59 protein-coding genes and 1 tRNA gene (2 of these 60 cut by a window edge) are annotated in these 57,671 nt (G+C 50.2%); 4 read left to right on the top strand and 56 right to left on the bottom strand.

Features of this window, described 5'->3' with window-relative positions; genetic code table 11:
- The 5 genes from BM159_RS05010 to BM159_RS04990 form a co-directional block, all read right to left on the bottom strand.
- Positions 1–489, bottom strand: the 5' portion of a protein-coding gene (locus BM159_RS05010; RefSeq protein WP_093913155.1) for an SH3 domain-containing protein. Its footprint begins 171 nt before the window's first position; 489 of the gene's 660 nt are visible here — the first part of the coding sequence; the start codon lies at positions 487–489; its stop codon lies off the left edge, out of view.
- Between the two features lie 166 nt (positions 490–655).
- Positions 656–742 (bottom strand) — tRNA-Leu (locus tag BM159_RS05005).
- 64 nt (positions 743–806) lie between these two features.
- The gene (locus tag BM159_RS05000; protein WP_093913154.1) at positions 807–1,322 is read right to left on the bottom strand and encodes a hypothetical protein; all 516 of its coding nucleotides are present in this window, start codon (positions 1,320–1,322) and stop codon (positions 807–809) included.
- On the bottom strand, positions 1,319–2,182 hold the full coding sequence (locus tag BM159_RS04995; RefSeq protein WP_177205917.1) for an aminotransferase class IV: 864 nt from the start codon (positions 2,180–2,182) through the stop codon (positions 1,319–1,321). The genes BM159_RS05000 and BM159_RS04995 overlap by 4 nt, the downstream gene beginning before the upstream one ends.
- Positions 2,183–2,196: 14 nt before the next feature.
- Complete coding sequence (locus BM159_RS04990; RefSeq protein WP_245763643.1) at positions 2,197–2,577, bottom strand: PaaI family thioesterase; 381 nt, start codon at positions 2,575–2,577, stop codon at positions 2,197–2,199.
- Between the two features lie 289 nt (positions 2,578–2,866).
- On the opposite strand from BM159_RS04990, the gene BM159_RS04985 reads away from it, so the two are divergent.
- Positions 2,867–3,112, top strand: coding sequence for a hypothetical protein (locus BM159_RS04985; protein ID WP_245763642.1), 246 nt, complete (start codon positions 2,867–2,869; stop codon positions 3,110–3,112).
- Between the two features lie 96 nt (positions 3,113–3,208).
- Here BM159_RS04985 and ileS read toward each other — a convergent pair whose 3' ends face one another.
- The 25 genes from ileS to lepA form a co-directional block, all read right to left on the bottom strand.
- Positions 3,209–5,998: an isoleucine--tRNA ligase gene (gene ileS, locus BM159_RS04980; RefSeq protein ID WP_093913151.1), complete on the bottom strand. Its 2,790-nt coding sequence runs from the start codon at positions 5,996–5,998 to the stop codon at positions 3,209–3,211.
- A 357-nt stretch (positions 5,999–6,355) separates the two neighbouring features.
- On the bottom strand, positions 6,356–7,042 hold the full coding sequence (locus BM159_RS04975) for a histidine phosphatase family protein (RefSeq protein WP_093913150.1): 687 nt from the start codon (positions 7,040–7,042) through the stop codon (positions 6,356–6,358).
- A gap of 1 nt (position 7,043) precedes the next feature.
- A complete protein-coding gene (locus BM159_RS04970) occupies positions 7,044–8,762 on the bottom strand; it encodes a DivIVA domain-containing protein (RefSeq protein ID WP_177205916.1) in 1,719 nt (572 codons plus the stop codon).
- 112 nt (positions 8,763–8,874) lie between these two features.
- Complete coding sequence (locus BM159_RS04965; RefSeq protein WP_093913148.1) at positions 8,875–9,660, bottom strand: YlmH family RNA-binding protein; 786 nt, start codon at positions 9,658–9,660, stop codon at positions 8,875–8,877.
- A 2-nt stretch (positions 9,661–9,662) separates the two neighbouring features.
- Positions 9,663–10,490 carry a pyrroline-5-carboxylate reductase gene (gene proC / locus BM159_RS04960; protein ID WP_093913147.1) on the bottom strand — a complete coding sequence of 276 codons (828 nt, stop codon included), beginning with the start codon at positions 10,488–10,490 and terminating at the stop codon, positions 9,663–9,665.
- Positions 10,475–11,059: a cell division protein SepF gene (locus BM159_RS04955; protein WP_093913146.1), complete on the bottom strand. Its 585-nt coding sequence runs from the start codon at positions 11,057–11,059 to the stop codon at positions 10,475–10,477. The genes proC and BM159_RS04955 overlap by 16 nt, the downstream gene beginning before the upstream one ends.
- A gap of 72 nt (positions 11,060–11,131) precedes the next feature.
- Entirely contained in the window at positions 11,132–11,833 is a 702-nt protein-coding gene (locus tag BM159_RS04950; protein ID WP_093913145.1) for a YggS family pyridoxal phosphate-dependent enzyme, read from the bottom strand.
- 172 nt (positions 11,834–12,005) lie between these two features.
- Positions 12,006–12,815 carry a peptidoglycan editing factor PgeF gene (gene pgeF / locus BM159_RS04945; RefSeq protein WP_093913144.1) on the bottom strand — a complete coding sequence of 270 codons (810 nt, stop codon included), beginning with the start codon at positions 12,813–12,815 and terminating at the stop codon, positions 12,006–12,008.
- Positions 12,816–12,849: 34 nt separating this feature from the next.
- Positions 12,850–14,571 carry a radical SAM protein gene (locus BM159_RS04940; RefSeq protein WP_093913143.1) on the bottom strand — a complete coding sequence of 574 codons (1,722 nt, stop codon included), beginning with the start codon at positions 14,569–14,571 and terminating at the stop codon, positions 12,850–12,852.
- A 46-nt stretch (positions 14,572–14,617) separates the two neighbouring features.
- A complete protein-coding gene (locus tag BM159_RS04935) occupies positions 14,618–16,102 on the bottom strand; it encodes a phosphate--AMP phosphotransferase (RefSeq protein WP_093913142.1) in 1,485 nt (494 codons plus the stop codon).
- Positions 16,102–16,551, bottom strand: coding sequence for a hypothetical protein (locus tag BM159_RS04930; protein ID WP_093913141.1), 450 nt, complete (start codon positions 16,549–16,551; stop codon positions 16,102–16,104). The genes BM159_RS04935 and BM159_RS04930 overlap by 1 nt, the downstream gene beginning before the upstream one ends.
- An 89-nt stretch (positions 16,552–16,640) precedes the next feature.
- Positions 16,641–17,621 (bottom strand): flotillin-like protein FloA, encoded by a 981-nt coding sequence (gene floA, locus BM159_RS04925; RefSeq protein WP_093913140.1) that lies wholly within the window; start codon positions 17,619–17,621, stop codon positions 16,641–16,643.
- A gap of 228 nt (positions 17,622–17,849) precedes the next feature.
- Positions 17,850–18,305 carry a GatB/YqeY domain-containing protein gene (locus BM159_RS04920; RefSeq protein ID WP_093913139.1) on the bottom strand — a complete coding sequence of 152 codons (456 nt, stop codon included), beginning with the start codon at positions 18,303–18,305 and terminating at the stop codon, positions 17,850–17,852.
- A 15-nt stretch (positions 18,306–18,320) separates the two neighbouring features.
- Complete coding sequence (gene rpsU / locus BM159_RS04915) at positions 18,321–18,497, bottom strand: 30S ribosomal protein S21 (protein WP_093730635.1); 177 nt, start codon at positions 18,495–18,497, stop codon at positions 18,321–18,323.
- A gap of 256 nt (positions 18,498–18,753) precedes the next feature.
- The gene (locus tag BM159_RS04910; RefSeq protein ID WP_093913138.1) at positions 18,754–19,098 is read right to left on the bottom strand and encodes a histidine triad nucleotide-binding protein; all 345 of its coding nucleotides are present in this window, start codon (positions 19,096–19,098) and stop codon (positions 18,754–18,756) included.
- A gap of 31 nt (positions 19,099–19,129) precedes the next feature.
- Positions 19,130–20,470, bottom strand: coding sequence for a tRNA (N(6)-L-threonylcarbamoyladenosine(37)-C(2))-methylthiotransferase MtaB (gene mtaB, locus BM159_RS04905; protein WP_093913137.1), 1,341 nt, complete (start codon positions 20,468–20,470; stop codon positions 19,130–19,132).
- Positions 20,467–21,426 (bottom strand): 50S ribosomal protein L11 methyltransferase, encoded by a 960-nt coding sequence (prmA, locus tag BM159_RS04900; RefSeq protein WP_245763641.1) that lies wholly within the window; start codon positions 21,424–21,426, stop codon positions 20,467–20,469. The genes mtaB and prmA overlap by 4 nt, the downstream gene beginning before the upstream one ends.
- A complete protein-coding gene (locus BM159_RS04895) occupies positions 21,423–22,157 on the bottom strand; it encodes a 16S rRNA (uracil(1498)-N(3))-methyltransferase (protein WP_093913135.1) in 735 nt (244 codons plus the stop codon). Before BM159_RS04895 ends, prmA begins: the two co-directional genes overlap by 4 nt.
- A gap of 30 nt (positions 22,158–22,187) precedes the next feature.
- A complete protein-coding gene (locus tag BM159_RS04890; RefSeq protein ID WP_093913134.1) occupies positions 22,188–23,309 on the bottom strand; it encodes a phosphatase domain-containing putative toxin in 1,122 nt (373 codons plus the stop codon).
- Between the two features lie 244 nt (positions 23,310–23,553).
- Complete coding sequence (gene dnaJ / locus BM159_RS04885) at positions 23,554–24,720, bottom strand: molecular chaperone DnaJ (protein ID WP_093913133.1); 1,167 nt, start codon at positions 24,718–24,720, stop codon at positions 23,554–23,556.
- 23 nt (positions 24,721–24,743) lie between these two features.
- Positions 24,744–26,594 (bottom strand): molecular chaperone DnaK, encoded by a 1,851-nt coding sequence (dnaK, locus tag BM159_RS04880; protein ID WP_093913132.1) that lies wholly within the window; start codon positions 26,592–26,594, stop codon positions 24,744–24,746.
- Positions 26,595–26,745: 151 nt separating this feature from the next.
- A complete protein-coding gene (grpE, locus tag BM159_RS04875; protein WP_245763640.1) occupies positions 26,746–27,429 on the bottom strand; it encodes a nucleotide exchange factor GrpE in 684 nt (227 codons plus the stop codon).
- A gap of 42 nt (positions 27,430–27,471) precedes the next feature.
- Positions 27,472–28,512, bottom strand: a complete 1,041-nt coding sequence (gene hrcA / locus BM159_RS04870; RefSeq protein ID WP_093913131.1) for a heat-inducible transcriptional repressor HrcA — start codon at positions 28,510–28,512, stop codon at positions 27,472–27,474.
- Positions 28,513–28,842: 330 nt separating this feature from the next.
- Positions 28,843–30,018 (bottom strand): radical SAM family heme chaperone HemW, encoded by a 1,176-nt coding sequence (hemW, locus tag BM159_RS04865; protein ID WP_093913130.1) that lies wholly within the window; start codon positions 30,016–30,018, stop codon positions 28,843–28,845.
- A 4-nt stretch (positions 30,019–30,022) separates the two neighbouring features.
- Complete coding sequence (gene lepA / locus BM159_RS04860; RefSeq protein ID WP_093913129.1) at positions 30,023–31,828, bottom strand: translation elongation factor 4; 1,806 nt, start codon at positions 31,826–31,828, stop codon at positions 30,023–30,025.
- 260 nt (positions 31,829–32,088) lie between these two features.
- Between lepA and rpsT the strand changes: the two genes are divergently transcribed.
- Entirely contained in the window at positions 32,089–32,352 is a 264-nt protein-coding gene (rpsT, locus tag BM159_RS04855) for a 30S ribosomal protein S20 (protein ID WP_093913128.1), read from the top strand.
- A 166-nt stretch (positions 32,353–32,518) separates the two neighbouring features.
- Here the strand turns inward: rpsT and BM159_RS04850 are convergent, their stop codons facing one another.
- The 16 genes from BM159_RS04850 to mraZ all read right to left on the bottom strand — a co-directional run bounded on the left by BM159_RS04850 (position 32,519) and on the right by mraZ (position 47,734).
- Positions 32,519–32,827 (bottom strand): HU family DNA-binding protein, encoded by a 309-nt coding sequence (locus BM159_RS04850; protein ID WP_093913127.1) that lies wholly within the window; start codon positions 32,825–32,827, stop codon positions 32,519–32,521.
- Between the two features lie 116 nt (positions 32,828–32,943).
- Positions 32,944–33,414: a transcriptional regulator NrdR gene (nrdR, locus tag BM159_RS04845; RefSeq protein ID WP_093913126.1), complete on the bottom strand. Its 471-nt coding sequence runs from the start codon at positions 33,412–33,414 to the stop codon at positions 32,944–32,946.
- Positions 33,415–33,516: 102 nt separating this feature from the next.
- Positions 33,517–34,674, bottom strand: coding sequence for a cell division protein FtsZ (gene ftsZ, locus BM159_RS04840; protein ID WP_245763639.1), 1,158 nt, complete (start codon positions 34,672–34,674; stop codon positions 33,517–33,519).
- A gap of 159 nt (positions 34,675–34,833) precedes the next feature.
- Entirely contained in the window at positions 34,834–35,163 is a 330-nt protein-coding gene (locus tag BM159_RS04835) for a small basic family protein (protein ID WP_093913125.1), read from the bottom strand.
- A complete protein-coding gene (locus BM159_RS04830; protein WP_245763638.1) occupies positions 35,160–35,972 on the bottom strand; it encodes a DUF881 domain-containing protein in 813 nt (270 codons plus the stop codon). Before BM159_RS04830 ends, BM159_RS04835 begins: the two co-directional genes overlap by 4 nt.
- 117 nt (positions 35,973–36,089) lie before the next feature.
- A complete protein-coding gene (locus tag BM159_RS04825) occupies positions 36,090–36,860 on the bottom strand; it encodes a cell division protein FtsQ/DivIB (protein ID WP_093913124.1) in 771 nt (256 codons plus the stop codon).
- Between the two features lie 32 nt (positions 36,861–36,892).
- Positions 36,893–37,834 (bottom strand): D-alanine--D-alanine ligase, encoded by a 942-nt coding sequence (locus BM159_RS04820; RefSeq protein WP_093913123.1) that lies wholly within the window; start codon positions 37,832–37,834, stop codon positions 36,893–36,895.
- 14 nt (positions 37,835–37,848) lie between these two features.
- The gene (gene murC, locus BM159_RS04815; protein WP_093913185.1) at positions 37,849–39,234 is read right to left on the bottom strand and encodes a UDP-N-acetylmuramate--L-alanine ligase; all 1,386 of its coding nucleotides are present in this window, start codon (positions 39,232–39,234) and stop codon (positions 37,849–37,851) included.
- A gap of 83 nt (positions 39,235–39,317) precedes the next feature.
- A complete protein-coding gene (gene murG / locus BM159_RS04810) occupies positions 39,318–40,430 on the bottom strand; it encodes an undecaprenyldiphospho-muramoylpentapeptide beta-N-acetylglucosaminyltransferase (protein WP_093913122.1) in 1,113 nt (370 codons plus the stop codon).
- Between the two features lie 26 nt (positions 40,431–40,456).
- Positions 40,457–41,809 carry a UDP-N-acetylmuramoyl-L-alanine--D-glutamate ligase gene (gene murD / locus BM159_RS04805; protein WP_093913121.1) on the bottom strand — a complete coding sequence of 451 codons (1,353 nt, stop codon included), beginning with the start codon at positions 41,807–41,809 and terminating at the stop codon, positions 40,457–40,459.
- 1 nt (position 41,810) lies between these two features.
- A complete protein-coding gene (gene mraY / locus BM159_RS04800; RefSeq protein WP_218149511.1) occupies positions 41,811–42,800 on the bottom strand; it encodes a phospho-N-acetylmuramoyl-pentapeptide-transferase in 990 nt (329 codons plus the stop codon).
- A gap of 92 nt (positions 42,801–42,892) precedes the next feature.
- Positions 42,893–44,260, bottom strand: a complete 1,368-nt coding sequence (locus BM159_RS04795) for a UDP-N-acetylmuramoyl-tripeptide--D-alanyl-D-alanine ligase (RefSeq protein WP_093913120.1) — start codon at positions 44,258–44,260, stop codon at positions 42,893–42,895.
- Positions 44,257–45,744 (bottom strand): UDP-N-acetylmuramoyl-L-alanyl-D-glutamate--2,6-diaminopimelate ligase, encoded by a 1,488-nt coding sequence (locus BM159_RS04790; RefSeq protein ID WP_093913119.1) that lies wholly within the window; start codon positions 45,742–45,744, stop codon positions 44,257–44,259. Before BM159_RS04790 ends, BM159_RS04795 begins: the two co-directional genes overlap by 4 nt.
- Positions 45,745–45,876: 132 nt before the next feature.
- Entirely contained in the window at positions 45,877–46,260 is a 384-nt protein-coding gene (ftsL, locus tag BM159_RS04785; RefSeq protein ID WP_093913118.1) for a cell division protein FtsL, read from the bottom strand.
- Between the two features lie 66 nt (positions 46,261–46,326).
- A complete protein-coding gene (rsmH, locus tag BM159_RS04780; protein WP_093913117.1) occupies positions 46,327–47,253 on the bottom strand; it encodes a 16S rRNA (cytosine(1402)-N(4))-methyltransferase RsmH in 927 nt (308 codons plus the stop codon).
- Positions 47,254–47,263: 10 nt separating this feature from the next.
- Positions 47,264–47,734: a division/cell wall cluster transcriptional repressor MraZ gene (gene mraZ / locus BM159_RS04775; RefSeq protein ID WP_245763636.1), complete on the bottom strand. Its 471-nt coding sequence runs from the start codon at positions 47,732–47,734 to the stop codon at positions 47,264–47,266.
- Positions 47,735–47,873: 139 nt separating this feature from the next.
- Between mraZ and BM159_RS04770 the strand changes: the two genes are divergently transcribed.
- A complete protein-coding gene (locus tag BM159_RS04770; protein WP_093913116.1) occupies positions 47,874–48,113 on the top strand; it encodes a DUF1858 domain-containing protein in 240 nt (79 codons plus the stop codon).
- Positions 48,114–48,248: 135 nt separating this feature from the next.
- On the opposite strand, the gene folK is transcribed toward BM159_RS04770, so the two are convergent.
- The 6 genes from folK to BM159_RS04740 all read right to left on the bottom strand — a co-directional run bounded on the left by folK (position 48,249) and on the right by BM159_RS04740 (position 52,826).
- Complete coding sequence (gene folK / locus BM159_RS04765; protein WP_093913182.1) at positions 48,249–48,722, bottom strand: 2-amino-4-hydroxy-6-hydroxymethyldihydropteridine diphosphokinase; 474 nt, start codon at positions 48,720–48,722, stop codon at positions 48,249–48,251.
- 83 nt (positions 48,723–48,805) lie between these two features.
- Positions 48,806–50,002: a dihydropteroate synthase gene (gene folP / locus BM159_RS04760; protein WP_245763635.1), complete on the bottom strand. Its 1,197-nt coding sequence runs from the start codon at positions 50,000–50,002 to the stop codon at positions 48,806–48,808.
- On the bottom strand, positions 49,999–50,766 hold the full coding sequence (gene folE2, locus BM159_RS04755) for a GTP cyclohydrolase FolE2 (RefSeq protein WP_177205923.1): 768 nt from the start codon (positions 50,764–50,766) through the stop codon (positions 49,999–50,001). Before folE2 ends, folP begins: the two co-directional genes overlap by 4 nt.
- Before the next feature lie 29 nt (positions 50,767–50,795).
- Complete coding sequence (queD, locus tag BM159_RS04750) at positions 50,796–51,173, bottom strand: 6-carboxytetrahydropterin synthase QueD (protein WP_093730671.1); 378 nt, start codon at positions 51,171–51,173, stop codon at positions 50,796–50,798.
- Between the two features lie 84 nt (positions 51,174–51,257).
- Positions 51,258–51,773 (bottom strand): tRNA (cytidine(34)-2'-O)-methyltransferase, encoded by a 516-nt coding sequence (locus BM159_RS04745; protein WP_093913114.1) that lies wholly within the window; start codon positions 51,771–51,773, stop codon positions 51,258–51,260.
- A 12-nt stretch (positions 51,774–51,785) separates the two neighbouring features.
- The gene (locus tag BM159_RS04740; protein WP_093913113.1) at positions 51,786–52,826 is read right to left on the bottom strand and encodes a glucosaminidase domain-containing protein; all 1,041 of its coding nucleotides are present in this window, start codon (positions 52,824–52,826) and stop codon (positions 51,786–51,788) included.
- Between the two features lie 211 nt (positions 52,827–53,037).
- On the opposite strand from BM159_RS04740, the gene BM159_RS04735 reads away from it, so the two are divergent.
- A complete protein-coding gene (locus BM159_RS04735) occupies positions 53,038–53,712 on the top strand; it encodes a metal-dependent hydrolase (protein ID WP_093913112.1) in 675 nt (224 codons plus the stop codon).
- 145 nt (positions 53,713–53,857) lie between these two features.
- On the opposite strand, the gene BM159_RS04730 is transcribed toward BM159_RS04735, so the two are convergent.
- The 4 genes from BM159_RS04730 to rnc form a co-directional block, all read right to left on the bottom strand.
- Positions 53,858–55,369, bottom strand: a complete 1,512-nt coding sequence (locus BM159_RS04730; protein ID WP_093913111.1) for a tripartite tricarboxylate transporter permease — start codon at positions 55,367–55,369, stop codon at positions 53,858–53,860.
- 18 nt (positions 55,370–55,387) lie between these two features.
- A complete protein-coding gene (locus BM159_RS04725) occupies positions 55,388–55,846 on the bottom strand; it encodes a tripartite tricarboxylate transporter TctB family protein (protein WP_093730676.1) in 459 nt (152 codons plus the stop codon).
- A gap of 164 nt (positions 55,847–56,010) precedes the next feature.
- Positions 56,011–57,018, bottom strand: coding sequence for a tripartite tricarboxylate transporter substrate binding protein (locus BM159_RS04720; RefSeq protein WP_093913110.1), 1,008 nt, complete (start codon positions 57,016–57,018; stop codon positions 56,011–56,013).
- Between the two features lie 321 nt (positions 57,019–57,339).
- Positions 57,340–57,671: the 3' end of a ribonuclease III gene (rnc, locus tag BM159_RS04715; protein ID WP_093913180.1), read on the bottom strand. The gene runs 424 nt beyond the window's last position; the window shows 332 of its 756 coding nt (coding positions 425–756); its start codon lies off the right edge, out of view; its stop codon occupies positions 57,340–57,342.

Raw genomic sequence — 57,671 nt, 5'->3', positions numbered from 1 at the left:
ATTTTCCAAATTGATGCTTACGTCATTCAGCCGCTGCATCAGGGCCTTGCAGGAAGAAATCCGTTGTACCGGCGAAGGAGCCTTGTCATTCGGGCCGTTGGGGTACATGGACTCCATCAGCCGCTCAATATCGTCATAAATCCGGTCCAATGTAATCAGCAGCAGACTGGTGTTTTTCTGTTTTTCTTTCACGACAGACATCGGACCTACATAATCCATATGCACGTACCGGTCCCATCCGTTGCAAAGGCGCACATGGGCCCATTTTCCGCCTCCCTCCACGCCCAACAGGGTCACCGGCTCCCCAAAACGGTAGCTCGCAATTGCTTCAATATTTGTATTCGGCTCATCCCGGATCCACACGTTCCGGCCGGTAATGTAATACGTTTGCCCCACGACAGGATTCTCCCCGGTGGGAAACGCCTCGGCGGTCAGTCCATTTAAAAATAAAACCGCGAACAATAGAACCAACAGGATTATTTTTCTCATGCGTACCCCTCCTCCGAACCATGCTTGTTCCCAATCATACAAGCCATTCTTTAATTGAAATTATTATAACACAAGCATTCTCAAATTGACACAATATAAAGTCAGACTGAAAAAAAGAAGATCAGCCCTGCAACGGGTCGATCTTCTCAGATAGTTTAATTATTGTTGGTGCCGCTGGCCGGAGTCGAACCGGCACGCCCGCAAAGGCGCTTGATTTTGAGTCAAGTGCGTCTGCCAATTCCGCCACAGCGGCACATAGATACGGAACAAAACTATATTATCATTGCGTATTCAGTTTGTCAATGAATTTTTTACGTTCAAACAATCCCGTTTTGATGCAGCCGTTTCCACAAAAGCACAGCCGCAATCACACCGAGAAGCGCCGTCGTCCACTGGGGAATACCCATGGATATCTGCAACAGATTCTTTACCTGCCGGGGCACATGGAACAGATTGCAGACGATGCCCGTGCAAGACCACAGAGTCACCGCTTTCAGCAACGGCGCAAACACATAATGTTTCCACTGTTTCTGCTGCTTCACAACCAGACAGAAAACCAGATTACCCAAAAATACAACTGCCACCATCGGCAACAAGGACAAATGCCCCTGAAGGAATGCAAAAAGCGGAAGAAGAAAACAGATGATACCTGCATACAGTATATCGCTCCCCCACACAGCAAAACAAAGGCAGAGATTCACCACCGTACCAATCAGCAGCATGGAAGCAATGGGAGGCAGCGGTAAAAGAACCCGCAGAGCCTGCGCGACAGCCGCAACTGCCAGACACAGCGCTGCCCGCGTCAGGGCGCGGTTATCCAGGGCCGGTTTCATTTTGTCTGTTCCCGGATATAGTCTTCAAAAACGCCCTGCAGCTGCAGGGTAAATTTACCGGGTTTACCATCACCGACCACACGGCGGTCGATTTTTGCTACCGGCATGATTTCACAGCGACAGCCACACAGGAGTGCTTCATCCGCATTCAGGGCAAAGTCTTTGGTAAAGGCTTTCTCAATCACCTGCATATCCAGAGCCGGGGCCAACTTCTCTTTGATCAGACGGCGCATCCCATTGTCATGGATGCTGCCCAGCTTCATGGGATACGTCCACAGCATTTCATCTTTCACAACCATAAAGGTCGACTCCGTAGCTTCTGTTATCTTTTCATCTTTTACAAATAATGCATCGTAAAATTTCCCTACCCGGGCCTTGTTTCTCGCCAGGATTTCCGGCAGGCGGTACAATGTGTTCAGGTCGCATTTGACGGCACGCTCGTCAGGCACCGTAAGCAAATTCACACCTGTCTGCCGCATTTCTGCCAACGCCACCCTGTCCAGCGGAACTGCCTGCATAATCAGTTCCGGTTCGCACTGTCCCGGAAAGTCCAGCTCGTACGGTCCTATACCCCGTGTCACCTGGGTATAAAGCAATCCGTCCGTAACCTCTGCTGCTTCAATTAACCGGTTCGTAAATTCAACCATTTCATCCACCATGTAGAAACCGGGAATCCTGATCTGCACTATGGCATTAAACAGATTCTCCATATGCGCTTCCGCATGAAGGGCTTTCCCGTTATACACGGGAACAATTTCATACACGCCGTCCCCGAACTGGTGTCCCCGGTTAAAGGGATGCACATTGATTTCTTCTGCGTCCACAATATCGTTGTTGATTAAAATCAGATTGGTTTTCATGTGAGCCTCCATTCTTACCACTTGCTGGGTATACCTTCAATCTTATCTACATTTACCATGGATGCCATCATCGTGGCCAGCAGGCGGTTTTTGTTGTCATACATCTCGCCGATAATGACCATGGTACTCCGACCGTGATGTTTGATGTTGCTGATCATACGCACCGTTCCGTCCATGCTTACGTTGCTGATGAAATCCATGGCAAAACTTGCCGTCACCACGGCTTCCCCAACAGATGCCCCGGTCACTCCCAACACGGAATCTGCCAGCGCCGTCAGTACGCCGCCATGGGTTACATTACGGTGGTTGGCATGCTTGTCATGTTCAATATGCAAACTTACCTGCGCGCCTCCGCAGTAGATTTCATCAATACTGATATGAAAAAAATCCGACATAAAGCAGTTATGTTTATAGATTTCCCGGATGCGTGCGGGAACATCCAGAAAATATCCTGTTTCAGGATCCCGCGGCAAGTTTGAAGGCGGAAACCCGGTTTTACTCTGCGTTTTTTCCTGTTCTTTCATCGGCTTCGTCTCCTGTTATGTAATACTATCAGATTTAACGGACTGATTCTCTCATGCTTTTTAATATTATTACTTTGCGTCCTTTTTGTCAATTTTGTGCTATAATCATATTTGTAAAAACAAAAAGCATAACCGGCTTAGCAAAGGAGACTGCATCGCAATGAATTGGTTTATTACCTACAGCAGCATTCATACCAGTGTTTTTCATGACCCAATCCTGTTGTTTCCTTTTTCCTGCGACGATGGTCACGGCGATTACAACCGCAGCTACGACAAAGACTACGACGATTTTGATTACGCAGACTACTCCACCGGAAAAGAAGACAACAACTTCCGTACCCAGCAGAAGAAAAAACGCAAAACGCAGAAACAAATTATAGAAGATATTCTCAACCGCTGGGACTGAAGCATAAGCAAATCAGTTCCTTTACAAAACAAAAGCCTGTATCCACATGGGTACAGGCTTTTATTTAACAAAAATATGTCGAAAAGCGTGAATCCATTATCCTACTACTGCTGCGCAGCGGTCGCACAGATCCGGGCGGGCTTCGTTTTTACCCACGCTCTCGCTGTAGGTCCAACAGCGTTCACATTTGTGACCATCAGCCGGTTTAACGGTAACCTTCAGGTCATTGCGCCCGGTAGCTTCTTCTCCTTCCGCAGCACCTTCATGCACTTCCACCTGGGAAACAATGATCAGCGTAGGCAGGTCTTTTTCCACAGACTTCAGAATCTCCAGAGCTTCCCCTTCCGCGTACAGAACCACCTTGGCCTCCAGGGAATTGCCGATAGTTTTGTTCTGGCGATGACCTTCCAGTACCTTTGTCACTTCACTGCGGATGGCAATAAAGTTATCAAATTTTGTTTCCAGCGCTTCGTTGATATATTCTGCCTTAACTTCCGGCCAGGGCAGCATCTGAACGGATTCCGGAGCATTAGCCGGTTTCTTCATGAACTGCCACACCTCTTCCATGGTAAAGCTCAATACCGGAGACAGCATCACGATTAAATCGTTCAGAATCTCATACATGGCTGTCTGAGCGCTGCGACGGGCCGGGTCGTCCGCTTTGGAAACGTACAAACGGTCCTTGATTATATCCAGATAGAAACTGGACATTTCTACCGTACAGAAGTTGTGGATAGCATGGAACAGCACATGAAAATCATAGGCTTCGTAGGCTGCTTCCACTTCCTTCTTCAGTTGCTGCAGGCGCATCAGTGCCCACTGGTCCAGTTCCTGCATATCGGCAAAGGCAACTTTGTTATTTTCATAATCAAAGTCGTTGGTATTGCCCAAAATGTAGCGGATGGTGTTACGGATTTTACGGTATGCATCCGACAGTTGCTTCATGATTTCTTTGGAGATACGGATGTCCTGCTTGTAATCAGCGGAGGCAGCCCACAGACGGATAATATCCGCGCCGTACTGTTTGATAAGATCCTGGGGAGCGATGACATTACCCACAGATTTGGACATTTTCCGTCCGTCTCCGTCTACCACATAACCGTGGGTCAGAACATATTTATAAGGTGCATGGCCGGTCACCGCCACGGAGGTCAAAAGGGAGGACTGAAACCATCCGCGATGCTGGTCGCTGCCTTCCAGATACATGGCGCAGGGCCATTCCAGTTCCGGACGTTTGGTTAAAACGCCCATGTGGCTGGAACCGGAATCAAACCACACATCCATGATATCTTTTTCTTTACGGAAATGGGTATGACCGCATTTCGGGCACTTCGTCCCTTCCGGCAGCAGCTGGTCTGCTTCATATTTCCACCAGGCATCACTACCTTCCTGCTCAAAAATGTTGGCAATTTTGTCAATGGTCGCCTCGTTTACCAGAGGCTCGTTGCATTTCTCGCAGTAGAAAATAGGAATGGGCACGCCCCAGACACGCTGGCGGCTGATACACCAGTCATGACGGTCCGCAATCATATTGTGGATGCGGGGTTCGCCCCAGGCCGGAATCCACTTAACTTCGTTATGAATGGCATGCAGCGCCGCTTCCCGGAACCCGTCCACGGAAGCAAACCACTGCTCGGTAGCGCGGTAGATGATGGGGTTCTTGCAGCGCCAGCAATGGGCGTACTGGTGATGGATGTTCTTCTTGCCTAACAGCATGCCCAGTTCCGCGATATATTTCAGGATCGGTACGTTTGCATCGAACACGAACAGACCTTTAAAGCGCTCACCGGCTTCTGCCGTCATCCTGCCCTGTTCGTCTACCGGGCAGACGATAGGCACATTGTATTTCAGGCAAGTCAGATAGTCCACATCACCGTGACCACCGGCAGTATGCACGCAGCCGGTACCGGTTTCCAGGTCAACATAGTCTGCCAGACAAATCATGGATTTTCGATGGTTGTATTCGGGGAACGGATGCTCGCATTCCGCAAATTCCATCTCGCGGCCTTTGACCGTCCCCAGCACTTTGCCCAGGGTCAGGCCCGCTTCCGCCGCCACGTTGCTGACCAGCTCGCTGGCCATGAACAGCACTTCGTCACCGTTTTCCACAAAGGAATATTCGAAATCAGGATGCAGCGTAACAGCCATATTGCCCGGAATGGTCCAGGGTGTGGTGGTCCAAATTACAACATAAACCGGCCGTCCATTTACGCCTTCCGGAGTCTTACCATTGTCTTTGATCAGTGGGAATTTTACATAAATAGTCGGTGTTTTCTGGTCCGCATACTCGATCTCCGCTTCCGCCAGCGCAGTTTCACAGTGCGGGCACCAATACACAGGCTTCAGCCCTTTGTAAATGTAGCCTTTGTTGGCCATGGCGCCAAACACCCGGATCTGCTCCGCTTCAAAGGAATGATGCAGGGTCAGGTACGGATGATCCCAGTCTCCCAAAACACCCAGACGCTTGAATTCTTCCCGTTGGATGTCAACAAACTCATGGGCATAGGCATCACATTTTGCCCGCAGATCCAATGCCGTCATGCTGTGACGGTCCACACCCATAGCGTTGAGACAGGCGTGTTCGATAGGCATTCCATGGGTATCCCAGCCGGGAACATAGGGAGTATCAAAACCTTTAGCGTATTTGTATTTTATAATTATATCTTTCAATACTTTATTCAGCGCATGTCCCATGTGGAGATGTCCATTAGCATAGGGAGGGCCGTCATGGAGCACCCATTTGGTATGCCCTTCATGCAGCTTCTGTTTCTTTTCATAAATCTTATTGTCTTCCCAGAACTTTAACAGATCCGGTTCACGTTTCGGCAGGTTGCCCCGCATCGGAAACTCAGTTTCCGGTAAATTCAGAGTCTTGCTGTAATCCACTTTCTTCTCCTCCTAACTCGTTACTGTGCAAGGAAAAAATCTTTTTTTTCCGTATAAAAAACTAGTCTCGTCCATAAAGGGACGAGACTAAACTTAACCCGTGGTACCACCCTCATGACAGAAATCATCTGCCACTCGTTCAGCGCGATAACGTGCGCCGGTCCGTCCATGCTTACTCGGTTGTTCAGCAGGCTGCTCCAAAGTGATCTTCACACTGCCGAAATATTTGCCCGGGCTTCCACCCTCCCCGGTTCGCTTTACCATTTCTGCAGGCTACTGTCTTTTTCTCAGCAATTGTCAACTATACTATTCTATTGTCCGGCGCAGCAGAACCACGCCTGTAATGAAGCTATTTTACTACTTTTGGCATAACGCGTCAATAGCACTCAGCTTAAATTTATGGATACCGAAGCCCTCCTGCGCCTGTAAATGGGACAGGTCGTTCAGGCGGAATATGGCGTGTTCTTTCCACTTGTTAATGCCCAGCACGGACAAACTGGAAGGCAGAATATCCACCGAAAAATTCAGACGGTTCACGTCCTCAATGTCCATGCCCAGCCAGTCGAAGATAATATTCTGTATCGTCCCCTTATGGGAGATGATAATCAGATTTTCCTTATCCCAATCTGCCACCTTATGCATTCCGTCCACGGTACGCCGGAAGAATTCACGCCGGGTTTCCCCGCCGGGATAATTCCGGTGGTCCAGTTCTTTCAAGGTGGGAGGCGGACAATATATGCTCCTGGCTTCGCTTTCTTTTAACCCGGCGGCCTTTCCATTATTCTTTTCCCGGAGGAATGCAAAGTCCTCCACTTTTTCTATACCCAGTTTTTCCGCAAAGATAACTGCCGATTCATGAGCCCGTTTCAAATCGCTGCACAGAATCCGGAAACACGGCATCTTACTGGAAAAATCCTTCGCCAGCTTCTCCGCTGCCGCCTCAATCTGCCTGCGTCCTTTATCCGTCAGGTTCGAATCTGTCCAACCGCCGGTAAAATGCTCCGTATGGTGCGTCGCCTCTCCGTGTCGTACAAGAATGATCATATCAGGATTCCTTGTTCCCTTCCGGCCCGGGGGCAGTATTTCCGGATTCAGGTTTTACAGTATAAACGGCAGGCTCCGTCTTAGCTTCAACACTCTGTGGCCTAGGTTCTGCCGATTTCTGCAGTTCACTCAGGGCTACACGCAGGTCCGCATTTTTGCGGGGAAAACCGTTTCGGTTGAAGATCATCGGCCCACGGGGATTAAACCTTGAAAAGAGAGGCTTACGCATACCGCCGTATCCGTTGATTTTGGATACAGAAGGCTTATCCTCTTCAGCAGGGTTCGGGTTATCATCAGCGGTTATACTGTCTTTATCCGTAAATGCAGCTTTTTCTTCCACAGCAGCCGCAGCGTTGGCTTCGGCTGCCTCAGGAAAATTTACTTTATCCGGTTCCTCCTTCCCAGGTTCCGTCACAGACTTAACCTCCGGTGTTTCCACAACAGTTTCTCCGGCTGGCGATGCTGTTGCAACGTCTTTTTCTGCCTCCCCCGTTACCGCTTTATTCTCAGCTTCCGCCACTACTTGCGCATGCACCGGCTCTGCTTGCGTTTCCAAAACCGGTTCCGCTTTCCTGACCGCCTGCAGTTTGGGCTGCACCAGTTGATCAACAGCATATTCTGCTTCAAAATTATCATATAAGGACAATTGGGACTGCAGCAGGCTCTTCAACTGCTTGCTCTGGGAGTTTGCTTTGCTCACCATGGTATTGTAGGTGTCCATGGCCGCAGCCGCTTTGGTCTCAGCAACAAATACCATCTTCTGGCTGCGCTCCGTAGCTTCCTGCACCAAAGAACGGCTCCTTTCAGTCGCTTCTGTAATCATCTGCTGGGATCTCTGTGTCGCTTCGGTAATCATATTCTGGGATTTTTGGTTTGCTTCTGCCACCATGTCCTGGGATTTCTGCCGCGCTTCCGCCATCATATCCTGGGACTGCTTCTGGGCGTTGGCAATCATCTCATGCGCCTTCTGGGTTGCTTCCGCTACAATGTTCTGGGATTGGTGGTTCGCATCGGCCATGACCTGATTGGCATGGGCTGAGGCTTCTGCCGTCAGAGTGCGGGCCTGTTCCCGACTGTCAGCCAGCTGGGACTTGCAGTTGTCTTCCGCTTCCACCTTCATCCTGGCCACTTCAATTTCCGCCAGATTCTTCATCTTATCCACGAAGGACTGAGCTTCTTCCCTCAATTTGCTGGTAGAAGAATCTGTTTTGCTGCGCAGACCCAATGCATAGGAATCCGCATCTGTACGGGTTGACTTGCCGTAATCGTCCGCTTCTCCCCGGGTTTTAGATGCATACTCGTCAGCCATTTTCCGGACTTTCTCCGCATAGGCTTCCGCTTCGGATTTCATACGGGTAATCTCCGCTTCCGTATCAGCCCGAAGTTTGTTACAGAACGAAACTGCAGCCTCTTTCTGTTTATTGCAGGCCAGCTCGGTTTCCCTGGTCAGTACCTGCGCTTTTTGCAAACTGCTTTTCTTAACCTCATCCGCCGTTTCCTGAGCCACCACCAGCGTGCTTTGCATGGTGCTCTCCATCCGCTGGTAATACTCCAGCTTGGCACTGACACGCTCTACGGAATCCTTTAACTCCACGTTATCCTGATATAAACGTTCGTAATCTCTGGAGATCTGAGAAAAAAACTGATTGACTTCGTCTGTGTCATAACCGCGAAAACCTTTGGAAAATGTTTTTCCATTTAAGTCCAATGGTGTCAGCATGTTGTTTCCTCCTGCTAAAAAATCTGTATTGCTGTAATTATTATTATCGTAGTAATAATTTTTATTTATTCTCATGGCAGACGCCATGCATTTTTCATTTATATATTTTTCGTTATATATACCGCTTCAGCGTAATCGCAAAGCGTCCTTTTTTCGTCGTGCCGCGAATTTCCGAAAGTTCCACCCTGCCTCTGCCGCGAAATGACATTATATCGCCTTCGGCAACAGACTGGGACGCACTCCTGGCTTCTTTCCAGTTCAGTTTTACATTCTGACTTTTGATTTCTTCTGCCATCCGGGAACGGCTGATGCCGTATCCGGCTGCCGCCACCGCATCCAGCCGCAGAGCCGCCACGGTAGCCGAAATTATCTTAACTTTTTCTTCCTTTGCCTGCAATTCCTCTCTGCCGATTTGCTGCAGGCCCACATAAGCCGCGCCAATCTGGGTCAGGTTGCTCTCAATGTAGTTTGCAAAGGCTTTGTCCGCCACAAACTGGGCGCCCTCCGGCACCAGTACGATATCCCCCAGAATCTCACGTTCACAGCCCATGCCCATAAATGCGCCAAGGATATCTCTATGGCCTAACGTATAATACCGTTTATCCCAGGTAACAAGATAGCATACTATCCCAAAATCCGGTGTGCCGTAAGAATCCTCTGCCACGAAAGCAGTCTTGCACCGTTCAGCATTGGCAAACCCGCCGTCAGTTTCCAGACGGATGCCTTCAAAGTTTGCCGCCACAATTTCCGCCACATTCCTGCCATGGGGGTCCAGAAACTCGCTGACCCTGTACCTGCCGGTTTTCCGGGCAGCCTCCGCCAGATCCACCAGCCGCGCTGCCAGCTCTTCGTCCCCACTCGCTTTGAAGTAGCGCAGTATTTTATCTCTGTCTGCCATGCCTATTTGTTTCCCTTTAACTCTTCGCTGCGGTTCAGCACAGCCTGCACCGCGTTGTACATCGCGCCGCGCACCGCGCCGTTCTCCAGTGCTTTGATGCCGGCAATGGTAGTGCCGCCGGGAGACGTCACCATATCACGCAGCACGGCAGGATGTTTTCCCGTCTCCAGCACCATCTTTCCCGAGCCGGCAAAAGTCTGGGCCGCCAGCTTGATGGCCGCCGCCCTGGGCAGACCTGCCATAACGCCCGCATCCGCCAACGCATCAATCATCACATAAACATATCCCGGTCCGCAGCCGGAAACAGCGGTGACCGCTTCAATATCCTTTTCCTGAATCCGCAGTGTTTCCCCGCAACAGCCAAAAATCTGTTCCGCGGTTTTCACCGCTTCTTCACTCACCCCGTTACCGGGCGCTATGGCCGTCATACCGGCTCCTACTGCCAGCGGCGTGTTGGGCATGGTACGGATCACGGGATGTCCTTTAAATATCCCGGAGATCTTTTCAATTGTCACAGAGCCCATGATGGAAAGGATGACCGCCTTGCCCGGCACAGCGGACACCAGCGCGCCACGAAGCACGCTGTCCACCATCTGGGGCTTAATCGCCAGCACAATCATGTCCGCGTCCCTGACCGCTTCACAATTATCTACCAGGCCGGTTACGCCATATGTCTCGTGCAGATAATCCGCACGTTCCTGCCGGTGCGCCCCCACATAAACCGCCGCCGGATCCATCAGTTTTGCGCCGGTGATGCCTTTGATGATCGCCTCACCCATGGCACCGCCGCCGATAAACGCCAGCTTTTTCAAATTCAGTTTTTCGGCCATGAGGATCCCCCTCTTTCTCCGCCGTACACCTCAGCCTCTGCGTCAATATCCACATTACGCGGCGCACAGACCAGAATATTCGGACCAATGGTGCGGATTGTACCATTCAGCGCATAAATGGTTCCGCTGATAAAGTCCGTCATACGTTTCCGTACAGCCGGTTCGGTAGTTTCAAAATTAACCACTACAGGCTGGTCGTTCCGCAAAAAGTCAGCGACTTTCTGGGAATCGTCAAAACTGGAAGGTTCAATCACCACCACGCGGACTTCTGTCGTAGTCTTCACCTGGATCGTACGGTTTTCCTTTTTATTCTTACGGACCCGGGACAAAAGACCGGGTTTTTTCTCTTTGACTTCCTTTTCCACAGGAACCGGCACCGGTTCTTCTTTCACTACAGGGACCGGGGCGGGGCGAACCGCTTTCGGAAATCCTTTTCTGGCCGGTTTCTCCGCTGCTTCTTCCTCTTCAAATTCTTCTTCGTCGTCTTCTTCCAATACACGGTTCGGATCGTCCGGATCATATAATCCCAACGCGTCCGAAATACGGTCTAAAAACTTTTTCTTGCCCATAATATGTCTCCTCTGTTTTATTTATCGTATACGACCCGCAACAGGCCGCTGCCGCATATCTTTATTTTCAAATCAGTAACCGCGGTTACTGTAATTCCTGGCCCCAAACAGTGCGGTTCCCACACGCACCATATTAGCTCCCTCTTCCACGGCAATCGCGTAATCGCTTGTCATGCCCATAGAAAGGTAATCGATACCGCTCCGCTGCCGCTTCAGTTTGCAAAAATAATCGTACCCCTGCCGGAATACAGCATGCAGCACTTCCTGATCCGGCGTATTCGGCGCGATGACCATGATGCCCCGGACCCTGATGTGAGGCAGATCATCCAGCACCGGCAGGATTGCTTCGTAATCCTCCGCCAGGAAACCGGTCTTCTGGGGCTCCCTTGCAATGTTTATCTGCAACAGTACATCCATGACCTTAGTCTGTTTCGCCGCTTCTTTCTCCAGCGCACGTAACAAGTGTTCACTATCTGCGGACTCGATCAGGTCAAAAGATTCCACGGCCTGCTTCGCTTTGTTGGTCTGCAGGTGGCCGATTAAATGCCACTTACCCGGATGCCCTAATTGCGCCTGCTTTTCCCGGGCTTCCTGCACCCGGTTTTCCCCGATATTTTCCACACCCAGCGCTTCAATCTCCGTAACCACCTCAGCCGGGTGATTCTTCGTCACGGCAACCAGGCAGACCTCATCGCCGGTCTCTTTTTCCCCAATACGTTTCGCCAATGCTGACGCAATCGTTTCCCTCACGTTACGCAGATTATCTGCCAACATAAAACAAGACCTCTTTTGAATCAATTTTTATGAATAAAAAATAAATTAAAATATAATAAGAAATTATATCACATTAAAGCATAACAGAAAAGCATGTTTTCAGCAAGAAAAAAAGTGGATTTACGCACTGCGGAAACTATATTTTAAAACTAATCAACGTAAAGTCGTGCTTTTATCCCTTCCTGCAAAGACAGACGCCCATGCGTCCCGTTCTCCCGTTTTCATAGCGGTAAGAACAGAACAGTTCCGGATTGTGGTTTGTGCACACCCCGGCAACAGAAATACGGGAAGGTATCACTCCCGCTTCCATCAACTGCTGCCGGTTGACCTGCCACAGGTCCAGCCAGTATTTCCCGTTACATTTTTCTGTAAAGCAGTTTGCGTATTCCTCCATTTGGCTTCTCACAACATCGTCCACTTCATAACAGCAGTCGCCGATAGAAGGACCGGTAGCCGCCAGCAGATTTTCCGGCTGAACGCCAAAAGTCTCCTGCATGGCAGCCACCGTTTTCTTTGCAATCTGCGCTGCAGTTCCCCGCCAGCCTGCATGAGCAAGACCAATGGCTCCCGTTTCAGGGTCGGCCAAAAGCACCGGAACGCAATCCGCATAAAATAACAACAACGGCACTTCTTTCAGATTGGTAATCAACGCGTCCGTTTCCGGAATCGTGTCGGCAAAGGACAGCGCACCGCTGCCAATCAAATGCTCCGAAACAACCTGTACCTTACTTCCGTGCACCTGGGCACAGGTAGTAAACCGCTCTGCCTTTACACCAATGGCTTCCGCAAATTTCTGTCGGTTGCGGAGTACCTTTTGGGGATTATCTCCCACATGCAGCGCCAGATTCAACGTGCCGGGAACAATATCACTTTCCCCATGCAGCCGGGTGGAACAGGCTGTTGTAAAGCCTGCCTGTTCGAAGCTTGTAAAGTACCCGAACCATATGTTGTTTTGTGACGTCAGTTTGAAATCTTTTTGCATTCATTTCTCTCTTTCAGGTTTTAATTTCAATTTATCATTTGCAAACGCCGCAACGTTTACAACCGTCAAAACAACCCGGCGTAAACTTGCCAGTCCGGGAGTTTTCCATTTCTTTTAACAGATACATTTTGCTCACGCCCATGTCCAGATGATCCCAGGGCAGTGGTTCTCCGGTTTTTATTTTGCGGCAGGCAAGTTCTTCCGGCAGGATATGATGAGACTGAAACGCCTCTTTCAATCCCGTCCGGTTTTCCGCCGCCCAAAGCAAAACTTTGCCAAGCCGCCTGTTTCCCCGTGCCAGAGCAGCCTGTAACACCGTCTCTTTCAACGACTCAGTCAAAAGGCGGATTCGCCTGTCTTTCCTGAATCCGTTTTGCAACGTTTTAAATCTGCGTTTCAACACTTTTACTTCTTCCAGGGGCGACCACTGGTACGGCGTAAAGGGTTTGGGGATAAACGCATTGACGGAAAGCACAAGATCTCCCTTATGTCCCAGTTCGTCCATGCGGCTGCGCACACGGTGAACCAGCGCAATCATCTCGTCTATGTCTTCGTCCGTTTCTCCCGGAAGCCCAATCATAAAATACAACTTGATGTTCGGCATCCCTGCCAGAGCCGCATACTCCATCGCCTGATAAATATGTTCTTCCGTAATTCCTTTGTTAATAGCATCCCGCATTCGGACACTGCCCGCTTCCGGCGCTACCGTCATTGTACGCTGCCCGCTTTCTGCCAAAGCCTGCACCAGTTTCCGGTCCAGTGAATCGGCCCGCAGGGAAGCGCAGGAAAAGGAAATGTGTTCTTCAGCTAATGTACTTGTCAGCTGTTTCATTTCAGGATAATCCGAAACTGCAGCACCCATCAGCCCTACTTTAGCCGCCTGTTCCGGACGCTGCCGGATATCCTGCAACAGCAGACCCAGTTTCCGGTTACGGGGCCTGCGGAAACAGTAGCCCGCCATGCAGAACCGGCAATGCCGTCCGCAGCCCCGGGCCACTTCCACAATGAACATGTTGGCGAATTCCGTATATGGCGAAATAATGGCCGAAGTATGGGGATACGCGTCCAGTTCTTTCACCCACTGACGACTGATTATTTCCGGTACCGTTGCCAGGTGTTCCATACTGGTAAAGGCGCCTGTCCTGTCGTATTGTGGTACATAGAACTGCGGCACATACACCCCCGGCAACTGTGCCGCTGCCAGCAGTTTTTCCCTGCGTGTTTTCCTTTCCATACGCAACTGTTCCAAAAGCCTCAGAAGTTTCGGCAGGGTTTCCTCCCCTTCGCCGATGACCACAAGATCAGCAAATTCCGCCAGCGGTTCCGGATTAAAAGTGGCACAGGGACCGCCGATGATAACAAATGGGTCTTTTTCGCCCCGTTCTTCCGCGAGCAGTTTAATATGCCCCATCTGCAGCTGGATCAGAAAGTTAAGATAATCCATTTCAAAAGAAATTGTGGCACAGATATACGGAAAATCTGCCAATGGGCGCTGGGTCTCCATGGAAAACAGGGCTGTTTTCGTTTTGGCATACTCCTCCCGCTTCTTTGTCTCCGGCAGGAATACCCGTTCACAGGCCCAGCCTTCCCGGTTCAGGACCTGGTACAAAATATGCAGACCCAGGTTGGACATCCCCAGATGGTAGGTGTTCGGGTATAAAAAAGCCACCGGGGTTCTCCGCCCCGGGGCAAATATCTGGGTTCCGATTTCTGTTGCAAGGATTTCCTTAATCTCTTTTTGCAGATTCCAGCTCAAGCAGGTAACCTCACTTTTAAAAATGTAATTTAGCTGTCTTTAACTCTTATTTTGCTTTCAGTTTCTTTTCCAGCGCGTCAATGATGCTCTTCAATACTTTCAGCCGGGCGTAGTATTTGCTGTTGGCCTCTACGATAATCCACGGGGCGTAATCCGTATTGGTGCGTCCGAGCATTTCGTTGACAGCTTCTTCATATTCCGCCCACTTGGCCCGGTTGCGCCAGTCTTCGTCGGTAATCTTCCACAGTTTTTCCGGATTGTTTTCCCGTTCTTTAAAACGGCGGGCCTGTTCATCCTTGTCGATCTGAAGCCAGAATTTCAGAACGACCATGTTGGCTTCCGCCCATTCCTTTTCCATTTCGTTTATCTCATCGTAACCCCGGCGCCAGTCCACGTCCGGAGTAATCTTTTCAATACGTTCTACCATGACCCGACCGTACCAGGTGCGGTCAAACAGGGCAATCTGCCCCGGTTCGGGAACATTGATCCAGAACCGCCAAAGGTAATGGAACAACCTTTCAACCTGATTGGGGGCAGAGTACGGATGCACGCTGAAATCCAGAGGATCCAATGCTTCCGCTACGCGTTTGATGGCGCCGCCTTTGCCGCCGGCATCCCAGCCTTCAAAAGCCAGAACTGTGGAAATCCCTTTGTTGAATGCTTCCACCTGCAATTCCCGAAGCCGTTTCTGATACTCGTCCAGTTTCTCCTTGTATTCGTCTTTGGAAACATCTTTGCTTAAATCAACCTTGCTGAGGATATCATACTTCCGCTTGCTGTCACTGACGTTGGTGGACAGGCGCTGCGCTTCTTTGTATGTGGTAAACGCTTTCACCGCCTTGTTGATGCCGTCCACCACCGCGTTGAAGATTTCGTATTCTGCCACGTCCACGTCTTCCCCGCTGATCAGGTGCCAGGGGGCATTCTCCGTGTCGGTAGCTTTCAGCATCTCATCATACCGTTTGTAGAACTTGTCATAGTTTCCTTCTTCGGTATAAATTTCATGAACAGGTTTCCATGCCTTGCCGGTTTCCTTGATGAGGGCTTTTTTATTTTTTTCCTGCTGCTTCTCCGAAACATGTACGAAGAATTTCAGCAGGCAATAATGTCCGTCTGTCAGCTGTTTTTCAAACGCGTTGATCTGGTCATAGGTGACCCGGGTGGATTTCGCTTCATTCTTAACTTCGATATCGTTTTTCAGATAGTACCAGCCGTGACGGTAAACCGTAATATGACCCGGAGGCGGAAGGCGTTTCCAGAACGAAGTAAAGAAAGGCTGCTGCCTCTGCAATTCCGTAATCCGCGTTGAGGTGTACACATGGAACCCGCGGGCATCCATAAACTGCATCATCTTCCCGACGATTTCGCTGCGGCGGGAATGACGCCAGCCTTCAAAGACCATGATGACCGGCATGCCTGCATCCCGGGCTGCACGCTGCGCCTTACCCAGTTCGTAGCCCAGCTTCTCGTCCAGCAGCTTCTTCAGATCTGATTTTTTCAATTTCGCGCCGAGATCAACCTTGTTTAACATTAGAAATTGTCCCCCTTCCAAGGCGTAATGCCCCGGGGCTTATCCAGTATGACCTGTAACCGGATGCCCCGTTTTAAGTCCTGTTTATTTAAGCGGGGTTGAACGCTTTGTCCCGTTCCCCCGGTTTGTAAACCGATTTCGCCGTCAACCGGCTGTGTACTGTTAAGCCCGCTGTTTTGCAACTGCTGCCTGGTTCTGGCAATCTGTTCTGCTTCCTGCCGCGCAGCCTCCACTTCGTGACGGGATATGCTTCCGTCCGTCTCTCTCCGTAAGCTGTCCTCTTCCCGACAGACTGCGTCGTGTTCTTCTTCGTCTAATTCGGGCAGCTTCTTATCCGGGAAAAAGATGCGGGCCTCCCGTTTCAGCGCCCGGGCCAGTTCTTCTTCTTCCGAAAGACGCTGTTCCTCCCGGATGGGAACTGCCGGTATATAATTCCGGTTAAAAAACATGATAACACTCCTGCAATACTACCTGGCAACTCCTGCTTTGCGGCTCACGTTACATAACATTTGCCTGTATCCTGCTGCACAACTCTTACTTACGCTTCTTCCGGCGTATCCGTCCCGGAAATCGCCTTGCGCATCTGGGTATCCGCATTGATGTTGTTCATACGGTAATAATCCATCACGCCCAAATTCCCCTGCCGCAACGCATCCGCCATGGCTTCCGGAACTTTAGCTTCCGCTTCCACGACCTTGGCTTTCATCTCCTGGGTATAAGCTTTCATTTCCTGCTCTTTGGCAACCGCCATGGCCCGGCGTTGTTCCGCCTTCGCCTGGGCGATACGTTTGTCCGCTTCCGCCTGATCGGTCATCAGGGCTGCGCCGATATTGCGTCCTACGTCAACATCTGCAATATCAATGGACAGAATCTCAAAGGCAGTGCCTTCGTCCAGCCCTTTATCCAAAACCGTTTTGGAGATATGTTCCGGTGATTCCAGCACATCAGTGTGCATTTCCGAAGAACCTACCGTGGAAACGATGCCTTCCCCGACGCGGGCGATTACAGTCGCTTCTCCGGCGCCGCCAACCAGCCGTTCAATGTTGGCGCGCACGGTGACCCGCGCTTTAACCCGCAATTCGATACCGTTCTTCGCCACCGCGCCAACGACCGGCGTTTCAATGACTTTCGGGTTAACGCTCATCTGTACCGCTTCCAGCACGTCGCGGCCGGCCAGATCAATGGCGCAGGCCCGTTCAAAAGTAAGGTTAATAGCTGCCCGATGCGCCGCAATCAGGGCATCGATGACCCGGTCCACGTTACCCCCTGCCAGGTAATGAGCTTCCAGCTGATCGGAATTCACATGAAGACCTGCCTTGTTCGCCTTGATCAAAGGCAATACGATTTTATCCGGCGGTACCCGGCGCAGCCGCATGCCTACCAGATTGAAGATGCTGATACTGACGCCCGCGGATATGGCTGAAATCCAAAGCCCCACCGGCACAAACTGCAAAAAGACAAACACGCCGATTATAATCAGAAAAAGGCTGGCGCTGCCGCCTACTAATAAATTTGACATAAAGTCCTCCATAATACACAGCCGGGAAAAGAACTCGCAAAACCGTTCCCGATGTTTTGTTCATTTCTTTTCTTATGTTTATATATTTCTATTTAACAAATAAGAATTCTTTAACTTTTATTATACTATTTTATCAGCGCAGACGCCACAAAAATTGTTATTTGCCACATAGAATTCACGAATTATCACAAAAAAATAACAGTGCCTTCCGACACTGTTATTTGTTGTTTACTGTAATAAGCTTTTCACGATGGCGTTAATCCGTTTGCCATCGGCACGTCCCTGCACCTGAGGCATAACCGCTTTCATGACTTTTCCCATTTCTTTCGGGCCTGTCGCGCCGACAGAAGCAATCGCTTCCTTAATGATTCCAGTCAATTCTTCATCGCTCATAGCTGCCGGCAAATACGCTTTCAGAATTTCCAGTTCCTTGTTGGTCTGGTCAATCAAATCTTCACGTTTACCTTTTATGAATTCAGCCAGGGAATCTTCCCTCATTTTGACTGCCTTCATGATAACAGCCAGTACTTCATTTTCAATAAGCTCTTCTTTGTTTTTTCCGTTGATCTCCGCATTGCGGATGTCGGACCGGACCATCCGGATCACTTCCAGACGAAGCTTGCCCGCTTCCCTGTCCTTCATCGCCTGCTTCATATCAGCCATCAGTTTTTCTTTTGTGGTCATCCGACCCGCCTCCAATTATCTGGATTTACGTTTTCTGGCTGCTTCGGATTTTTTCTTACGCGCAACACTGGGTTTTTCGTAATGTTCGCGTTTTCTAACTTCGGAAAGAATGCCAGCCTTCTGGGTCGCACGTTTGAAACGGCGCAGCGCGCTTTCCAGGGACTCGCCTTTGCCAACTTTAACTTCTGCCATCTGATCTCCCTCCCTCCACACACTTAGGGAAGTGTTCGGTTTATTTCATCATATCCAGATGCCATAAAACACCTGTACATAATTTTACCAGTAGATTATATCGCAAATGGCAGAATCTGTCAATAAATCCGAATCGCCAAATCCTGTTCTTTTCACAGTTTTTTGTGAAAAAAATGAAAAGAAACAAGTTATGTGGAAGTATGACACCTTACAGGAAAATCTCCGCAAGTGGAATGACAAAAGACAGTCCAATTATTTATTCCTTCGGGAAAGGCGGCCATCCCATGGCTTTCCCACCAATCAGATGAATGTGCAGATGCTGTACGGTCTGTCCCCCGTCTTTCCCGGTGTTGATGATAAGACGGAATCCGCTTTCCTTTATTCCCAGCTTTTCCGCAATCTCCGCAGCCTTGCCCAGCATATAACCTACCAGAGCCGGTTCAGCTGCCATCACATTGTCAGCATGGGTCTTGGGAACTAAAAGCACGTGTACAGGGGCTGCCGGTTCCAAGTCCTTGAATGCGACCATCTTGTCGTCTTCGTACACTTTGTTGGAAGGAATCTCGCCTGCCGCGATTTTGCAAAAGATACAGTCACTCATTGTAATGCCTCCTTAAACAAGTTTGTCAAAATTATAAAATGATGCCTTTACACTTGTCAATTAACGCTTCCGTGATTTTTACGTCCACCATCTTGCCACAGAGATCAGCGTTGCCCGGCAATTCTACACGGATGTAATTTTCTGCCAGTCCTTCAACCAAAAGAACTTCAGAATTGTCTGCACCGCTGCCTGCCGTCGTTTCAGATACGACCTGTTCTACCAGCACCGTATGTCTCTTTCCAACATTCTCCATAAAATACGCCTGCTGCATTTCATGGTCCAGTTCCGCCAGTTTTTCCGCCCGCTGTTTCTTCACGGGTTCCGGAATCTGGTCCTGCCTGACTGCCGCCGGTGTACCTCTCCGTTTGGAGTACGGGAAGATGTGCATCTTGGCGAAGCCGCATTGTTTTACAAAGTTGCAGGTTGCGGCAAAGTCATCTTCCGTTTCTCCGGGAAATCCCACGATGACGTCTGTCGTGACCGCAATCCCCGGAACTTTTTTGCGGATCTGATTCAGCAATGCTTTAAACTTACTCGTATTGTACGGCCGGTGCATGTCTTTTAAAACTTTATCACAGCCGCTCTGCAAGGGCAAGTGCAGATGGGGACACAAGCGTTTATCTGCCTCCATCAAATCCAGCAGCCGTTCCTCCACTTCCACGGATTCCAGAGAACCCAGACGGAGGCGCTGCAGGGCAGGAACGGAAAGAGCTGCCTGCACTGCATCGTACAATGTCGTTCCGTCTTTCATCTCTTTCCCGTAACAGCCAAGATGGATACCGATCAGGACGATTTCCTTATATCCCGCTTCCGTCAGGCGCCGCACTTCTTCCCGGATGCTATGCAGGCTCCGGGAACGGATCGGTCCCCTTGCATAAGGAATGATACAGTAGGAACAATACTGGTTACAACCTTCCTGTATTTTAAGATAGGCACGGGTCTTGTCCGCTTCATTACCGCCGGACATTTCCTCAAACTGCACCCCCTGTTCCCAGGGGCGCACTTCGTCTTCTATTTGATTTTGCTTCTTTCCCAGCGCCGCTTCCACCAGCGTTACAATCTTCGCCCGGTCCTGGGTTCCGATAATCAGGTCCACCCCGTCGATGGCTTTCACTTCCTCTGCGGCAGTCTGGGGATAACAGCCCGTCACCACGATCAGCGCGTCATTTTCTTTACGGATGGCCCTCCGGATCATCTGTCTTGACTTTTGCTGTCCCGTGTTGGTCACCACACAGGTATTCACCACATATACATCGGCCTCTTCCGTAAAATCGCAAACGGTATAGCCTGCCTGCCGGAACAGTTCCTGCATGCTGGCCGTATCCGCCTGATTCACTTTGCAGCCCAATGTCATAAACGCAATTCTTTTCATTTATCTTTCCTGACTTTCTCCATCAGCAGTCCCACCCAGTCTTTGATGCGGGTCACTTCTTTCACACGCAATCCGACTTTTTCCGCAGCTTCGGTTACGTCCTGCTGATAATCTTCAATGATACCGCTGGCGAAGAACAGACCGCCATCTTTCAGCTTGCCGGGAATATCCGGCAACAGCAGGATGATGATGTCCGCCAGGATATTAGCCACAATCACATCTGCCTTGCCTTCCGTACCGTGCAGCAGGTCGCCCTGTTTTACTTCGATGCGGTCTGCCAGTCCGGCTTTTGCAATATTTTCCTTTGCCGTCCGAACCGCAACTCCGTCTATATCCACTGCTTTAACATTTTTTGCGCCCAGCTTTGCCGCCGTCATGGCCAAAATGCCGCTGCCCGTTCCCACATCAAACACCGCGGTGTCGGGATGAACCATTTTTTCCAGGGCTTCCAAGACAAGAACCGTCGTCGGGTGCGTGCCCGTACCGAAAGCCATACCGGGATCCAGTTCCAGCACGATGTCCTCCGCTTCCGGCTTGTAACTTTCCCACGATGGTTTCACTACAATACGTTTCCCCACCCGTGTCACATGGAAGTACTGCTTCCATTCATCCGACCAGTCCGTTTCACTGACTTTTCGGAACAGCGTGGGCCCGATACAAAAGCGTCCAATCCGTTTTTCCACCGCGGTCAGTTCCGCTTCGATGCGCTGCAGTCTTTTCTGCAGTTCTTCATCTTCCGGATAATACGCCGTTACCGTTACCACAGATAAATCCGTTTCTTCCGGCAGCGGGTCGCAAAGTTCAAAAGGCAATGACTTGCGCACCGTTTCATACAGCACCGGGTCCTCTATGGCCACTCCGTTCCGGGCGCCGGCCTCCCGTAAGATTTCTGCCGTTACTTCTTCCGCTTCATGTTTCACTTTTACGCTGACTTCCAGCCACTGTTCCATGTTCATATCCCCAGATTATCCGTTTCATACAAAATCGCCGTGGCCGCCACCAGCCCGGCCGTTTCCGTTCGCAAAATCCGCCGCCCCAGGCTCACTGCAACGCCGCCTGCTTCCTGCGCAGCTTTTACTTCTTCATTGGAAAGCCCGCCTTCCGGCCCGATGATCACGCCGATGCTCTTTGCGTTTTTGTGAGCCTGCAGCACTTCCTTCAGACTGATCCGGTTTTCGCTTTCATACGCAATCACCAGCAAATCCCATTTTTCTTCCTGCAGAACCTGAGGCAACTTCATAACCTCATGCACCGCCGGAATCACATCCCGTTTGCTCTGCTTGGCCGCCGCTTCCGCAATTTTCTGCCAGCGCTCTGTTTTCTTTCCCGCTTTGGAACGGTCCAGCACCACCACCGAATGATCCATGGCAAGCGGGAAAATTTCCGCAACGCCAATCTCCACGGCCTTCTGTATAATCAGCTCCATCTTCTCGCCTTTGGCCAGACCCTGCAGCAGGGAAATACTCACATCAGGCTCATGGGTTTCCCGCAGGATTTCTTTTGCCGAAACCGTCACTGTATTTGTACTGACAGCCGTAATCTCCCCCAAAAAGCTGATGCCGTCATCCGCTACCACCTGCAATTGATCTCCCACACCCATACGCAGCACATCCATAATATGGTGGGCGTCCCTGCCGGTAATCTGCATTTCCTGTTTATAAGGCTTCGGAATGAAAAAACGATGCATACTAACCTCGCTTAAAATTTCGCATGTCTTTTAATTAAGTGTAAACCACTCAATCTGTTTCTTCTTTTTCAACCATAAACTCCAGAGTACTTTATAGTTCGTTTTACGGTTTTCCTGCACATATTCATAAATCAAGGGCAACATCCTGGCTTTTTCCTCATAGAGAGGTACTTTATAGCTGTTGGATTTCTCGGTGTAAAGGGGATAGCTGCTTCCCGCCATCGTCTGACGGATTACAATGTCTTTCATCGGCACGCCCGGATTCCTCATCATATCGTAAATCATCATCATGATACCCGTGCGTCCCTTACCTGCATGACAGTGGAAATGCAGCCAGGCCTGACCCGGGCCAATTCTGTTTACAAAGGATATAAAACCGTCGATATCTTTCGCCGGGGGCCAGATATGGTCCCGAATCGGAATCCTCAGATATTTAAATCCTTCGCTTTCAACCAGTTCCTTTTCCGTTATAACGCTTTTAACATTGATTTCCATTCGGTCAATCGGCGTATTGCCTTTTCTGGTGTACGCCTGAATTGTTTTCCCAATCATTGCCCCAAAGCGCTTTGCTTCGTCAGCCTCAACCTCCTTAAGCGTCATCCCTTCATTTGCCCAGTTGTGAGACCCGTACCAGGAGAGCGGAATTCCTTCGTTAACAAAAACATGGCTTTCCTGTCGCAAATCAACAACATATATGTCCTTGCCCTTGGCGCATTCCCGCAAGACAGGAGCAAGCCTCCTGAACTGTGGCCCCGAAAACTGCGCGCTGCCCGAAATACACAGTGTATCCAGCCCTTCCGTGGAAGGTTTAAAATCCGGATCAAATCTGTACTTGGGGTTCACTTTCTTAAATTGATACCGGTGATCCGCCAGCAGTCTCACATTGGCCAGTTTGCCCTTCCAGCCGTTCAGTTTGTCCCTGTCTATCCTGACAAACGGTACTGCGGCTTCACCACAAGCTGTACATGCTGCAGAAAACAGAAACGACACAAACAGACACAGGATTACATAACGAAGCAAAAAGACGCTCTTATTATGCAGCATACCGCCCCAATAGACGGTCATGGTGTCATGTTTTTTTTTCGTCCCGTCACTGAGCAGCGCCCGATTTTTGTCGAACTGTGCAAAAATATCTGTTATAAACTGTGCCATAAGAAGTATCCCCCATTACAATAAATCAAAAAGGAGAATTGGTTAAATATAAACTCATAGCCTGTCTTGATATTATATTTTATCATAAAATACGGCGCTTTGCACTGAACACAAAAAAGTACGGCCTGCATTCTCTGCAAGCCGCACCGAAAGCCTTCTTTCTTTTTAACTTTTCCTCGGTTTCCTTACTTACACAAATTCGTAATCCTGTTCAGTTCCCTTACTCAATCAAACCGTTGCTCTCTTACTTAAACAAATCCTTGATCTTGTTCAGGAAGCTCTTCTCTTCCGGATTAATATTATCCCTGGCTACGTCGGCAAAATTACGCAGCACTGCTTTCTGCCGTTCCGTCAGCTTCGTAGGCACTACGACCTTGATGCGCACCAGCTGGTCGCCCCGGCCGGTTCCCCGCAGCCGCGGAATCCCTTTGCCACGCAGTCGCATCACGCGGCCCGGCTGGGTCCCTTCCGGAACCTTCATGACAACCTTGCCGTCCAGAGTAGGTACTTCCACCTCGGCGCCCAGAGAAGCCTGCACAATGTTGATGGGCACTTCGCAGTACACATCATTGCCGTCCCGTTCGAAGAATTTATGAGGTTTCACGAACAGGTAAACGTACAGATCGCCGTTCGGTCCGCCCTTGGCGCCGGCAGCGCCTTCGTTAGCCACACGTAAACGTGAACCGTCGGCCACGCCAGCCGGAACTTTTACTTTCAGGTTCTTCTGTTTCTTAACAGTTCCTGTACCGCGGCATTCATGGCAGGGGTCGGAAATAATCTTACCGTCCCCATGGCATTTCGGACAGGGCCGTACGGTCTGCATCTGCCCAAGCACCGTGTTCTGCACCACGCGGATCTGGCCGGTACCATGGCAGTCCGGACAGGTTTCCACTTTGGAACCGGGCTCCGCACCGTCGCCGTGGCAATGGTCACAGGTTTCATCCCGGTACAGGGAAATCTCTTTTTCTACGCCAAAGGCTGCCTCCTCAAAGGTCAGGTTAAGGTCAAAACGGAGGTCGCCGCCCCGCTGGGGTCCTTTGTCAGCCTGGCTGCCACGCCGTCCGCCGGCACCGCCGAAGAACATATCGAAAATGTCCTCCATGCCGTTGCCGAAACCGCCGGCACCAAAACCGCCAAAGCCTTCAAACCCGCCGAAACCGCCGGCACCACCCGCGCCGCCGTTTTCAAAGGCCGCCATGCCGAACTGGTCATACTGGGCACGCTTCTGTTCATCCGAAAGGACGCTGTACGCTTCGCTGCATTCCTTGAACTTTTCAGCGGCTTCCGGATTATCCTTGTTCAAATCAGGATGGTACTTGCGTGCCAGCTTGCGATATGCTTTTTTGATATCATCGGCGCTGGCGTCTTTGGAGACGCCAAGCACCTCATAAAAATCTCTTTTTTCAGCCATTGTTTTATCCCATCCCGCTGATTTTATTTCTTATCGTCAACAACTTCCGCGTCAACCACATCGTCTTCGGGCTTTTTGCCTTCGCCTGCGCCCTGCGCGCCGGATGCACCGGCAGCCCCTGCGTCGCCCTTATTGGCTTCCGCCTGTTTGTAGAGTTCAGCGGACAGTTCATATAACGGTTTGGTCAGCGCTTCGGTGGAAGCTTTGATCTTGTCGTTGTCGTTACCCTTCAGATCGGCTTTCAGGGTCTCCATCGCGGATTTTACTTTGGCGATCAGGTCGTCCTTGCCTTTGCCTTCCATATCTTTGATGGTCTTCTCCGCCTGGTAAATCAGAGAATCAGCCTGGTTGCGGATCTCTACGCCTTCCTTGCGTTTTTTGTCCGCTTCCGCGTTGGCTTCCGCTTCTTTTACCATGCGGTCTACTTCGTCCTTGCTCAGGGTACCGGAAGAAGTAATGGTAATCTTCTGTTCCTTGCCGGTGCCAAGATCCTTGGCGCTTACGTTTACGATACCGTTGGCATCGATATCAAACGCAACTTCAATCTTCGGAACTCCGCGGGGAGCTGCCGGGATGCCGCCCAGTTCGAAACGACCCAGGGTCTTGTTGTCTGCCGCCATATCTCGTTCGCCCTGCAACACATGGATATCAACGGAAGGCTGGTTATCCGTAGCTGTAGAGAACACCTGCTTCCGGGAAGTCGGAATGGTGGTGTTGCGGTCGATGATGCGGGTGAACACACCGCCCAGGGTTTCAATGCCCAGAGACAGCGGCGTTACATCCAGCAACAGTACGTCTTTTACTTCGCCTGCCAGTACGCCGGCCTGGATGGCAGCGCCGATGGCTACGCATTCGTCCGGGTTTACGTTGCGGGTAGGCTCTTTGCCCATCACCCGTTTGATAGCTTCCTGTACCGCAGGGATACGGGAAGAACCGCCAACCAGGATAACTTTGTTGATATCGCTGGCAGACAGGCCTGCATCGCTCAGTGCCCGTTTGGTCGGTCCAATGGTCCGTTCTACCAGATCTGCTGTCATCTCTTCGAATTTGGCGCGGGTCAGGTTCATATCCAGATGTTTCGGACCGTCAGCGCCAGCCGTGATGAACGGCAGGTTGATGTTGGTGGTCACCATGCTGGACAGTTCAATCTTGGCCTTTTCCGCTGCTTCACGCAGACGCTGCATGGCCATCTTGTCGTTGGACAGGTCAATACCGCTTTCTTTCTTGAATTCCGCAACCATCCAGTTCATGATGCGGTCGTCGAAATCGTCGCCGCCCAGATGGGTATCGCCGTTGGTGGCTTTTACTTCGAATACGCCATCGCCCAGTTCCAGGATGCTGACATCAAAGGTGCCGCCGCCCAGGTCATATACCAGGATGGTGTGGTCGTCGGTCTTGTCAATACCGTAAGCCAGGGAAGCCGCCGTAGGTTCGTTGATGATACGCAGCACTTCCAGACCGGCAATCTTGCCAGCGTCCTTGGTAGCCTGACGCTGGGAATCGGAGAAGTAAGCCGGAACGGTGATGACCGCCTGGGTTACGGTTTCTCCCAGATATTTTTCCGCGTCCGCTTTCAGCTTCTGCAGGATCATGGCGGAGATTTCTTCCGGGGAGAATTTCTTGTCACCGATTTCCACGCGGTAACCGGCTTCGCCCATGTGCCGTTTAATGGAGCTTACGGTACGGGCCGGATTGGAAATCGCCTGACGTTTTGCCATCTGACCAACCAGACGCTGGTCGTCTTTCGTGAAACCAACTACAGAAGGAGTCAGACGGCTGCCTTCCGGGTTCGTGATAACGGTGGGTTCGCCACCTTCCATTACTGCAACAACAGAGTTCGTAGTACCTAAGTCAATACCAATTACTTTAGACATGATGTATTCCTCCTTAAATTTTAAACTGAATTAATAAAACACTTTATAAATCTTTGAACCTTGCGGTTCATAACTTAAACATTTTTATGTTGCCGCGCCTGCTCTTCTTATTGCAACACCGGCACCCGCTTTTGCTTAAATCCGTTAACCGTTACTCGTTGCTGATGACGCGCACCTTGCTATGGCGCACCACTTTGTCGTGGAGCTGGTAGCCTTTTTCAAAAACCATGTCAATGGTCTCGTCTTCCATCTCCGGGTTCTGCCCCCGCATCACCGCTTCGTGAAAATTGGGGTTAAACTTTTCACCCTGGGCGGGGATTTCCTTCACGCCCAAGTCTTCCAGTGTTTTTACAAACTGCTTCTGGATGCCGGCCATGCCGTCCACCACGCTCTGCACGTCCGTCGCGTTTTCCGCCGCGGCTTCCGCCCGTTCGAAGTTATCCAGAATCTGTAAAAACTTGTTGACCACGCTGATGGTCACATACGTAGCCAGCTCTTCCCGCTCCGCTGTGTTGCGGCGGCGGAAATTATCGAAATCCGCCTGGAGGCGCAGCAACCGGTTTTTGATTTCCGTCGTTTCTTCCTCTTTTGTTTTTAGCAAAGCCGCCGTGGCTGTCAGTTTCGCCTGAACATCTTCCAGCGTTTCTTCTGCTGTTTCCTCCGGCTTTGCTTCCTCTGCAGCATTTCCGGCCGTCCCTTCCCCGTTTCCGGTTCCCGGGGCTTCCGCCTCTTCCGGCGCATTTCCGGCTGCGGCTTCCTCTCCGTTCTGCACAGTTGCGTTCCGGTTCGGATCAGTCGCTTCCCGGATCTCTTCTTCACTCTTCCTCGTAAACAACGCTGTTCCTCCTTTTGGGTTTCTTGTCTGTCAATCTATCAATCACTTCGGGTCTTTCAATATGGTTTCCAGATACTTGTGCAGATAATTCATCACCGCGATGACCTTGCGGTATTCCATCCGGGTAGGCCCCAGCACCGCCATAGTCCCTACGATCTGTCCGTTCAGCCGGTAGGTAGCCTGGACCATGCTGCAGTCCTTGATACCGGTGAACTTGTTCTCGCTGCCGATGGTCACCTTCAGGCCGGAGCCGTCCCCGGCGTTCAGGATATCCTTCACCACTTTTTCTTCTTCCAGGATCCCCAGCAGGTTTTTCACCCTGCTCACATCCTGGAACTCCGGCTGGTTCAGCAGCTGCTTGGCGCCGCCCAGGAACACTTTCTGCTCACTGTTTTTCGCGGCGATATTGCTGATGGCCTTCTTCAGGGAAGCCAGCATCACTTCGTCTTCGGATACAGCGGAGTACACCTCCTGAAGCAGGTCGCCCGTAATCTCTGTGAGTCTTCTGCCTTCCAGCAGGTTGCTCATCTTGCCGGAAAGGTAATCCAGTTCGGCGCTGCTCATCCCTGCCGGGATATCAATGAGCCCATTGTCCATGGCCCCGTCATCCGTGACGATGCACATAATCGCCTGGGTGTCGCTCAGGGGTAAAAACTTCAAGTATTTGAACCGGGCCGTGGATTTTTTGTTGGCCAGCACCAGTGAAACATTCTGGGTCATGCGGGACAGGATCTTGGCAGTGGATTTGAAAATGTCATCCATGTTTCGGATGCGTTCTTTATACCAGCTGTTGATCAGCGCCATGTCGTTTTCCGTCAGCACGCCGGGTTCTTCCTTCATGGAATCCACCATGGAATCCACATACAGGCGGTATGCCTGCGCCGAAGGAACACGCCCTGCCGAGGTATGGGGCTGTTCAAGGTAGCCTAACAGTTCCAGATCGCTCATCTCGTTACGGATGGTGGCCGGACTCAATCCCAGATTATGTTTGCGGGCAATGGTTCGCGAACCCACCGGTTCCGCAGTTTCAATGTAGTCTTCGATGATGATCTGCAGGATTTTCCGTTTACGGTCGTTTAACATAATCCCACCTCATCTTTGTTCAGGAGGCTTTTGTTGCCGGCCTCCTTCGTGTTTCTTGTTTTTGTTAGCACTCATGTGTGCAGAGTGCTAACATCTTTCACAATGTAAGAATAGCACCGGACCGGAAGAATGTCAATAGTCAAAAAGTTAAATTTTTATTTTTTACCATGCAATTCACACAAACTTCATAGTTTTGGAACGGAATGTCCCGATGTAAAGTAAAAACACCTGCACCCTTTCAGGTACAGGTGTCTGTTGCGAGATGTCGCGGTGTAACACATTTTAATCAGTTTTCACAGACGCGCGAAAAACCGGGTTCCTGCATTCACCTCAAATAAATGCTTCAAAGGCCCGGTTGCCGTATCGCATCCCGTATGAGGTCAGACGCAGCGTTCTGCCCTCGCATTCTGCCATCTTCCTGTCCAGCAGGGTCTGAATTTCCTTACCATAGCTTTCCAATATGTCAATACCAAATCGTTGCTGTATTTTCTGCAGGTTCACACCGTCAGTCATACGCAGGCCCATAATCATTGCTTCACTTATCTGTGTTTTACGGTCAAGGTGTTCGGTTTGCCACTGACCGCTGTCAGTTTTGAGAGCAGAAAGCGAAAGCTTGGCTGACCCTTGAATATATCGCAGCACATCAGCCGTATTCGTCCGCCGTTCTGTCCCGGTAAACGAACAGGCGCCCACGCCGAAAGCCGCGTACGGTTCATAATGCCAGTACACTATATTATGAAGCGATTCTTCTCCCGGCACAGCATAATTGGAAATCTCATAACGCTGCAGACCGGCTTTCGCCAAAACGTCCGTTGTCATTGCATACATATTATAAGAAACTTCTTCATCCGGCAGCTGCACCTTGCCTCCCCTGACCATTCGTTCCAGCGGCGTTCCTTCTTCTAAAATCAGGCTGTAAGCGGAAATGTGCGACAGGTTCATCTGCAAGATCTTATCCATTGTGTCGCGGAAGGACTCCACCGTCTGACAGGGAATACCGGACATCAGATCCGCATTAATACGCCGGAAGCCGGCCTGCTTCGCCTCTTCTATTGCATACAGCGCCTGCTCTGCCGTATGGACGCGTCCCAGTGCCAGCAGTTCCTTATTTTGCAAAGACTGTACGCCTAAACTGGTCCGGTCAAAGCCAATCTCGCGCAGTGCCTTCAGCTTTCCAGCATTTACTGTTCCGGGATTCGCTTCAACGGTCGCTTCCGCAGGATCGTTCCACCAACCGCAATGCTTAAGGGTTGAAACGATTTTTCCAATCTGCTCTACAGTAAGAACCGTGGGTGTACCCCCGCCGAAATACATCGTCGCATTTTCCGCAACCGGCAGCTCACGCTGTAAGGAGCGAACCTCGATTTCCCTGCAGAGCGCATCCACATATCGTTGCCTCACTTCTTCCGGAAACCCGGCATAAGACGGAAAATCACAGTATAAACATTTTTGCAAACAAAAAGGGGTATGTACATATACCCCTTGAAACTGTTCCCAACGTTCCATTGTTTTACTTCTTCTTATCCATACTTAAAATTGCCATGAAGGCTTCCTGGGGCAGTTCCACCGTGCCCACCTGCTTCATACGCTTTTTGCCGGCTTTCTGTTTTTCCAGCAGTTTCCGTTTCCGGGTGATGTCGCCGCCGTAACATTTGGCCAGCACGTCTTTGCGGAGCGCCGCCACATCTTCCCGGGCGATGACCTTGTTGCCGATGGCCGCCTGTACCGGGATGGAGAACTGCTGGCGGGGAATCAGGCTCCGCAGCCGTTCCACCAGCCGGCGTCCCTGTACCTGGGCATTCTCCCGGTGTACGATGGCCGACAGGGCATCCACCGGATCCCCGTTCAGCAGAATATCCACTTTCACCAGGTCGCTGGGCTTGTAGCCGGACAGTTCGTAATCCAGGGAAGCATAGCCCCGGCTGCAACTCTTCAAACGGTCAAAATAATCGTAAATGATCTCCGACAAGGGCAGCGAATAATGGATCATGACCCTGTCCTCATCCAGATAGGTCATGTTCTGGTATTCCCCGCGCTTTTCCTGCGACAGTTCCATGACCGCCCCCACATAGTCCTTGGGCACGATAATCGTCGCCGTCACATAAGGTTCCGATACCGTCGCGATAACCGTAGGATCCGGGAAGGCAGAAGGATTATCCACCAGTTCAATATCGCCGTTGGTCTTGTCAATCTGATACACTACGTTAGGCGCGGTAGTGATCAGGTCTAATTTATACTCTCGTTCCAGTCTTTCTTTGATGACGTCCATATGCAGGAGCCCAAGGAAACCGCAGCGGAAACCAAAACCCAACGCGGTAGATGTTTCCGGCTCAAACAGCAGGGCCGCGTCATTCAGATGAAGTTTTTCCAATGCGTCCCGCAGATTGTCATAATCCGTATTTTCTACCGGATACAGACCGCAGAACACCATAGGCGTAGCTTTCCGATAGCCCGGCAACGGCTCGTCCGCCGGATGGACGGCATCCGTCACCGTATCCCCCACCCGGGCCTCGCCGACCGTTTTGATGGCGGCCGCCAGAAAACCTACTTCACCGGCTGTCAGTACATCCACATTAACGGGAGCAGGCTTGAACACGCCTACCTCCGTTACTTCATAAGTGGCGCCTGTTGCCATCATCTCAATCTTCATGCCCTTGCGGATCGTTCCGTCATAGACACGCAAATATAATAGCACACCTTTGTAGGAATCAAATTTGGAATCAAACACCAACGCCTTTAACGGTTTGTTATCGTCACACACCGGAGCGGGAATCCGTTCCACGATGGCCTCCAGGATATCTTCTACCCCTTCCCCGGTCTTGGCACTGCAAAGCACCGCCTCGCTGGCGTCGATGCCGATGACATCTTCAATTTCCTTACGTACCTTATCCGGGTCGGCGCTGGGCAGATCGATTTTGTTGATGACCGGAATAATCTCCAGATTGTTATCCAGCGCCAGATAGGTATTGGCCAGGGTCTGGGCTTCGATGCCCTGGCTGGCGTCAATGACCAGCAGGGCCCCTTCGCAGGCAGCCAAGGCACGGGACACTTCATAGTTAAAATCCACATGGCCCGGCGTGTCAATAAAGTTCAGCATGTAGTCTTCGCCGTTTTTTGCACGGTAAATGCTTTGCACCGCCTGATCCTTGATCGTAATGCCCCGTTCCTTTTCCAGGTCCATGGAATCCAGGATCTGCTCCTCCATCTCGCGTTTGGATAAGGTTCCGGTCATTTCAATTAAGCGGTCGGCCAGAGTCGACTTGCCGTGATCAATATGGGCAATAATAGAAAAATTACGGATGTGGTCTTTCTGCATTTTATTCTAGCGGCTTATGCCGTTCCTTTCTGTAAGCAGTGTTCTTTTCTAAGCAGGCTGCCGTTGGCCGTAAGTAACTGCATCAATCAGCGGATACTTACGGCTTATCATGCCTGCCGGTATTTCATTGTTACTTAATAATTATATACGATATTCAAAATTTATAAAAGAAATATTTCAGGAATTGCAAAATCATCTTGCATAAACTAAACTCACGTGGTAAAATACTCTGGTAAAAGTTATAGTAGGAGGTGAATCTGTTGCCTAACATTAAATCTTCTATCCGCAGCGTAAAGACCGACGCTGAACGCCGCGCCACCAACGCAGCCAAGAAAAGCGCCGTACGCACGGTTGCCAAAAAAGTAGAAGCTAAAGTTGCCGAAGGAAACAAAGCGGAAGCCGAAGTTACGTTAAAGAACGCTTCCAGCTTGCTGGATAAAGCGGCTCAGGACGGTGTTATTTCCAAGAATGCCGCTGCCCGCAAAAAATCTAAACTGGCTAAAAAAGTTAACAAGGTACAGTAATTGTTCCTGACAAAACATCCTGCTTACTGCGTAGGCAGGTTTTTTGTTTTACAGGGGATGATTTGCAGTAAAAAAACGGCAGCGGGCTGATACGTACAGCCCTACTGCCCACACATACAAAAACACCCGCCTGAAAAACAGGCGGGTGTTTCATTACATTACATTATTATTTCGCTTTTTTGGCAGCTTTCTTTTTTGCCGGTTTATTAACCGCATCTTTGAATGCTTTGCCAGCCTTGAACGCAGGAACCGTTGCCGCAGCGATTTTAATGGGTTTGCCGGTCTGCGGGTTCTTGCCGGTACGGGCAGCGCGTGCACGGGCTTCGAAGGTGCCGAAACCGATCAGCTGAACTTTACCTTTTTTAGCAACTTCAGCAATCACGTTTGCGGTGAGGGCTTTCAGAACCATTTCAACACATTTTTTGGGCATGCCGCTTGCTTCAGCGGTTGCAGCTACGAGTTCTTTTTTGTTCATGATGTACGCTCCTTTTCAAAAATATTGTGAGAGTGCATGACTACTGGGTTCAAAAATATAATATCAGTATTAATCAGTGTTTGCAAGGGGTAAAAGGGTTTTCTGCAAAAAATCTTCTATTTGTTATCCTTCTTATTGTTTTCCATGATCCGCTGCAGTTCCTGCATGAAGTTCTGCACGTCCGCAAACTGTCTGTATACCGACGCAAAGCGGACATACGCAATCTGGTCCGTCTTTTCCAGATGTTCCATAACCAGTTCCCCGATTTCCCGGCTGGTGACTTCCGACTCACCTTTAAGGCGCAGTTCCCGTTCAATCTCATGCGCAATGTCCTGCACAGTTTCCGTTGAAACGGGCCGTTTCTCAAACGCTTTCAGCAATCCGCCGAACAACTTTCCACCATCAAACAGTTCCCGACGTCCGTCTTTCTTATTGACCACCAGCGGTGTTTCTTCATATTTCTCATACGTGGTAAAACGCCGGCCGCACTTGGGACACTCCCGGCGGCGGCGAATAGACGCGCCGCTTTCAACGGAGCGGGAATCGATTACCCGGCTGTCTTCAAAAGAACAAAACGGACATCTCATAAGTACACTATCCTTTCATCGACGGAGTAAAAGCAGATTGGAGTCAGTAACAGAATATAACAAAGCGGCAGTATTACACTGCCGCATGGTTTTACGAAATACTCAGCGGATCCAGGGCGGGACCTCCGGAGTTGAAGGGAACGGATTAGGATTAATGATAGGTTTCGGTCCCGGCGCGGGAGGTGCCTGTACCGGTTTGGGGGCCGGTTTGGGAACCGCCGGACGCGGCGTAACTTTTATGCCGGCCTTCTGGATAGTCGCCTGACCCGTCAAAGCCGGGTTCTTCCCGTTAAAGCCGGTTGCGATCACGGTTACGCGAATCTCGTCATCCAGTTTTTCGTCGATGACCGCGCCAAAGATAATATTGGCGTCCGGATCCACGGCTTCCGTAATGATGTTCGATGCTTCCGTAACGTCAAACAGGGACAGATCTTTGCCGCCGGTGATATTGAACAGCACGCCCCGGGCCCCTTCGATGGATGCTTCCAGCAACGGGCTCTTGATAGCCGCTTCCGCGGCTGCCACTGCGCCGTTTTCACCTTTGGCGGTACCGATACCCATTAACGCAGAACCTGCATTGGACATAATGGTTTTTACGTCCGCGAAGTCAGCGTTGATCAGACCGGGAACGGAAATCAAATCGGAAATGCCCTGAACGCCCTGACGCAATACATCATCAGCAATGCGGAACGCATCCAGCATACTGGTCCTGCGGTCGATGACCTGCAGCAGGCGATCATTGGGAATAGTAATCAGCGTATCTACACGGTCTTTTAAATTCACGATGCCGGCTTCCGCCTGATTCATCCGGCGTTTGCCTTCAAAGGAAAATGGCTTGGTCACTACGCCGACAGTAAGCGCGCCTGCTTCCCGGGCGCATTCCGCCACGATGGGAGCCGCACCGGTTCCCGTGCCGCCGCCCATACCTGCAGTTACGAAAACCATGTCCGCGCCCCGTAACTGTTCAACCAGGAGCTCTCTGGATTCTTCCGCAGCCTTTTGCCCGATTTCCGGATTGGCTCCGGCGCCCAGACCTTTGGTCAGCTTTTCCCCGATCTGGATACGGTTCTGCGCTTTGGAGAGCAGCAGTGCCTGGGCATCGCAGTTAATCGCGATAAACTCCACGCCCTGCAGCCCGGAGGTGATCATGCGGTTTACCGCATTATTACCGCCACCGCCTACACCAACGACTTTGATCTTCGCCAGCGTTTCCGGAGTGATGCCGGAATCAGCCGGATTATTCATGATATCTTCAAACATATTCGGTATCCCCCTACTTAATAATACTACCTGTTGTTATTATACCATCCAATTCAAAAATAAAAAAGCAAATTATGTAAAAGCTGAAAAGAAATTCTTTATAAAAAGTACTTTTTCCTGCTGCACCTTACGGAGTTCAAACATATTTCATAATTACTCTTATTTTTTCAGATACAACCGGCGGATAATAGCCAGATTGTTAAAAATCCGCATGCCCAAGACCAGAATTACTATCAGATAGAAATCGATATCCATCTTGATTCCCGCGTAACAGAAAAATACAGACAGGAGAATGTTGACGACGAAACCGGAAATAAACACCAGATTGTCATAGTCGCCTTCCATCGCCGCACGAAGTCCTCCGAAAGCGGTATCAAGTCCCGCCATCAGCGCTACAGAAAAATAGGGAGCGTAAATTTTAGGAATAAAGCCCGGGGTCAGAACGCCTCCCACAATGCCAAAAATCAGGCCGATAATCGCATAAATCATTGGGCACCTCCGGCATTCTTCTGCGAGGCCTGCCGGCCTTCGGATTTTTCTGCATCTGCACCAGATATTTTTTCAGAAGTTCCTCTGTCAACCGTCACGGTCTGGCCTGCTTCCTTCTTTTCTTCTTCGGACACTGCTTTTGCAAACTCAAAAGTACGTTTTCCTTTAAACGCAGGAACCCTTACTTTGTCTGACTGCACGACATCCGCCCTGATGCCCCAGAACTTAAAGTTTTCAATAACCCCTCCGCGCAATTTCAGGGAGCTTTCCAGCGTCTGGGGATTACCGATTGCCAAAATGACAAAGGGTGCTGCCAGCCGTCTCTCATTGACAAGGACTGTGGGACCGACACAACGAATCTCACTGGAACCGATCAACCGCTGTCCGTTCAGGGAAATTGCTTCCGCTCCGGCGGCGCGCAACTCGTTTACCACACGAAGCAGGTCTTCATCGTGGATAATATAAAGATTTTTGTTTTCCCCGGTTTTGGCAGCCTGTTTGCTGTCATCAAGAGTAAAAACAATCCCCTTCCCTTCCATTTCCGTTTCGCCCGCCCGGGCTTTCAGGTCGTCCATCTCTTTCTGCGCAGCCCCGGATATCCGGCCTGCCCTGTACTCATCCAGCTCTTTTGCCAGCTTATCCCTGTCATCCTGCACTTCCTTCAGGCGGACCGTTAAATCTTCCGCGCGCTGTATCGCCAGATTCTGATATTGATTATGTGATCTCAGCTGCATGGTGATCATATAGCCCAAAATAATACATACCAGAAATATTAATATTCTGGTATGTTTATTTTTTACTGTCATCATCTGTAGTTCCTCTTTTCTGCAACCTGTTCCGTAAACAGGCATCCCTGCAGTTTTTGTTCTCCCGTATATTTAATATAATAATACAAATCATGGATTTGGGCAATCAGCGGTTTCACTTTATTGTGCCTGCTGCCTCAGGCGGACAAAGGGCTTGCTGTACTGCAGGTCCATATACTCGACCTGCACCTTTTTTCCTTTCATCTCGTTAAAGACGGTCATGAACAGTTCCGCCTTCCCGGCCAGTTCGTTGACAGGACCCAAAATAACCGGAAAACCGTACCGCATGTGTACGGTCAGTTTCTTTTCCGTGTCCACGCTCAGGTCCGCAATCTGTTCCTTTGCGTCTGGCTGCAGTTTATCCATAAATTTCAGCACTTCCCGGATCATATCGTTCTGCAGGGTGTCCCCGATAAACGCATTGCCGCAGGCAACGCCTGCCAGACGGGGAACAGACGCGTCTTTGATGCCGTCAGTCATTTCCATGACCAAAGCTGTCTTATCCAGCTTGGCATAATTGCCGTAATCCGTTATTACATATAAAACGGGCTTTCGTTCTTTGATATACACGTTCAGTACAGAGGGGAAATCATAATGGGCTTCCGCGCTCTCCACTCTCACATCCCCCTGCAGCGATGTCACGATTTTGTTTTTGGAAACCAGAAACAGATTAACCGGTTCCCTGGCGTCTGCCATCTGCAATATCTTTTCCCGGGTGAACTGTCTGCTTCCGTGAATCACGATATCCCCATAGGCAAAGTCCGGCCGGTGCACATATTTCCAGCCGGCAACCACAAGAGCGGCAAAAAGCAGCAGGCCTAAAAGCCATACTATATCATTCAGCCGTTTGCGGCGATGGTCTGCCTGCAGTCTTTCCTGAGAAGATCCCATACTCAAAGCCTCCGGGATATGCAAATTTATCCTTACAGATGCGCTGTTTCCAATATCATTTCACATAAGTCGCCAAAGTCCGTACCTTCTGCCCTGGCTGCATCCGGCACCAGGCTGGTAGGTGTCATGCCGGGGACTGTATTCATCTCCAGCACATAACATTTGCCGTCCTTGTCAATCATGCAGTCCGTGCGGGCCACACCGGCACAGCCCAAGACTTCAAAGGCCTTCACGGAAATGTCTTTCAGCGTCCGGGTAATATCCTCCGGCAACGGCGCCGGGACCAGATGATCCACGCCGCCCGCCGAATATTTGGCATTAAAATCGTACCATTCCGCATGGGGATGTATCAGAATCACAGGCCAGACTTTAACGGAACCGTCTTTTAAGCGCATCATGCATACAGATGTTTCCTGCCCGGCGATATACTCCTCCACCAGCACTTCTTCATCGTATTGGAACGCCTCATCCAGTGCTTTCTGAAGACCAGAAATTTCCTTTTCAATGGTAACACCCAGCGAACTTCCCTGGGATACAGGTTTCACAACTACCGGCAGAGAAAATTTATCCGTGATGGCTTTGATCATATCCTGTTTTCCCCGGTCCCGGCGATGCAGGAAAATATAATCCGGTGTCGGGATGTTGCTGCCCAGGAATACCCGTTTGGCAGCCAGTTTGTTCATGCTCACGGAACTGGCCAGTACGCCGGAACCAGTATAGGGAATCCCCATCATTTCCAACGCGCTCTGCAGCCTTCCGTCCTCGCCGTATAAACCGTGCACGGCAATCACCACCACATCCGCGCCGCTTTCCTTCACCTGCTCGGAAAAATTATGCGGCACCAGTCGGATTTCCTTCACGTTATAACCTTTACCCCGCAACGCTGACGCCATAGCGTGACCCGTGGACAGGGATATCTGTTCTTCCGCCGAAGGACCACCCATCACGACGGCCACTGTTTTGTCTTTATCCATATCATTTCTCCACTTTATTTTTCCACTTGCCTGAACTCTTTTACCAGTTCTTCACCGATCCGGAACACATCCCCGGCCCCCATGGTGATGACCAGGTCGCCTTCTTTGCAGTTTTTAAAGAGATGTTCTTCCACTCTGGAAAAACTGTCAATGTACATAACGTCCTGCCCCGTAGTGACTTTTATGGATTCCGCCAGCCCCCTGCCGCTGACACCGGGAATCGGTGCCTCACCGGCAGAATAAATATGAGTCAGAATCAGTTTGTCACAGTTGGTAAAGCATTTACAGAACTCTTCGTATAACAGCTTCGTCCGGCTGTACCGGTGGGGCTGAAATACGCATACGATCCGTTTTGCCCCGGTTTCCTTCGCTGCCTGCAGCGTTGCCATAATCTCGGTAGGATGGTGTGCGTAATCGTCCACGATCCAGATTCCGTTTTCCTTGCCTTTTGTTTCAAAACGACGTTTGGCTCCGGAGAATTTTGCCAGCGCATCCACGCTGACTTCCGGCGAGATACCCATCAGGGAGGCAGCCGCAAAAGCCCCCAGCGAATTCAGCACATTATGCCTGCCCGGCACAATCAGATGCACAGAGATTAATTTCGCGCCCCCGTGATACAGGTCATAGTCCGTACCTTCTACACTGTGCCGGATATTCTTTGCGCAAAAATCACAATCCTCTGTCAAACCGTAGGTAATAAAAGGAAGTTCCGTTTCTTCCGACAGGCGGCGCACTTTTTCGTTATCCAGGCACAGAACAGCAGTCCCACCATCTCTCATGTGGGAAAGGTATTCTTTAAAGGCCTGATAAATATTCTCTTCCGTCCCGTAATGGTCCAGATGATCGTCTTCAATATTGGTAATAACAGGAATAAACGGGGTAAATTTTAAGAAAGAACCGTCGCTTTCGTCCGCTTCCGCTACGACCCATTCGCTTTCACCGTTCCGCGCATTCCCTCCCAGCGCCGTCACATCACCGCCAATCACAACCGTCGGATCGATACCCGCTTCGGCCGCAATTACGCCAATCATGGCGCTGGTTGTGGTTTTACCGTGGGCACCTGCTACGGCGACCCCTTTTGTTCCCTCGCCGTTCAGAAGCGCCATCAGCACATCGCTGCGGTGTAAAACAGGAATATTCTTCTTGCGGGCAGCAACCAGTTCCGGATTTGTTTTGGGAATGGCAGAGGAAACAACCACGGCCTCTGCTCCCTCAATCTGACAATCATCATGCCCCATATAGACCAAAGCACCCGCTTCCGCCAGCTCATAGGCCATATGCCCGGCCTGCAGATCGGAGCCTGTTACGTCAAAGCCGCGTTTTACCAGCACATAAGCCAACGCGCTCATACCGGCGCCTCCGATACCGATAAAGTGGATATGTCTGTACTTGTCCAACATCTGCTTTACCTCCGCTTTTTGGGTTCCCTTGCATTCTTTCATGCCGGCCATACAGTCGTGCCTGCCGGCATTCAGTCATACGGTCAGGATTCCCTTGTATTTATCAAAGCTGTTGCCTGTTTTGCTATTTCCATAGCGGCCTCCGGCCGTCCGGCTTTCGCCGCAGCCTGCTGCATTTGCCGCAGCTCTTTATCATGAAGCAGCAGACGCTCAACCTTTTCGTGAAGAGCCTCTCCTGTCAGTTCCCTGTCTAAAATCACCTGCGCTGCACCGGCTGATTCCAGCGCCCTGGCATTGAATTCCTGATGGTTGCCCGTTGCATACGGGAACGGTATCAGGATAGACGGAATCCCTTTTGCCGTCAGTTCCGCAAGACCGATAGCACCGGCCCGGAACACCGCAAGATCGGCTGCCGCCAGCGCCATGGGCATATCGTACAAATAAGGCGATACGTGGATATTCGGCTTAAATCCTCCCGCTTCCTCAACCTGCTTCATATAGGCTTCGTAATTATTTTTTCCGGTGGCGTGCAGTATCTGCACATCGTCCCTCCCGGAAAGATCCTTTTCCAACTGGAACGCGGCTTTGTTAATGGACGCGGCGCCCAGGCTTCCGCCGGCGATCAGGATCGTCTTTTTATTCATATCCAGTTGGAAGAACTTCAGAGCTTCCCAGCGGGTATGACTTAAAATTTCTTCCCGGATCGGATTTCCTGTAAAAACCTTTTGTGCTTTTCCCTTAAAATATTTGTCCGCTTCTTTATATCCTAAAAATATTTTTTTGACAAAATGAGACAATATCTTGTTGGTCACCCCCGGCAGGGCATTCTGTTCCTGCACGCAGGATGGGATTCCCTGCATAGCCGCCAGAAATACGACAGGCCCGCATACATAACCGCCCGTACCAATGACCAGGTCCGGTTTATGGACTGCCAGCAGTTTTTTTGCGTCCCCGAGACCGATGAACAGCTTATATACCGAACGGAACGTGTCCACGCCCAGGCTCCGCCTGAACCCCTGTACATCAATAAAATCAATGGGATAACCCGCGCGGGGTACAAGATCCTTTTCCAGCCCGTGGGTCGTACCCACAAAACGTATCTCCGCTTCCGGGTAAAGCTTTTTGATTGTATCCGCAATGGTAAGCGCCGGATAAATGTGTCCCCCGGTACCGCCACCGGATACTATAATCTTCATCTGATTCTGATCTCCATTCTGCTTTTTTATTTCAGTTCGTGCACCAGTTTCTTAAAATAGCGTCCCCTTTCGCCCATGTCATGGAACATATCGAAAGAGGAACAGGCCGGAGACAGCAGCACCACCTGAGGTGCTTTTGCCCTGGCATAAGCCGTGTCAACCGCGTCTTTAAAAGAATCCACTACAACTATATTCTCAACGCCGGCTGCCGTGGCAGCCTTGTAAAACCTTTCCTTTGCCTCGCCCAGAAGAATCAGCAGGTCAGTTTTCTCCCGAATCAGGTTCATCATGGGTTCCAGCGGGGTCATCTTGTCATGGCCGCCCGCCAGCAGGATGATATGTCCGCTGGGAAACGCTTCCAGCGCTTTGATCACAGAATCCGTATTAGTCGCCTTGGAATCATTATAGTACGGGACTCCGTGAATCGTCGTAACATATTCGATACGGTGTTCCACGCCCTTAAACCCCAGCAGTGTTTCCCGCATTTTTTCCGGGGTCACTCCTGCAAAAAAACCGCAGGCAATGGCCGCCAGTACATTTTCTTCGTTGTGGGCGCCAAAAATCTGGAGCTCATTTTTATGGCAAATCTCTTTCACAGCATTTTTCCACTTAATGAAAAAACTGCCGTCTTTCATATAAACGCCTTCCGGCAATGCCGCCTTGCGGCTGAAATAGCACAATGTGCCTTTCGAATATTTCCCCCAGGTGCGGACCTCCGGATCGTCATAGTTCAAAATCGTAATCTGTCTGGCAGTCTGATTGATGAAAATATTCCTTTTACAACGGGCATATTCCTCCATGGTTTTATGGCGCTCCATGTGGTCCGGCGTAAGGTTCAGGATTGCCGCCACATCCGGGCAGAACTCTTTGATGCCTTCCAGCTGGTAACTGGATACTTCCGCCGCTACCCAGCTGTTCTTATCCAGCCCTTTTACTTCTCTGGAAAGAGCCCGGCCGATATTGCCGCCCACCGCCGTCTTTACCGGCAGCGTCTTCAGCATTTCGCCGACAAGAGTCGTTGTAGTGGTTTTTCCGTTGGTTCCGGTGATGGCCACCATGTGTCCGATATAATTGCGCCAGGCCAATTCGATTTCGCTGATGACCTCCACGCCCTTTTCACGGGCTTTTTGCAACTCCGGAAGATTCCCCGGCACCGCCGGCGATAATACGACCTGCTGCACCCGCCCCAATGTCTCCGCGAGATTTCCGCAGACAAATCCGCCGCCCTGCCGTGCCAGTAATTCTTCTAGTTCAGGTTCCAGCTGTTTCGGGGTGTCATCATACAGATAAACCGTCCTGCCCTGCTCAACCAGTTCCATCGCCGCGCCTTTGCCGCTGATACCGGCGCCAAATACCATTACATTTTGAATATCGGACATATTACATGCCACCCTTTCCCAGGAACCACAGCCCTATGCCGGCCAGACAGAAAACACAGCTCGCCAGCGTAAACACTGCCACGACTTTCGTTTCTTTCCATCCGCCCAGTTCAAAGTGATGATGGATCGGCGTCATACGGAAGACGCGTTTTCCCCCTGTATGTTTAAAATATACAACCTGGATAATAACAGACAATGCTTCCAATACATACATTCCGCCTATAATAACCAGCAGGATCTCTGTATGGGTCAGCAGAGCCAGCGCCGCTACTGCGCCGCCTAAAGCCAGTGATCCTGTATCTCCCATAAACACTTTGGCCGGATGATGATTCCAGACAAGAAAACCCAGACAACTTCCCAAAACGGCTGCCGCAAACAGGCACAAATCCCCTTCTCCCGCCTGCCATGCTATATACGAATATGCAGTCAGAACTGGTATGCTGACGCTGGAAACCAGCCCGTCCAGTCCGTCCGTCAGATTTACCGCATTCGTGGTTCCCACCAGAAGAAGCAGTACCAATACGTAATACAGCCAGCCCATATGGACAGAAACAGCGGTCCCCGGGACCCATAAATCCGTGCCGGATGCCCCTGCGTGCTGCTCCACATAATAAATATACGCCATTGCAAGCGCAACCTGCAGAGCCAGCTTCTGCTTTGCCGTAAGCCCCAGATTCCGTTTCATTACGACCTTGATATAATCGTCAAGAAAGCCTATCAGCGCATGGCCGAAGGTCAGTACAAAAGCAATGATGATCAACGGTGTAAAACGGTTCCAAACCACCATGGCCACAAACAGCCCGCACAGCATCATAATGCCCCCCATGGTGGGCGTACCACTTTTTTTCATGTGGCTGGCCGGGCCTACATCACGAATACTCTGCCCGAACTTCAATTTATGTAGGATCGGAATCAATACCGGACCCAACGCTGCGCATACAATCAAGGACGTCAGCAACGCCCCAATGACCTGCATGCCCGTTACTTCCATACTGCGCACCAGACTTTCCTGATTGATTCGAAAATGGCAGGATATCCTGTCATTCCCGGACAACATTACTTTCTATAAATTACAATACTCATTTACTTTTTGAAAACCAGATCGATGATTCCGGATACCTGCATGGAATGGGAACCTTTCAGCAGGACGATATCCCCCGGCTGCAGGATATCTGCCAGCTTATCTGCCGCACCCTGCCGGTCAGTAAAATGACAGGCTGCAACGCCTTCAGCAGCAGCAGCTTCCACAGTAGCTTTTGTTTCCGGCCCATACCCTAGCAGAATATCGGTTTTCGCTTTAGCCGCCATCCGCCCGACACTCTGATGTGCTTCCGCAGCCGTATCTCCCAGTTCCAGCATATCCGCCACCACCGCAATGGTACGGCAGGGCAGTTTTGCGCTCTGTTTCAGCCTTGCCAGCGTGGCAAAGGCTGCTTCCATAGATGCGGGACTGGCGTTATAAGCATCGTTAATCACTGTATAACTGCCAAAATGCAAAAGTTCCTGCCGGCTTCCCGTCAATACCGTTCCCTGCAAAGCTTCTTTTATATTATTTAATTTTACACCAAAATGCCTGCCAACTGCAATAGCAGATAAAGCATTCATCACATTATGCTCGCCGATTTGCGGGATAAAAAACGCCGCCGTTCCGTCTGCCGTTTTGCATACAAAACGGCTTCCCTCTGCGGTAATTTCCACATTCTCTGCCCGTACGTCATTTGCTTCGGCAAACCCGAACCAGCTTACTTTCGTATGCAGCTTATTCTCCATGGCGCGTACCCTGGGAAGATCCCCGTTCAGTACGGCAAACCCGTCGGACGGCAGGTCCTCCAGAATTTCGCTTTTCGCTTTTGCTATATTATCCAGACTGCCCAGTTCACCAACGTGAGTGGATCCCACATTAGAAATAACTGCCACATCCGGGCAGGCAATGGCGCACATGGCTTTAATCTGGCCTAACCCGCGCATGCCCATCTCTACCACTGCAATCTCCGTATCCGGCCGAATGCTTAACAACGTCCGGGGCAGGCCGATTTCATTGTTGAAATTCGCCTGGGTCTTCACTACGTTGTACCGAGATGAAAGCACCGCTGCCACCATATCCTTGGTAGATGTTTTCCCGTTGGAACCGGTAATTGCCACAACTTTCAGACCGGGGAATTTCATACGGTACGCGTGGGCGATGTCCTGATAGCCTTTTAAAGTGTCTTTTACATAAATGACAGGAATCCCTTCCACGTCTACCTTCCGGGATGCAAGGATGCCCGCCGCGCCGTTTTCCGCCGCTTTTCCCGCATAGGCGTGGCCGTCAAAGGTTTCGCCTTTTAAAGCTATAAACAGTTCTCCATTTTTAATGGTCCGTGTGTCCGTATTTATACCAGTGAAATCGGGATTACCGGCAAAGTCGCATTGGCCGCCCGCAGCGGTCACGACTTCCTGTAACGTAATCATGCTTTCTTTCCTTTCCAATATTCTTCCACCACTTCTTTATCGTCAAAATGGATAGTCCGGTCTTTCAGTATCTGATAGTTTTCATGGCCCTTTCCCGCAATCATGATCACATCTTTATCTCCTGCATGGGCCAGCGCATAATAGATGGCTTCTTTCCTGTCAGCAATCCGTGTAACCGTTTTCCCCTCCGGCACCGGTTGCAAGGCCACTTCAATCTGGTCGATAATCTTTTCCGGGTCTTCACTGCGGGGATTATCCGAAGTAACAACCACATCATCCGCAAGCTGCAGGGCGATGCCGCCCATGATGGGGCGTTTCTTGTTATCCCGGTCACCGCCGCAGCCGAACACCGCCCACAGACGTCCTTTGGTAATCAGGCGCGCTGTATTCAGAACGTTCTCCAGACCGTCCGGTGTGTGGGCATAATCCACGATTACCGTGTACGGCTGGCCCGCTTCCACCAACTGGAATCGCCCCGGCACCCCGGCAAAACCGTTCAGCACCTTTTCGATTTCGACTTTGTCGATTTTTTCTGCCAGCAGGGCGCCCACTGCGCACATCACATTGTAAACATTGAACTTACCGGTAATATTTAAATGCAGATCCATATCCCCCGCCGGCGTGTGCAGGCACAGATTCATGCCCTTGGCGCCCACTTCATAAGCAAGCGGATAAATATCGTTCTCTTTTCCCATGCCATAAGTAAGATACGCCGCTTTCGTCCGCGCTTCTATAATCTTGCTGGCAGGTTCGTCCGCATTAAACACCGCCGTCTTGTTTGGTTTTTCTCCGTCCGTCAGATGTTCAAACAGCAGACTCTTGGCCTCCCGGTAGGCTTCCATGGTTTTGTGGAAGTCCAGGTGGTCTTCCGTGATATTGGTCAGCACCGCCGTGTCGTATTCGATACCGGCTACACGTTTCAGCGCCAGCGCGTGGGAGGAAACCTCCATCACCACATACCGGCAGCCCGCTTCTTTCATGCGATACAGGAACTTCTGCAGATCTACCACGTCCGGGGTAGTGTTATGGGATACTATGGACTCCTCGTCGATCAGGACGTTGATGGTACCGATCATACCGCACTTGAATCCGGCACTTTTCAGGACCTGCCGGATGATGTTTGTGCTGGTGGTTTTGCCGTTGGTCCCGGTCACGCCGATCATACGCATGTTCTTGCCGGGATAATCAAAAAAGAACGGCGCGATGATTTCCATTGCTTTGCGCACATCCTTAACCTGCAGCAGCGTTAAACCTTCCGGAATTACAGTGGGAACATCTTCCACCAGGGCCGCTGCAGCTCCAGCTTCTGCCGCCTTTCCCAGGAATTTGTGTCCGTCCACATGGGCGCCCTTTAAAGCGATGAACAGGCTCCCTTGCTGCACGACGCGGGAATCTGCCGTGATATCCGTCACCGTTTTGTCCGTTGTACCTATTACATTTACTTCGGGCAGCAACTCAATCAACTGTTGTAATTTTTTCTGCATAGCACACTCCCCCTTAAATTGAAACGGCAGCCTGTAAAGGCTGCCTCTCAAAATTCTTTTTTCATTCTTACGCAAAATTTTAAAAGGCTATGATAAGTTCAAGACCTGTTACTGTCTTATCTTAACACTAACCTACTGATTGACGGCTTTGACATAAATGTTGCTGCGGGCCACTTTCATTCCCAACTGCTTCTCTGCGATTGAAGTAATGCGTTCCGGTCCTTTCAGCTGATCCACCTCGATTTTCAGTTCGGCATTCTTGGCTATCAGCTGGGATTCCTGGGTTTGCAGTTTGATCAGATGATTGCCCGCGCTCACCAGAGCGGCGCTGCGCATAACCGTAGCGAAATACATTGCCAGCACCAGCCCCACTGTAACAAACAAACGGCGGCGGAACAGTTTATAGTTGGCCTTACGGATGCGTTGGCGGCGCTGTTCCAGTTCATTAAGCTCTCTGAGCCGCTCCTGCTCCGACTGCGTCCATTGGTCCTCATAATTGTACTTTCTAGCTAACATATGCTTTTGCCTGCCTTTTTATATAATACTTCTGTCTGAAGATTCCTTCTTTGTCTGGTCAACCCGTTATAACTTTTCCGCAAAACGCAGCCTTGCGCTTCTTGCCCTTGGGTTCATTGCTACTTCCTTATCCCCGGGGACCAGGCTGCCCGGTTTGCTAATCAGCGGTTTCCTTCCACACACACAGGGCATATGAGGCGGACAGATACATCCTCTTGCCAGCTGGGCCAGTTTCTGCTTTACAATCCTGTCTTCCAATGACTGGAACGTGATGACTCCGATTCGTCCGCCAGGCCGTAGCGCATTTACCGCATCCTCCACTACCTGATCAAGGATGTTCAGTTCATCATTCACTTCAATCCGCAGAGCCTGAAAGGTTCTCTTTGCCGGATGGGGGCCGTCTTTACGGGCTCCTTTGGGAATCGCTTTTTTTATAACTTCTACCAGTTCTCCGGTAGTATGCAACGGCTTTTTCTGCCGCTCCGCTACAATAAACTGCGCGATCCGTTTCGCCCACCGTTCTTCCCCATACCGCCAGATCAGTCCGGCGAGTTCTGCTTCGCTGTACATATTTACGATGGTATCCGCGGTCAGTGTGCTTTCCTGGTTCATCCGCATATCCAGCGGACCTTCATGCATGTAAGAAAAGCCCCGTTCCGGCGTATCCAATTGATAGGAAGATACTCCCAAATCAAAGAGGATGCCTGTAACCTTTTCTACGTCCAGTTTATGCAAAACTTCTTTCAACTCTTTAAAGTTGGACCTTACGATCTCTACTATGCACTGTGCGTCTTTTAGCCGTTCTTTCGCCGCAGCCAGCGCATCATCATCCTGATCGATACCAATCAGCCGTCCTTTATCCGACAGTCGTGCAACAATTTCAGAAGAATGACCGGCCCCGCCCAGCGTACAGTCCACATAAATGCCGTCCGGATCTGTAACCAGCCAGTCTATACATTCTTTCAGAAGAACACTTACATGAGCAAATTCCATAAACGCCTCATCAAATGTCCAGATTCAGGTCGTCAAGACCTTCCTCTATCATCTGTTCTGCAGCTGCATTTCGCTCCTGCCACCTCTCTGCAGACCAGATTTCCGCTTTGTCGCCTACACCGACTATTACGGTATCCTTATTGATACCTGCGTGTTCCCGCAGGCTGGCACTCAGCAGCACGCGCCCCTGCTTATCGCAGGAAAATTCATCCGCGCCGGAGAAGAAAAATCGTTTAATATCCCGGTTCTTTTTCTGCCCCATGGACAACGCGTTCAACTTGTCCGAAAACAGTTTCCACTGTTCTTCGTCATATATCATCAGGCAATGATCAAATCCTTTGCTGATGAAAAAGCGCTTTCCCAAAACATCCCGTAATTTGGCAGGAATGAAGAGACGACCTTTGTCGTCTAAAGAATGCCGGTACTCACCCAGGAACATTTTCTTCACCCCTTTGCCCCACATTTCACCACTTTTCACCATTATACAGGCATTCCCCTTATTTTGCAATACTTTTATTGATGTTTTTTGAAAAAAGAATGAATTTTTATTTCCTGTCTTTTCCTTTTCATACAACAATGCTATAATATCACTGCAACAATATTTTTACGAGGTGAACAATATGGAAGTAAAAGACGTTAAAAACACTGCTGACGTGATTACGGCAGACACCAATATTATCGAAGCCGTTCAGGCGCATCCGGAGATTATGCAGGTATTTGCCGATTACGGTCTGGGCTGCATAGGCTGTATGGCTGCCCAGTTTGAAACCATCGGTGAAGGTGCCGGTGCCCATGGTCTGGATGTGCCCGCTCTGATCAAAGACATCAACGAATGCATCAAAGATAACGCGGCAAAATAGTACGTAATTCGCAGCAACACAAAAGCGGCTGTACCCTTTCAGGTACAGCCGCTTTTGTGTTGAAACTAATGGGCTAAATACTTAGCGGCCTGCTATTCCCGACAAACCGCTTTTGTATGCCGGACTGTTACGGATTTATGTTTTCTCTTTTCCTCTGTCCTGCATTTCTTTCCATAACTGCTCTACCGTTTTCTTCAGTACCGGATGTACCATATGCGGTGCAATCTGCACCAGTGGGCGCAGCACAAAATCCCGGTTCTGCATATCCGGATGAGGCACTTTCAATTCGGGCAGTTCAATGATCCGGTCGTCATACAACAGCAGGTCCAAATCGATATTCCGCTCTCCCCAGCGGCGGACTCGTTTCCGGCCCATCTCCCGTTCAGTCTGCAATAAAATCTGCAACAACTCTGCCGGAGATTTATCCGTTTCTATTTCCGCCACAGCATTCAGAAAGTCCGGCTGGTCCACTACGCCATAGGGTGCAGTCGAAATAAAACCGGAAACCCGGCAGACCGTTATGCCTTTTTTAGTCAAACGCCGCAGGGCTTCTTTCAGATTATTCTCTTTGTCTCCCAGGTTGCTGCCTAGCGCAATATAAATTGCCATAACCATTCCTTAGTCAGATTGCTTCCGCATAACCGCAGAAGCTGCAGCTTACAAACAAAATAAAAGTTAAGACACAAAAAACTTTACACTTTCCGGATGGCTTCCAGCATGCGAATCAACCGCACATTCTCCTTAACGTCATGCACACGTATCAGACTGGCTCCGGCATATACAGCAGCAGCCGTGACTGCCAACGTTCCTTCCAGCCGTTCTTCCGGCGGAAGAGTCTGCTTTAGTCCCAAAACATTGCCGATTGTAGCCTTGCGCGATGCCGCCATTAGGACTGGATACGAATTTACGGTAAGGGCGTTCAGATTCTGCATCAGCCTCAGGTTCTGTTCATCATTTTTGGCAAAGCCGATGCCCGGGTCCAGAATGATTTTATCCGGACCGATCTGCCGCTCCTGCAAAAGAGCAGCCCTGTTCAACAGGTATTCCGTCACTTCCTGTACCACGTTCTTATATTCGCACTGCTGCTGCATATCTTTGGACGTGCCTCTGCGATGCATTAAAATAATGGGCGCTTTGGCTTCCGCCACCACATCCATCATAGCATCGTCTGCCGTCATGGCGCTGATATCATTGATGATATCGCCCCCGCACTCCAAGGCTTCCTTTGCCAATTGAGCGCGATACGTATCTACAGACACAATACTTTCCGGAAATCTCTTTTTGATTTCCGCCACCGCAGGCAGCACCCTCTGCCGTTCTTCCTCCGGGGTAACCGGATCACTGCCGGGCCGGGTAGATTCTCCGCCAATATCCAATATGGCAGCACCCTCCACCAGCATTTGTTCCGCCTGTTCCAGCACTGCATCAACACTTTTTTTGCGCGAACCGGCATAAAAGGAGTCCGGCGTCACGTTGATAATGCCCATCACCTTTACGGAATCGTAATGCAGCAAGCGTCCGTCTGCCAGTTTCGTGCATTTGGGAAGGGCTGCAAGATACGTTTCCAAATCTGCTACGATATCCGGTATGCCGAAATAGGGCATCTGCTTCAGTTTATAGACCAGCGTTTTATAATGTTTCGCATTGCCAAGCAATAGGATATCCACATGGGGAACCGCACAGGTAATTGTCGTTCCCGGCGTGGCGCAGTCTCCTCCTGCCGCCAGCATTTCCTGCTTGATGATATTGGCCGCCGGCGTCCTGACATGCAGCACCTTCAGGGGCGTTATTTTTCCTTTGCCCAGCATGATAGCCACGCTGAGCTTATATACGCCCAAATGTTCCATTTCATAACGCAGCGCGTCCTGGTTGATTTCGTACAGCATCATTTCCACCCTTTTTCCACGCAGGCAAACGCATTATGATTGTGAATGCTTTCAAAACTTTTTACCGTCGCCCGATACCAGCTGATACGGGGATCCGCCTCCAACCGCAGGGCAATCTCCCGCACTGCGTCCTCTACAAAACGGGGATTGTCATAGGCTTCTTCCGTCACAAACTTTTCATCAGGACGTTTTAACAATCCGTACACTGGGGCACTGGCACCCGCATCAGCCATTTCCGCAAGTTCCTCAATCCAGACAAACTCACTGGCTTCAATCTCCAAAGACGCCACAGCCCGCTGGTTATGAGCTCCATAGGCGCTGATTTCCCTGGAACAGGGACACAATGTCTGAATGGGCACCTGCACTTCGACCTTTTGGGTAAAATGGGTTCCTTTTTCCATCGTATACACACAATTCAGATCCATGACAGAACTCAGTCCGCTTACCGGTGCTTCCTTCTGGATAAAATAAGGAAATTCCAGCTTCAGGAAGGCCCGGTCGGCCAACAGGCTTTCTTTCAAATCGTCCAGCACCTCTTCCAGTGCGGAAAGATTGACGATATCCAGCTTCTGCAGGCACTGCACAAAACGGCTCATATGAGTACCCCGCAGGTCTTTCGGCAAATCCACCGCCACGGATACCGTGGCCACCGTATGCTGCTCCCCTTTCTGCCGGTCGCGCAGCACCAGAGGCCAGCGCAAATCGCTGATACCCACATGTTTCAGTGGGATATTGCGGCTGTCCTGTTCTGACTGCACATCTTTCAAAAACTGTTTCTTTTTTTCCAATGCCTCATTTAACATAATTCACCTTCGTAAAATTCGCCGCGGTATATGCAGCCGCTGGTCCGGGTTTCCCATACTTCCACTTCATACAGCCGCCGGTTTTCCGCATATAACGGTTTGGCCAGCTGATCCCAAACCCAGATTGCAATGTTTTCCGCGCTGGGATTGGGGAGTACATCGTTCAGCAGCTTGTGATCCAGCTTACGCAGTACTTTCGTCTGCACGATTTTTTTTAGCAGGGAAAAATCCAGTACCATGCCTTCCATATCCGGACGCCCGTCCACTTTTACCACCAGTTTATAAGTATGCCCGTGCAAGTGCTCGCACTTCCCGTTATAGCTGGGAAGATAATGGGCCGCGTCAAATTCAAACTCTTTCAAAACGATCATGGCGCCTCCTGTAACTGTTCAGACAAGATATATCCATTTCTTCATCTGTTATCAAAAGCAGAATTGTTGAGATTCGCTGCTTATTCATGATTCATACTGTGAATTCAGTTTGCCGGAATGAAACGTCGGCGTCAGGCTTAGTCCGCCAAAATCCGGTTGTTGGCGGAAGGCTTCATATGTCACTACTGCCACCGCATTGGACAGGTTCAGGCAACGCGCCTTGGGATCCGGAATCATGGGAATACGAAGGCACTGATCCGGAAATTCTTCGTGGATCCAATCCGGTAACCCGGAGGTTTCCCTGCCGAAGACCAACAGACTTTCCGAATCATAGTGCACCTCAGTGTAACCTTTCGATGCTTTACTCGTCAGAAAAAATTTAGGACTATCTTCATACGCTTCAAACAACTCGCGTATGTCGTCCCAGTAGTCTATCGTAAGCAGGTGCCAGTAGTCCAGCCCTGCCCGTTTCAGCTGCCGATCATCCGTCGAAAAGCCCAGAGGACGGATCAGGTGCAAATGGCAGCCTGTTACTGCACACAGACGAACGACGTTGCCGGTGTTAGCCGGAATCTCCGGCTGGTATAAAACGATATGCATGGTCAGGCCTCTTTACTTTTTGCGTTTTTCATTCTTATGCTTTTCATTTTTACGGTTTTCACTTTTATATTTTTCATGTTTAGGTTTTTCATATTTATATTGTTCCAGTTTATTGCGTTCCTTCATTTTCTTTTCATACAGTTTTTCCAGCTCTTTTTGCTGTTTTTTGTGGTCTGTCCACATTCCTTCCGGTTCCTTGTCCGGGCAACGCAGCATCAACTGATGCGTGTTGATGACTTTTTCCGCGTATTCGCCGCCCATGGCCCAGGTCCAGTTCAGACCGGACCATTTGGTAATAAGCCCCTTCTGCAGGCGCAGATTATGTGCCTTTTCATAACGTGGATCTATTAATTCTGTTTTGGGCATGTCATGGCTCGTATAAGCCAGCAGGTGCTGGATATGAGCCCGCACACCCTCCCGGGTTGTTTTAAAAGCGGCTCCCTGGACTCCGTTACCAACAGTCCCCAATCCGCAGAAATTGTGTTGCCAGGGTTCCACGGCGCCGCCGAAATTAAAGTAGCCGGTCTCCAGCAACGCCTGGGATAAGGCCATGTCCGGACGGATGCCTTCCCGTTCCGCTTCTTCCCAGTACAGGTCCACGATTTCTCCCACGTTGCAACCGATGGGCAGATTCTTATTGTTTGCCACAATCAGCTGGGCCGCCTGCTTTTTGGTAGCCTCCGCCTTACCCTTGATGGTAATATCTTTATAGCCTTTCGGCAAAATGTAAATGGCGTTCAGATTCCGTTTGGGCGCTACGGTCTGTTTCGTTTTAACCTCACGCTTTGTATCCGTCTTGTTTCCCTGAGATGCCTGTGTCCCGCTGTTCTTTTTATTCTTTATTTCCGTATTGCTGCCCTTGGCAGCTTTATTTTGCTTCGTATCATTCTTGTTTTGACCGACGCCGGGAACAACCGCCCCCGGACGATCCCCCATTGTAACAACCGGTTTCCCTCCCCGGTTGGCAGAAGCAGTGCGAGCAGCCTGCCCCGGAACAGGAAGCAGCAACAACGCAACTGCCACCGCACAGGCCATCTTCGTCATTTTTTTCATTGTTTTTTCTCCTGACTCTTTCCGTGTCTCCCTGATTTTGATATTATGCTTATATTATATAATTATATTCCAAATTTCGCCTGTCTGTAAAGTTTTATCCTGATTAGAAATGTTTCCCGCAGCGTCTGACAGAATCACGTTGGATATGTTATAATACTATTACGAAATCATAGTATTATGATGTCATAAAGAACAAAAAGGAGGAATCATCATGTCTGCAGAATTCAAATTTATCCACCATGCCTGCTTTACCGTTACAGCCGGCGGCGAGACGCTGATTTGCGATCCGTTTATTGATGGCAACCCCATCCACGTTTCCATGCAAGACCTGAAGGTAGATTATATTTTTGTTTCCCATGCTCATGGCGATCACCTGGGCTGCGCATATGAACTTGCCAAACAGTGCGACGCCCTGATCATTACCACGGCAGAAATCGCCGGCCAGGCCTCGGAAAACGGTTGCAAAGCACATGCCATGCATGTTGGCGGAACTTACAAATTCCCATTCGGGAAAGTACGCGTTACTCCTGCTTTCCACGGCAGCGGTATTGCCGGCGGACATGCCTGCGGTTTCATCATCGATTTCCACGGTGTGAAGTTCTATTTTGCAGGCGATACCTCCCTCTTCGGCGATATGCAGCTGTTACAGGATCTGGATCCGTTTAAATACGCTTTGCTGCCAATCGGCGGCAACTTCACCATGGATCCCCACGATGCTGCCAAAGCTGCCGCATTCCTGAAAGCACCGGTGGTCATCCCCATCCATTACAACACCTGGCCGGTCATCGCCCAGGATCCGGAAGCATACAAGGCCGACGTAGAAAAGAATGTTCCCGGTACACAGGTCATTCTTGTTGACCCGGGCGACACGCTGGAATGGGATTAAACTATCAGCCACAAAAAACACGTTTCTGTAAAACGCAGTTTTGGAATTGAATGTTCAAACTGCGTCACAGGCAAACAGGTACATAATAAAATACAGCGAGGGTAACTGAGCAAGCTCAGTTACCCTCGTTCTTTTTATGAATTATTTACTTGGCCTCTCCGCCCTTTTCCCGTTTCTTCAGCACTTTCATAAGAAGTGGTGAGAAAGAGGACAGAATGCACATCGCAATCAATATCCAGCAAATGGGAGTACTGAAGAGGATGCTGATATCATTGCCGGACAGAGTCAGGCTGCGGCGCAGGCCGCGTTCCCCTATCGGCCCCAGAATCAGCGCCAGTACCACTGCCGCTGTATTCAGATCCAGTTTCCGCATCAGATAGCCGAAAAAGCCGAACAGGAACATGATGCCCACTTCCACAAAACTGTTGTTAATGGCAAAAGAACCTACCACGCACAATACGAATACGCAGGGAATCAGGATAGCATCGGACAGGCGGGAGATGTGCGCGAACAGACGGCAGCCCCCCAAACCAATCATCAACATGAAGAACTGCGTGACTACAAAACCTGCGAAGAAGGTGTAGGTCATCTCCGCATATTTGGTGAACAGTTCAGGACCGGGCTGCAGCCCCTGAATAATCAGACCGCCCATGAGCACAGCGGTTACCGATTCACCGGGTATGCCCAGCGTCAGCGTGGGAATCAGGGATCCGCCGGTTACGGCATTATTGGCCGCTTCCGAAGCCGCCACGCCTTCAATGGAGCCTTTGCCGAACTCGTCTTTCCGTTTGGAAAACTTCTTGGCAGTATCGTACCCCAGGAAGCAGGCGATAGATGCGCCAGCACCGGGCAGGATACCGATGATGTTCCCGATGATCCAGGAACGGATCACATGAGGGAATATCTGGGCCAGTTCTTTGGCTTTCAGGATTACAGAATCTTCAAAATCAATAACGTTGCCCCGCTCCTTAATGGCTTTTTCAATCAGCATGAACACCTGTGACATAGAGAACAGGCCTATCATGGCGCAGGTCACATTGATGCCGTTATACAGAGCGTCGATGCCGAACATATACCGTTCCACCCCTTCCATGGGGTCCATGCCAATGGTGGACAGTATCAGGCCGAACGCGCCGGACATCAGGCCTTTGACCATAGACCCGGAAGTCACACCCGCAATAATGGTAAGGCCGAACAGCGCCAGCCAGAAATATTCCGGGCTGCCGAACTTCATGGCCAGCTGAGCTAATGCCGGAGCAAAAAAATACAGGGAAATACAGCTGAGAAGTCCGCCGAAGAAAGAAGCGGTACAGGCTGTACCCAGTGCTTTACCAGCCTTGCCTTTCAGGGTCAGCTGATAGCCGTCAATGGCCGTGGCAGCCGAAGCCGGCGTGCCCGGCGTGTGAATCAGGATAGCGGAAATGGAACCGCCAAAGATGGCGCCGCAGTAAATGGCGCCTAACATAATCAGGCCGGTTTCCGGTTTCATGCCGAAAGTCAGGGGCAGGAGCAGCGCCACGCCCATGGCTGCGGAAAGACCCGGCATACAGCCGATGACAATACCAATCGTTACGCCAAGGATCATCATGCCCAGGTTCATGGGTGAAAACACATGCAAGAAACCGGCGGCCATCAATCCCAAGGTATTTGCATCCATAAGTAACAGCCTCCCCTCTTACAAGAATTCTCCCAGTATCTCACCTTTGGGCAGCGGCACATTCAGGAACCAGCTGAAGGTGAAATACGTCAGGACAAGCATGACCAGCAACACAAGCGCCATGTACTTTTTGGGAATATGGAAGTATTGCAGGCAGAACAGAATATAAATGAGGGACGCCACATAAAACCCGAAAAAGTACATCAGAGCAAAGAACCCCAGGAAAGCCGCAAACATGGTCCAAAACTGTTTGGGTTGGAATCCTTTGAATGTTTCCGACAAATCATTAATCACATGCCTGTCTTTCAAATATTGCTTTACCATATCATACAGGCGGATGGTGGTAAGCAAAAACAAAAGTCCGATGACAAAATGGGGATAATGGCGGGCGCCTTCCGGAAACTTCTGCGTCTCATGCTGGAAAAAGGCGCAGAACAGGTACATGAAGCCACAGATATAAAGATCGGTCCTTTTCATAAAAGCAACCTCGCGATCATAATCTCAACCAACCAGAAATAAAGCCGGCCTGAAGCAGCCGTCACACAGGCAGCCGCCTCAGCCGGCTTCAGTTTTTAAAGGATAACCGTAATACAGAGGAAAGAGACCCGTTGCCGGGCCTCTTTCAGCCCTCATGAATCCGATTATTTATCATACAACTTGGTAACTACGTTCTTGCAGAAATCCATCTGTTCCTTAATCAAAGCGCCCAGAGCCTTGCTGTCTTTGTAATCGGTAGCCATGCCGGCTTTCTGATGAGCTTCTTTAACCTTCGGATCGTCCATGGTCTTCTTCATAGCGGTTTCATAGAATTTGATAATGTTTTCCGGAGTTCCCTTCGGAGCTACCAGAGCGCGGGCAGAGCCGTACCATTTATTGTAATAACCCAGTTCGCCTAATGTCGGAACGTCTTTTAACTGCGGATCGCGTTTTTCAGCAAACAGGCCTAATACACGCAGTTCCGCTTTGTCGCCGTTAATCAGCTTGGCAATATCTGCCACTTTGGCGCAGGAGAAATCAACCTCGCCCTGGCGCAGAGCCAGCAACTGGTCGGCCGTGCCACCGTAAGGTACAGCCTTGTACTGGAATTTGGCAGACTGTGCCAGCAGCTGGGCTGCCGTATGGTTGGAAGCCTTTACACCGTTAGTGGAAGCCTTCAATTCGCCAGGTTTTGCCTGTGCATCGGCAACCAGTTCTTTCAGGGTCTTCCATTTTGCATCTTTCTTAACTACAACAACACCGGTCTCCGTCAGGTGGTTGCAGATGGGAACAATGCTCTGATCGTTAAACGGAGCATTCGGCTGAATAGCCAGCGTGGTATAAGTCGGGAGGTTGATGAAACCGATGGTATATCCGTCAGGTTTTGCTTTGGTCAGCTCGGTCCAGCCAATCTTGCCATCAGCACCCGGTTTGTTTTCAATGACCATGGTCTGCCCTACATAGGGTTTGGCATTGTTCAGCAGCAGGCGGGCGCCTGTATCCGTACCGGAACCGGCTTTATAGGCGATAATAACCTTGACATCCTTCGTGGGTTTCCATTCCTTGTTGGTATCGGCAGCCTTCTTGTCTCCGCCACCACCGCCACCGCAACCCGTCATCAAGACAGAAGCAGCTAACATCAGGGACCCTGCTACAGCAAGAAATTTTTTCATGAGTTTCTCCTCCTTCATTAAATTCAATTTTACAAAACTGTGCTCCCGTCCAAAACGGTCCGGACGGGCGCAAAATTTCTGTACAACCGATACATTAACTATACTACAACTCGAAAAAAGATTCAAGAATAATTTACCCTGCAGACCGCGGCAAAATCGTAAACAAAACCACTTATCAAACAGCCGAAAAAAAGAAAAACACACCCTTTTGCGGTTATTCATTCCGCAATACATGATGTGTTTCACTCACTGCCCCTGCAACTGAAAAATTTAAGTAAATCAGTTCCTGGCTCTTTTCCAAAAAAGTAGACGGAGACGGATTTATTGCTGCGGAGGCTCTTCCTTTTTCAGTCGTTCCAGCGCTTCACGGGCCGCCTGCTGTTCCGATTCCTTTTTGGTGCGTCCTTTTCCGCTGCCGTATTCCATACCGTTAATAAAAACCCCGGACGTAAAGATACGGTTATGTTCCGGGCCTTCAAAATCCAGCATTTCGTACACAATCTCATACTGGGCCTCATGCTGCAACCGTTCCTGCAACATGCTCTTATAATCTCCCATGACTAACTGCCCGTTACAAACCGCGTTGATTTCTTCTTCTAACAGACCAAGCAGATACTGTTGCGCCGCCGCAAAGCCCTGATCCAGATAGTAAG

The sequence above is a fragment of the Succiniclasticum ruminis DSM 9236 genome, from assembly GCF_900112895.1.
GTDB lineage: Bacteria > Bacillota > Negativicutes > Acidaminococcales > Acidaminococcaceae > Succiniclasticum > Succiniclasticum ruminis.
Note: the sequence above shows the minus strand (reverse complement) of the source record. Positions and strands in the feature narration are given on the sequence as shown.

Coding starts and splice junctions, on each gene's coding strand:
- BM159_RS05000 (WP_093913154.1), bottom strand. CDS start 1,322: ATGAAACCGGCCCTGGATAACCGCGCCCTGACGCGGGCAGCGCTGTGT.
- BM159_RS04995 (WP_177205917.1), bottom strand. CDS start 2,182: ATGAAAACCAATCTGATTTTAATCAACAACGATATTGTGGACGCAGAA.
- BM159_RS04990 (WP_245763643.1), bottom strand. CDS start 2,577: ATGTCGGATTTTTTTCATATCAGTATTGATGAAATCTACTGCGGAGGC.
- BM159_RS04985 (WP_245763642.1), top strand. CDS start 2,867: ATGAATTGGTTTATTACCTACAGCAGCATTCATACCAGTGTTTTTCAT.
- BM159_RS04975 (WP_093913150.1), bottom strand. CDS start 7,042: ATGATCATTCTTGTACGACACGGAGAGGCGACGCACCATACGGAGCAT.
- BM159_RS04970 (WP_177205916.1), bottom strand. CDS start 8,762: ATGCTGACACCATTGGACTTAAATGGAAAAACATTTTCCAAAGGTTTT.
- BM159_RS04965 (WP_093913148.1), bottom strand. CDS start 9,660: ATGGCAGACAGAGATAAAATACTGCGCTACTTCAAAGCGAGTGGGGAC.
- proC (WP_093913147.1), bottom strand. CDS start 10,490: ATGGCCGAAAAACTGAATTTGAAAAAGCTGGCGTTTATCGGCGGCGGT.
- BM159_RS04955 (WP_093913146.1), bottom strand. CDS start 11,059: ATGGGCAAGAAAAAGTTTTTAGACCGTATTTCGGACGCGTTGGGATTA.
- BM159_RS04950 (WP_093913145.1), bottom strand. CDS start 11,833: ATGTTGGCAGATAATCTGCGTAACGTGAGGGAAACGATTGCGTCAGCA.
- pgeF (WP_093913144.1), bottom strand. CDS start 12,815: ATGCAAAAAGATTTCAAACTGACGTCACAAAACAACATATGGTTCGGG.
- BM159_RS04935 (WP_093913142.1), bottom strand. CDS start 16,102: ATGTTAAACAAGGTTGATCTCGGCGCGAAATTGAAAAAATCAGATCTG.
- BM159_RS04930 (WP_093913141.1), bottom strand. CDS start 16,551: ATGTTTTTTAACCGGAATTATATACCGGCAGTTCCCATCCGGGAGGAA.
- floA (WP_093913140.1), bottom strand. CDS start 17,621: ATGTCAAATTTATTAGTAGGCGGCAGCGCCAGCCTTTTTCTGATTATA.
- BM159_RS04920 (WP_093913139.1), bottom strand. CDS start 18,305: ATGACCACAAAAGAAAAACTGATGGCTGATATGAAGCAGGCGATGAAG.
- rpsU (WP_093730635.1), bottom strand. CDS start 18,497: ATGGCAGAAGTTAAAGTTGGCAAAGGCGAGTCCCTGGAAAGCGCGCTG.
- BM159_RS04910 (WP_093913138.1), bottom strand. CDS start 19,098: ATGAGTGACTGTATCTTTTGCAAAATCGCGGCAGGCGAGATTCCTTCC.
- mtaB (WP_093913137.1), bottom strand. CDS start 20,470: ATGAAAAGAATTGCGTTTATGACATTGGGCTGCAAAGTGAATCAGGCG.
- prmA (WP_245763641.1), bottom strand. CDS start 21,426: ATGAACATGGAACAGTGGCTGGAAGTCAGCGTAAAAGTGAAACATGAA.
- BM159_RS04895 (WP_093913135.1), bottom strand. CDS start 22,157: ATGCATCGTTTTTTCATTCCGAAGCCTTATAAACAGGAAATGCAGATT.
- BM159_RS04890 (WP_093913134.1), bottom strand. CDS start 23,309: ATGGCACAGTTTATAACAGATATTTTTGCACAGTTCGACAAAAATCGG.
- dnaJ (WP_093913133.1), bottom strand. CDS start 24,720: ATGGCTGAAAAAAGAGATTTTTATGAGGTGCTTGGCGTCTCCAAAGAC.
- dnaK (WP_093913132.1), bottom strand. CDS start 26,594: ATGTCTAAAGTAATTGGTATTGACTTAGGTACTACGAACTCTGTTGTT.
- hrcA (WP_093913131.1), bottom strand. CDS start 28,512: ATGTTAAACGACCGTAAACGGAAAATCCTGCAGATCATCATCGAAGAC.
- hemW (WP_093913130.1), bottom strand. CDS start 30,018: ATGGAACGTTGGGAACAGTTTCAAGGGGTATATGTACATACCCCTTTT.
- lepA (WP_093913129.1), bottom strand. CDS start 31,828: ATGCAGAAAGACCACATCCGTAATTTTTCTATTATTGCCCATATTGAT.
- BM159_RS04850 (WP_093913127.1), bottom strand. CDS start 32,827: ATGAACAAAAAAGAACTCGTAGCTGCAACCGCTGAAGCAAGCGGCATG.
- nrdR (WP_093913126.1), bottom strand. CDS start 33,414: ATGAGATGTCCGTTTTGTTCTTTTGAAGACAGCCGGGTAATCGATTCC.
- ftsZ (WP_245763639.1), bottom strand. CDS start 34,674: ATGTTTGAAGATATCATGAATAATCCGGCTGATTCCGGCATCACTCCG.
- BM159_RS04835 (WP_093913125.1), bottom strand. CDS start 35,163: ATGATTTATGCGATTATCGGCCTGATTTTTGGCATTGTGGGAGGCGTT.
- BM159_RS04830 (WP_245763638.1), bottom strand. CDS start 35,972: ATGATGACAGTAAAAAATAAACATACCAGAATATTAATATTTCTGGTA.
- BM159_RS04825 (WP_093913124.1), bottom strand. CDS start 36,860: ATGGGATCTTCTCAGGAAAGACTGCAGGCAGACCATCGCCGCAAACGG.
- BM159_RS04820 (WP_093913123.1), bottom strand. CDS start 37,834: ATGGATAAAGACAAAACAGTGGCCGTCGTGATGGGTGGTCCTTCGGCG.
- murC (WP_093913185.1), bottom strand. CDS start 39,234: ATGTTGGACAAGTACAGACATATCCACTTTATCGGTATCGGAGGCGCC.
- murG (WP_093913122.1), bottom strand. CDS start 40,430: ATGAAGATTATAGTATCCGGTGGCGGTACCGGGGGACACATTTATCCG.
- murD (WP_093913121.1), bottom strand. CDS start 41,809: ATGTCCGATATTCAAAATGTAATGGTATTTGGCGCCGGTATCAGCGGC.
- mraY (WP_218149511.1), bottom strand. CDS start 42,800: ATGGAAGTAACGGGCATGCAGGTCATTGGGGCGTTGCTGACGTCCTTG.
- BM159_RS04795 (WP_093913120.1), bottom strand. CDS start 44,260: ATGATTACGTTACAGGAAGTCGTGACCGCTGCGGGCGGCCAATGCGAC.
- BM159_RS04790 (WP_093913119.1), bottom strand. CDS start 45,744: ATGCAGAAAAAATTACAACAGTTGATTGAGTTGCTGCCCGAAGTAAAT.
- ftsL (WP_093913118.1), bottom strand. CDS start 46,260: ATGTTAGCTAGAAAGTACAATTATGAGGACCAATGGACGCAGTCGGAG.
- rsmH (WP_093913117.1), bottom strand. CDS start 47,253: ATGGAATTTGCTCATGTAAGTGTTCTTCTGAAAGAATGTATAGACTGG.
- mraZ (WP_245763636.1), bottom strand. CDS start 47,734: ATGGTGAAAAGTGGTGAAATGTGGGGCAAAGGGGTGAAGAAAATGTTC.
- BM159_RS04770 (WP_093913116.1), top strand. CDS start 47,874: ATGGAAGTAAAAGACGTTAAAAACACTGCTGACGTGATTACGGCAGAC.
- folK (WP_093913182.1), bottom strand. CDS start 48,722: ATGGCAATTTATATTGCGCTAGGCAGCAACCTGGGAGACAAAGAGAAT.
- folP (WP_245763635.1), bottom strand. CDS start 50,002: ATGATGCTGTACGAAATCAACCAGGACGCGCTGCGTTATGAAATGGAA.
- queD (WP_093730671.1), bottom strand. CDS start 51,173: ATGATCGTTTTGAAAGAGTTTGAATTTGACGCGGCCCATTATCTTCCC.
- BM159_RS04745 (WP_093913114.1), bottom strand. CDS start 51,773: ATGCATATCGTTTTATACCAGCCGGAGATTCCGGCTAACACCGGCAAC.
- BM159_RS04740 (WP_093913113.1), bottom strand. CDS start 52,826: ATGAAAAAAATGACGAAGATGGCCTGTGCGGTGGCAGTTGCGTTGTTG.
- BM159_RS04735 (WP_093913112.1), top strand. CDS start 53,038: ATGTCTGCAGAATTCAAATTTATCCACCATGCCTGCTTTACCGTTACA.
- BM159_RS04730 (WP_093913111.1), bottom strand. CDS start 55,369: ATGGATGCAAATACCTTGGGATTGATGGCCGCCGGTTTCTTGCATGTG.
- BM159_RS04725 (WP_093730676.1), bottom strand. CDS start 55,846: ATGAAAAGGACCGATCTTTATATCTGTGGCTTCATGTACCTGTTCTGC.
- BM159_RS04720 (WP_093913110.1), bottom strand. CDS start 57,018: ATGAAAAAATTTCTTGCTGTAGCAGGGTCCCTGATGTTAGCTGCTTCT.